The organism is Luteibacter sp. HA06, assembly GCF_054061215.1.
Genome location: NZ_JBSSDZ010000001.1, coordinates 3,285,874 through 3,343,544 on the forward strand (window position 1 = coordinate 3,285,874; position 57,671 = coordinate 3,343,544).

A 57,671-nucleotide genomic window follows, 5' to 3' on the forward strand; every position below is an offset into this window, starting at 1 on the left:
TTCGCCGCTGAAGCGGCTCCCACAAGGGGCGCGCACGCGCTGCTATCCTCCGGTTCCCGGCAGGAGCCGGAAGAACCCAAGGGGATACAGAGCAATGATTGCCCGCCGTACCGTCCTGCTGTCTGCCGCGATCACCGCGGCCCTCGGCCTTGCCGCTTGCCATAAGAAAGACGAAGCGCCCGCCGCCGATCCGAAGGCGGTTGCTGCTGCCCAGAAGGCGATCGCCGCACCTGCCTGGCTGCGTCAGCACCTGCCGGCGCAGACCGTCGCCTATCTGCGCCTGCCCTCGCCGTGGAACGTCGTCGGCGGCGTGCCGAATGGCCGTCCGCTCGACGCCGCCCTTTCCGTCAAGGCGAACCTCGATGCCGTAGCGAAGCTGCGAGAGACGATCGCCAGGGACAAGGTCCTCGCCGATGCGAAGATCGGTCCCGCGCTGACCCTCCTCCTGGGCGACCTGCGCTCTCCCCTCGAGATTGCGCTCATCGATCCGCTCGGGATCCCGTCGCCGACATCGCGAGTCGTCGCGACCGGCAACTTCTCGTTCGATTCCGTCGATGCCTTCAATGCGCGCCTTGCCTCGCTGAATGCGCCGCTGCTGGCGGCGCCGCTGGATGCCCAGGGCAACGGCAAGCTCGCTTCCGGCGGAAGCGTCCGCTACGTCGTGGCCGAGCATCGCCTCTGGGTTACCCAATCCATGCAGCAGCCCAGCGACGCGCGTACGATCGATGAGCTCGTCGCGACGTTCGGCAAATCGTCCGCGGCCACCGCACCAGCCACGCTGGGCGCGCTTGAGGGCCACATCGATACCTCCGGCGAAGGCCTGTTCGGCTGGGCGACCATTCGTGGCATCGGCGCCGTCGCGGCCAACCAGGCCGGCGAATCGCCGCTGGGCAAGTTGCCCACGGACTTCGCCTCCAAGGCCGACGCGGTTGCGTTCGGTAGCGGCACGGTGGACGGCCGCGGCCAGTTCCGCCTCGTGGTGCACTCGCCGCAAGCCCGGGCCCTGCAATATGTCGCGCCGCGTACGTTCGCGCCCACGGTGAAGAGCGTCGGCGAGCCGCGCTGGGCGATGACGTTCGCCCTGCCCAATGCCGAGGGCTACAAAGCGTTCGAAGACAACCTCAACCTCGACTTCGGAGCGGGTCGCGCGAAGGCGATTCGGGGCGGCCTGGCGAAGATGCGGGCGACTTACGGCTTCGACGTCGCCGACTACACGAAGTGGATGGGCCCCGAGTCCATCGTCTTTGCGGACGACGCTGGCCAGTTTTTCGCCATCCGCGCCCGCGATGTAAAGGCCTGGCACGCGCGCATCGACGACATGACCAAAGCGGGCCACTGGCGCAGCGGCGAGATGCAGGTCGACGACGCCAAGGTGCACTGGCTGTTCATGCCGGGCGCGCCTTACGAACCGGACGCCGATCATCCCGAGCAGCAGGCACTGGTCCCCTTCATGAACCTGATGAGGCGCTTCGGCAGCCGCCTGTACTGGATGGAGGAAGGCGACTGGATCATCCTGGCCAAGGTGCCTCAGGCCCTGGCCGACCGCGCCGCCGCCAAGCCGGACACCGCCCTCGATACCTGGTTCGCCAATCGCGCCTACCCGGGGTCCCGCGTTTTGATGGGCTACACGGCGAACACCCGCGACGCCCAGCGCGACGCGTACTACTCGTACATCGAGATCCTGCAAGTCATGGGCGGCATGGCCGGGGCCGATCTGGACATCGCCAGCCTGCCCGCAGCCCACACCCTTGGCCTGCCCGAAAAAGGCGTGGTCGGTGCGGCCCTGGAGGCCGATGCCGACACGCTGGCCATCTCGTTTACCTACGAGCAGAGTCCGGCAGAGCTCGTCGGCCAGATGGGTTCGGTCGGCGCTATCGCCACGGCGGGCATCCTCGCGGCCATCGCTGTGCCCCAATACCAGCAGTACGTGTTGCGTAGCCAGGTCGCCAGCGCCCTGACCGCCACTGACCCGGTCAAGCTGGCCGTGGCGGAACGCCGCCTGGCGTCGGGCAAGTTCCCGGCGAACAACGCGGCAGCGGGTCTCGGCAAGCCCGAGACCCTCGGAAACGAGTACGCCGGCTCGGTCGAAGTCGGCCAGGGCGGCGAGATCGTGGTGACGCTGGAGGCGACGCCGCCACGGAAAACGGACCCGAAGCTCGATTCCGGGCAGCTCATCCTGATTCCCAAAGTGGACGGCAAGACGATTACCTGGACCTGCTCGGGCGAGGGCATCGAGGCAAACAACCTGCCGCCCAGCTGCCGGGATGAGCCTGCGGAGCTTTGAAGTCGTGGCGGCGCCCTGATACTGGACGCCGCCGCGCAGCCGCGTGACTTACAGCGGGAACAATCGAACGTCGTCGACGAACCACGTATCGATACTCGGCTGAAATTTCAGTTTCGCAATACGAAGCGTCACATCCGGGGCAACTTCGTCCGCCGAGAGCGTGAAGAGGAAAGTCATGGTGACGACCCCAAGATCTCCGAACGCGAATCCGAGGGTCTGCCCCCCGCCCTTTCCCAGTAAAGAAACTTCGCCGGGCTCGGGGGGAGTCAGACCCCCGAGCGATCGAATCATCTTGAAAGTGAGAAAATACGCTCCCGCGGCCGCCTTCGGCAAATGAAGCAACTGTTCAGCAATGGAGTCGCGCTCAACGGCCGCTGCCAGCACCAGGTGGTGCCCCGATTCAGGCTTAACGGGATTAATGAGACGGACGGCAGCATGCTCCAGCGTCCAGTACTTTTCTTCCTCCTCAAAGCCCCCGTTTCGCAGTAACGATTCGGGTGGTGGTTCGCATTTGGCCAGGATCATGTCGTCGAGGTACAGAGCCCCCGACTCAACCTCTTCGCCAAAGCCATACGGCTGGACGTCAAAGTGAGTATCGGCAGACGGAGCATCAAGAAAGAGGAAGCAGTAGGCTGCGGCACTTCCGACAGAACGAGAGAGAATGACGTCAGAACTGGCACTGCCGAGGCTGATTCTGACGACGACCTGATCCACTCCGTCACTTTGAAAAGCATATCGAAACGCAACCAGATATTGCGCAGACGCCTGCATCTCGCTCAAGTACTGCCTGAGAAACGTTTCAGAGCCGTAAAAAAGAGCCATTAATGCGCACGGATTTTTCTGATCGTCAGGAAACGTGCTTCGAACTACACCACCGCTCTGATCCCAGCCGGTGCCGATAGGTGACGAGAAATCGTGATTACTCAGTACGTTGATTCCCGGCTTGCGGTACTTTGAAAGAATATCCCCGATCTGGGTGCTGTTATTAAGATGCTGGCGATTCATTTAATTACCATCCATGGTTATGTTGCGCGTGGAATCTAGCCTAGGCGGGTTCGTTCTTTTCGTGCAATAGATCGTTGGGTGTAAGGGATCGGTAGCGAAATACGGATGATCCACTCCTATTTCCTTGAATGGCCTACACCCACGGGCGAAGTCTGTCCGACATTGCATACGCCCCGTACTGGATGCTCCCGCCGCGCACCTCCCACCCCAAACCGACCACGGAGCGTTGAACCGCCCCAGGCGGCCGAATGGTCCCGAGACGCCTTCAGGACACCCGTTAACCCGCCGTCATGCGAAAGTCGGACTTTTCCTTTACAATCGGCGGCTTCCCAAACCAAAGAGGCGATCCGGCGTTACGCCGGCGCATACCGCATGTCGATCGAATTCCTGCGCAATATCGCCATCGTCGCTCACGTCGACCATGGCAAGACCACCCTCGTCGACCAGCTTCTGAAGCAGTCCGGCACGCTCAACGAGCGCACCGTACTGGCCGAGCGCGTCATGGATTCGAACGACCAGGAAAAGGAGCGTGGCATCACGATCCTGGCCAAGAACACGGCCATCACCTGGGAAGACAAGAAGACGGGTGCGAAGAACCGCATCAACATCGTCGACACCCCGGGACATGCTGACTTCGGTGGCGAAGTCGAGCGCGTGCTGTCCATGGTCGACACCGTGCTGATCCTGGTCGACGCGATGGACGGCCCGATGCCGCAGACGCGCTTCGTGACCCAGAAGGCCTTCGCGATGGGCTTCAAGCCGATCGTCGTGGTCAACAAGGTCGACCGCCCCGCCGCACGCACGGAATGGGTCGTCGAGCAGGTGTGGGACCTCTTTGCCAAGCTCGGCGCGACCGACGAGCAGATGGACTTCCCGATCGTCTATGCCTCGGCACTCAACGGCTACGCCTCGCTCGACGAGAATGCCCGCGAAGGCGACATGACCCCGCTGTACGAAGCGATCATGCAGCACGCGCCGAAGCCGGACGTCGATCCGGACGGTCCCTTCCAGATGCGCATCAGCCAGCTGGACTACAACAACTTCGTCGGCGTCATCGGCATCGGTCGCGTGCAGCGCGGCACCCTGAAGAAGGGCATGCAGGTCGCCGTTATCGATCGTGAAGGCAAGAAGCGCCAGGGCAAGGTCGCCCAGGTACTCGGCTTCCTCGGTCTCGAGCGTATCGAGCAGGACAGCGCCGAAGCCGGCGACATCGTCGCCATCTCCGGCATCGCCGACCTGACCATTTCGGACACGCTGACCTCGCCGGATACGCCGGAAGCGCTGCCGGCGCTGAGCGTCGACGAGCCGATGATCAGCATGACCTTCCAGGTCAACAACTCGCCGTTCGTCGGCAGCAAGGATCTGTCGGGCGGCAAGTTCCTGACCAGCCGCCAGCTGCGTGAGCGTCTCGATCGCGAAAAGGTGCACAACGTCGCCCTTCGCGTCGAAGACGGCTCCGATGCCGACAAGTTCCTGGTCTCGGGCCGCGGCGAACTGCATCTCTCGGTCCTGATCGAGAACATGCGTCGCGAAGGCTACGAGCTGGCCGTGTCGCGTCCGGAAGTCATCCTCAAGGAAATCGACGGCCAGAAGATGGAGCCGATCGAGGAACTGGTGATCGACATCGAAGAGGTCCACCAGGGCGGCGTCATGGAGCGTCTCGGCATCCGCAAGGGCGACCTGAAGAACATGGTCTCCGACGGTAACGGTCGCGTGCGCCTCGAGTACGAGATCCCGGCCCGCGGCCTGATTGGCTTCCAGAACCAGTTCAAGACCCTGACCCAGGGTTCCGGCCTGCTGTTCCACGTGTTCAAGCATTATGGTCCGTACACCCCGGCCCCGATCGCCAAGCGTCAGAACGGCGTCATGATCGCGAACGCTGGTGGCAACACCCCGGCTTACTCGCTCGGACCCCTGCAGGAGCGCGGCAAGCTGTTCGCCGCCGAAGGCGATGCCGTGTATGAAGGCCAGCTCATCGGCATTCATGCGAAGGACAACGACCTCACCGTCAACGCCATCAAGCCGAAGCCGCTGACCAACATGCGCGCCTCCGGTAAGGACGATGCGATCCAGCTCACCCCGGCGCTCAAGTTCACGCTGGAGCAGGCCCTGGACTTCATCGACGACGACGAGCTGGTCGAAGTTACGCCGAAGGAAATCCGCATGCGCAAGAAGCACCTGACCGAAAGCGACCGCAAGAAGGCTGGTCGCGGTTAATTCGTCCAGGTAGCGTTCGACGCTAGCTAAAAAGGTCCGGCTCACGCCGGACCTTTTTTTATGCGCTGGGAAGTGGCTCCCCTGCTCCGTGTGGGAGCCGCTTCAGCGGCGATAGATGTTCACAGCGACCTGGCCCGCTGCCGCGGGATCGCCGCTGAATCGGCTCCCACAGCCGATGAATCGGCTTCCACCGGCTGTCGCATGGCTTCGCTGCCGAGCTCCCCGCGAAGACGCGGCAGGAAATTCCCGTAATCGCGTTGCACGAACGCGATAAGTCCCTCGCGCACCTTGCAGCGCAGATCCCACGACTTGCTCGAGTTCGACGAGCTCACCAGCGCACGCAACTGCATGGCCTTGTCGTTGGTGTCGACCACCTGCAGCACGCAGACGCGACCGTCCCACTCGGGGGCCTGCTTGCACAGCCGCTCCAGCTCGTTGCGCAGTGGATCCAGAGGAAGTCCGTAGTCGAACCACAGCATGGCCGAGCCAAGCACCTGAGAGTTCGTACGTGTCCAGTTCTGGAAGGGATGCTCGATGAAATACTGCAACGGAACGACGAGGCGTCGTTCGTCCCAGATGCGCACGACCACGTAGGTGCTGGTGATTTCCTCGATCTTGCCCCACTCCCCTTCGATCACGACGACATCGTCGAGCCGGATCGGTTGGGTCAGGGCAATCTGCAGACCGGCAATGAGGTTGCCCAGCACCGGCTTGGCCGCCAGGCCGACTGCGAGGCCGGCCAGGCCCGCCGACGCCAACAGGCTGGCCCCGAACTGACGCACGGTGGGGAATGTCATCAGAGCCACGCCGATGCCCAGGACGACGGCAACCACGCTGCCCGTGCGGCTGAGCACGCGCGCCTGGGTCTGTACGCGGCGTGCGCGGAGATTGTCTTCGAGGTCGATCGGATTGAAGCGGGAGACAGTGGCATCGAGCGCGCCGATGCAGCGGACGATGAACCATGTGCAGGCGACGATCAGGGCAAGGCTGAGCACATGCTCCATGCTGTCGATGAGCGGCGCTGGCTCGTCGGGAGATGCCCGGAAGGCGATCAAGAGCATCGCGAGCGGCACAATCGCTTCCATAGGCCGGTTCGCCCGGGCGATCATGCTCGCTCCGGCGGGGTGGCCCACGGCGAAGCGGCGCAGCAAGAATTTCACCACACGGCGTAGAAGACCCGCGACGGCCAGCGCGATAACGATAATCAACGCAAAACGCGTCCACGGATGCGCGAAGTCAGGCATCCAATCGGAAGGTTTCATGATTTCCAGCCTAACGGCTGGTATGTCCACATTATGTTGTGGCGCAGCAAGAGAGAGGTAAAGTGCGCGTATGCCAACCCCGATCATCGTTTCCTGGAGCGGCGGCAAGGACTGCCTGATGACCCTCGGCAGGCTTCGGGCTGACCCCTCGTGGAACGTCGTCGGCCTGGTGACCACGGTGACCGCGAACCACGACCGTATCGCCATGCACGGCGTGCGACGCTCCGTGCTGGCCGCGCAGGCAGAAGCTTTGCGCCTGCCTGTCATCGAGGCCGTGCTGACGTGGCCGAGCCACAACGACGCTTATGAAGAGGCGTTCGCAACAGCACTCAGTACGGCACGCAACCGCTGGCCCGATCTCTCTCATATCGCGTTCGGCGACCTTTTCCTCGCAGACGTACGCGCGTACCGCGAGGCGCAGCTGCTGCGCGTCGGTGGATGGACCGGCGTCTATCCACTGTGGGGTGAAGACACGGCCTCGCTCGGTCGACACTTCGTCGCCGAAGGACACCGCGCGGCACTGTGTTGCATCGACACCACCCAGCTCGACGCGGGTTTCTGCGGTCGTGATTTCGACAATGCACTGCTCGATGCCTTGCCTGCCGGCGTCGATCCCTGCGGCGAGAATGGCGAGTTCCACACGCTCAGCTATGGCGGCCCGCTGTTCGACTACGACATGCGCATCGTGCGCGGCGAATCGCTGCTGCGCGACGAACGCTTCCAGTACATCGATTTCCTCCTCGATGACTGAGTCCTTCGTCCTTCCGGACGTTCTAGAGCCCGGCCTTTCGCTGGTCTTCTGTGGCACGGCCGCGGGAACGCGCTCGGCGCAGGATCGCGCCTACTACGCCCATCCTGGCAACATGTTCTGGCGCACGCTGTTCGCCGTCGGCCTGACGCCACGCCTGCTCGCACCGGCGGAGTTTCCGTTGATGCCCGCCTTCGGGCTCGGCCTCACAGACCTCTCGAAGTTCCACTTCGGCAACGACAACGAACTACCTGTAGATGCGTTTGACGTTGCCGCGCTGCGCAGCAAGATCGAAACCTTCGCACCACGCGTGCTTGCCTTCACGAGCAAGCACGGTGGTGCCGCAGCACTCGGAAAGTCGATCGCCTACGGCCTGCAACCCGGCACGTTCGGCAGCACGCAGCTCTTCGTCCTGCCCTCGCCTTCCGGCCAGGCGCGGCGTTCGTGGAACGCCGGCATCTGGCAGGAACTGGCTGACTTCGTACGCGCTCAGCCACCTGGGATCGACCGATAGGCACGAACGTCGTTCGGAGAAACCGAAGGCGCCTTGTTCGACCACGCCTGGCGGATATAGGTGACAACGGCAGCGGCGTCATCATCCGACAGCGTCTGCGAGAACGGTGGCATCGAATACGGGCGAGGATTGCCTGCCGTTGCCGGTGCGAAACCACCGGACAACACGATGCGAATGGCATTGATGCCGGTGGGCTCGACGACAGACGAATTTCCATCCAGCGGCGGATAAGCGTCGCCTTTACCGCGACCATCGGCGGCATGGCAGCTTGCGCATTGTACTGCGTAAACCTTCTGCCCCGTCTTCGCCAGGTCGGCTGCATCGGCGGCGGATTCGTGCTGGCGCGGGGGTGCATGCTCGGGCAGGGATTTCAGGTACGTCGCCATCGCGGCAAGGTCGCTGTCATCCAGGTGCTGCGTGCTGCGGATGACCACGTCCGCCATGGGGCCGAACGCCGTGCCCTTTCGTGAGCGGCCGGTCTTCAGCAGCGCCACGACATTGGCTTCGTTCCAACCGCTCAGGCCACCGTTCGCGCCCATGGAAAGATCCGGCGCGTACCAGTTCTGCACCGGCACCAGGCCACCGGCAAGAAAGGGTTCGGTGACCATGGCGCCAAAGGTGTTGCGAGGCGCATGGCACTCGTTGCAGTGGCCCAGCCCCTGCACGAGGTAGGCACCGCGGTTCCATGCTGGCGATTGCTTCGGGTCAGGCTGGTACTCGCCTTCGTCGAAGTAGAGCATCCGCCAGGACGCCATCAGCGAACGCATGCTGTAAGGCCAGCGCAGGGTGGGCTCGGTGTTGGCGAGCTTCACCGGAGCGAGGGTCTTGAGGTACGCGAAGATCGCATCGGTGTCCGCACGCGTGACCTTCGTGTAGGACGTAAACGGAAATGCCGGATACAACGACGTGCCGTCGTGCCCCTTACCCGAATGCATGGCGCGATAGAAATCGTCGGCGGTCCAGCCGCCGAGACCCGTCTCGCGGTCGGGCGTCAGGTTGGGTGCTGTGATCGCACCGAAAGGTGTCGCCACGACATGACCACCCGCGAACGACTGGCCGTTGCTTGCGGTATGGCAAGAGTCGCAGTCGCCGGCAGTCGTGAGGTAATGGCCGCGGGAGACGAGATCGTCCGCGCTGGCGTTCCACGCGCCGCCCATGAGTACGAGCGCGACGATGAGACGGCGAAGACGCTTCATGTGCCACCTCCCAACACACCGCAGCGAAGCGGTGGAGTGAGGCTGCCCTCGGCTTCCGCATGGGCGTCCACCGGAACGGGCCGCTGGGCGAGCCATGCCGACACGGCGCTGATGTCGGCGTCGCTCAGGCGGCTCACGATGGTCTTCATGCAGTCTGGCGCCACGGTGTTGCGCGTGTTGGTGCGCCATGAGCCCAACTGCGCACTGATGTAGTCGTAAGGCAGACCCACCAGGCCGGGGATGTCCGGCTGAACTCCGGTGAGGTCAGGCCCGTGGCACGCCATGCAGGCGGGGACGCCGTGCGCAGGATCGCCCTTGGTGGCCAACTGCTCGCCGCGCGCTGTTGCCGCCGCGGAGGTCGCTGGCACGTCGTGTAGTGCGTACGGCACGTCCTGCGCGGCGAAGTACTCGGCGATCTCCCGCATGTAGGCATCCGTAAGCGGGCCCACGGTGTATTCCATGATCGGGTAGTGCCGCAGGCCACGCTGAAAGTCTTGCATCTGTCGATGCAGGTAGCCCGCCGGCTTTCCGGCGAGGCGCGGATTGAACCCGTTGCTGCCGCCTTCGCCATGTTCGCCGTGGCAACTGGTGCATGCGGCAATTCGCTGGACGAGGGTGTCAGGCACCGGAGGCGTATCGGCGGCCATGGCCTGCATGGCGCAAAACGCGGCGGCGGTGACGGCCAGCCGACGGAAGAGACGACGCATGGAGCACTCCCTGGCTTACGTTGGCGAAGCCCGTCGGCATGACGTACACGGGCGTGGCGTCCGTGCAGTATAGCCACGCACGGGTATGCGGTAGATTGCACGGAGCCGTTACACCATCGCCAGGGGGAAAAGACATATGCAGCATGTATGGATCAGGCCGGCCGCACTGACGCTGGCGCTCGCCGCCACACTGTCCACCGGCGTCGCGCAGGCACGCGACGCCAACGAAGACGATGCGTTCGCATCCATTGCGACGATTCGGCAGGCGTACGCCTCGGGCGCCCTGACACCGGAAGGCCTCACTACCCTCTTCCTCTCCCGTATCGCGACGATCGACAAGGCGGGCCCCACCGTCAACGCGGTGCTCGAAATCAATCCCGATGCCCTGGCCATCGCGCGTAAGGTGGGCAAGGCCGGCTCGCTGGCCGGCATCCCCATCCTGCTCAAGGACAACATCGATACCGGCGACCGCATGCAGACCACCGCGGGCTCGCTCGCGCTGGTGGGCAAGCCGGCACCACATGACTCGGCCGTTGCCGCAAAGCTGCGCAAGGCCGGCGCCGTGATCCTCGGCAAGACCAACCTCAGCGAGTGGGCCAACATGCGCAGCAACCACGCCACCAGTGGCTGGACCGGGCGCGGTGGTCTCACGGTCAATCCTTACGTGCTCGATCGCAACGCGTGCGGCTCGAGCGCCGGCTCCGGCTCGGCGGTCGCCGCCGGCCTGGCCACAGTGGCGATCGGTAGCGAGACCGACGGGTCGATCATATGCCCTGCATCGATGACCGGCCTCGTCGGCATCAAGCCGACGGTCGGACTGGTCAGCCGCACCGGCATCATCCCCATCTCGCACAGTCAGGACACCGCCGGCCCGATGGCTCGCAGCGTGGCCGACGCCGCAACCGTACTCAGCGCCATCGCCGGCAGCGACCCGAGCGACCCAGCGACCAAAGACGCGGATAAGCACGCTACCGATTACACGAAGTTCCTCGATCCGAATGCGCTGCGCGGCAAGCGCATCGGCGTGGTGCGCGAACTGGGCGGTATCGAACCCAATGCGGATCGCGCGCTGGAAAAAACCATCGCCATCCTCAAGGCCCAGGGCGCGACCGTCGTCGACCCGGTTGAGATTCCGCATCTGAAGGAACTGAGCGAGCACGAGATCGACGTGCTGCTGTACGAATTCAAGCACGACATCAACGCCTACCTCGCCGGGCGCCCCGGCCAGCCGATGAAGACGCTAGCCGACCTGATCGCGTTCAACGACCGGGAAGCCGCGAAGGAAATGCCCTGGTTCGGCCAGGAGCTGTTCCTGCAGGCGCAGGCGAAGGCCGATCTGACCGATCCGAAGTACATCGAGATCCGCGACCGCAACCAGCGTCTTGCCGGTCCCGAAGGCATCGATGCAGCACTGGCGAAGGATCACCTGGATGCGTTGCTTGCGCCCAGCTGGGGACCGGCGTTCGTCAACGACCTGGTGCTTGGCGATCACGTGGTCAGCGGCGATCCGACCGTTGGCGGCGTATCGGCACCGGCGGCGATCTCGGGCTACCCGTCGATCACCCTGCCGGTCGACTTCGCGCACGAACTTCCGGTGGGAGTGGTGTTCTTTAGTGCGAAGTGGAGCGAACCCGTGCTCATCGCAATCGCGTATGGTGTCGAGCAAAAAGCCAACGCGTACCGGCGGCCGAAGTTTCTGCCGACGCTTCCGGTACGGTGAAAGAAGGAATGTGGAAGCCGCCGATGAATCGGCTCCCACAGGAAGCGGGCCTGACCCTGGGAAGTTACGCCTTGTTGGCGAACTCGCGGACGATCGGGGCCAGCTTGGGATCTTCCAGGGCCATCGCCATGGTGGCGCGGACCAGGCCCGCCTTGTTGCCGCAATCGAAGCGTGTACCTTCGAAGCGATAGGCAAGGACCTTGCCCTGGTCTTTCAGCAGGTCTTCGATGGCGTCGGTCAGCTGGATTTCGCCACCCGCGCCTTCGCGCGTATTGCGCAGATAGTTGAAGATCTCGCACGGCAATACGTAGCGACCCACGACGGCGAGCGTCGACGGTGCGTCGGCCGGCTTCGGCTTCTCGACCATGTGGGTGATGACCGAAGTACGATCGTCCAGGGTCTCCTTTGCGTCGACGATGCCGTACTTGTCGGTGTCCTTCTCAGGCACTTCCTCGACGGCAATGACGCCAGCGGTGTACTTGTCGGCCACTTCGGCCATCTGGCGCAGTGCGCCCTTGCCCTTGTTCCAGATCAGGTCGTCCGGGAGCATGACACCAAAGCGCTCATCGCCGATCACCGGCGCCGCACGAAGTACGGCGTCGCCGAGCCCGAGGGCCTCCGGCTGGGTGACGAACACGCAACGCACGTGACGCGGAAGGATGCCGCGCAGGATCGACAGCAGCTCTTCCTTGTTCTTTTCAGCCAGCTTCTCTTCCAGCTCGTACGCCTTGTCGAAGTAATCGGCGATGGCGTGCTTATAGCGGTTGGTGACGAACACCAGCGTGTCGGCACCCGCGTCGACGGCCTCGTCCACGGCGTACTGGATGAGCGGACGGTCGAGCACGGGCAGCATTTCCTTCGCTACCACCTTGGTCGCCGGGAGGAAGCGCGTACCGAGGCCAGCGACGGGAAATACGACCTTGCGCAGGGGTTGGGTCATGATGCGATGTCTCCATTATCGTTTCGGCGTAGCGGCACGACGTTGTCGGACTGAGCGTCGCTCCAGCGGAACGAAGGCAGCAGCTGCGACACGCAGCGACGCAGGGTCTCTTCATCGAACGTGGCCGTCGCCTCTTCGGCGCGGGCCAACTGGGTCTGCAGCATTTCCCACGACACCTGGCGATGCTGCGCCTGGAAGATCTTCGCGTGGGTGGTGCTCGTGTAATTCTCCAACGGGTGGAACAGTTCCTCGAACAGCTTCTCGCCCGAGCGCAGGCCGGTGTAGACGATCTGGATATCGGAGCCGGGACGCTTGCCAGCCAGACGGATCATCTGTTCGGCAAGGTCGCGGATCTTGACCGGGTCGCCCATATCGAGCGCAAAAATCTCGCCACCCTTGCCCAGGCTCGCCGCCTGCAGGATCAACTGGCAGGCTTCGGGAATGGTCATGAAGTAACGCGAAATCTCCGGATGGGTGATCGTCAATGGACCGCCCTGGCGGATCTGCCGGCGGAACAACGGGACCACCGAACCGGCGGAGTCGAGCACGTTACCGAAACGAACGGTTATGAAACGTGTAGGCGTATGCGCGGCGAGATTCTGGCACCAGATCTCAGCCATGCGCTTGCACGCGCCCATCACCGAGGTGGGATTGACGGCCTTGTCGGTGGAAATCAGCACGAAGGATTCGACGCCGCAGCGCACCGCCGCGTTGGCGACGACGCGCGTGCCCATGACATTGTTGCGGAACGCCTCGCGCAGCTGGCCCTGGAGCATCGGCACGTGCTTATACGCTGACGCGTGGAAGACGATCTGCGGCTGGGTTTCCTCGAAGAGGCGGTTGATCGCCACCGTCTCGCGGGCATCGGCGAGCACGCCGTTGAAAATCAGCTCGGGATACGCCGAGGTCAACTCCTGACCGATGCGGTAAAGGTTGTACTCGGACATCTCGACCACGGTCAGCGAGCTGGCACCCAGGCGAGCCACCTGACGGCAGAGCTCGGAGCCGATCGAACCACCACCACCCGTCACCAGCACGCGGCGACCACTGATGTTTTCGCGGATCGCGGTCCAGTCGAGCTCCACCGCGTCACGGCCGAGCAGGTCTTCGATCGCGACCTCCTTGATCTCGTTGAACTGCGCACGCCCGGCCACGACGTCTTCGAGGCGCGGCACGGTGCGGAACGGCAGGCCGGTGCTCTCGCAGAAGGCCACGATGCGGCGCATCTGCGCGGTCGTGGCACCGGGCACGGCAATCAGCAGCATCTGTACCGCGACCGCCTTGGACAGTTCGGCGAGCTGGTCCACCGTGCCGAGCACCGGGATGCCGCCGATCTGTGCGCCACGCAGGGCCATGTTGTCGTCGACGAAACCAATGACGCTGTAGCGGCTGTCACGACGAAGGTCACGCGAGAGCGCCTCGCCAGCGCGATCGGCGCCTACGATGAGCACGCGCTTGGTCGGCGCCGACTGGAACAGGTCGATCCGGCTGTCTTTCCAGAACCGGTAGCTCAGGCGCGGAAGGCCGAGCAACACGACCAGCACGACCGGGTAGACCAGAAGCACCGAGCGGGGCACACCATCGAGGCGCGCATACATGACCATCGCAAGACCGATGATCAGCGCGCCGATGACCGTCGCGCGGATGATGTTCCAGAGGTCTGGCAGGCTCGCGAAACGCCACACGCCTTTGTAGAGGCCGGTCCAGTTGAAGACCGCGCCCTGCACCAGCAGGACGATGGGGAATTCCATCGGCAGATAGGTGACCGGCGCGAGGTCGGGCATGAGCGCATAGCGCAGCGTCTTGGCGATCCACCACGCGAAAGCCGCCATGGCGAGGTCGTGCGCGACGACCGCCGTACGTGGATGGATGATGCCGATGAACTTACGCAGAAACATGTCGCTCCCTTCGACGCAAGCAATACTGCTTGCCAGTACGCCAGACCGCTGCCCCCAGCAGGTATGTTGCCCCGAAACACACGGGCGCCACCGCCGGCCAGCGGAACGCAATCCATGCGACAGGAACGCAGACGAGCACGTTCCACGAGAAGTAGGCCAGGGCCACCCTCCGGTGCGACGTACCTCGCCGCACGAGCCACTGATACAGGTGCTCGCGATGCGGAGTGTACCAGCGCGCACCGCGCAGCATTCGCACGAGGAGCGTCAAGGTCGCGTCGATGACGAAGGACGACGAGAAAATCAGTGCAGGCCACAGCAAGTTCGTGCGAAAGGCCCACAACATGGCGGTCAGGGCAAAAACGATCAGGCCGACCGTGGCGCTACCTACATCGCCCATGAAAATCTTCGCCGGCGACCGGTTGAAGCACCAGAAGCCGGTTGCCGCTGCGGCCAATGCCAGCCCCGCGCCCGCGAGCGCCGGACTACCAGCGGACCAGGCCAGCGCGGCGTAGGCCGCGCCGAAGAACATGGCCTGCTGGGCGGCCAGGCCGTCGATGCCGTCCATGAAGTTGTAGAGGTTGATGCACCAGACACCGGCCACTAGCAGCGGGGCGGCCCAGAGAAGCGTCGAGGTATACGCCGCGACGGCCAGACATATGAGCAGGGTGGCTGCCAGCTGGATGAGGAGCCGGGGCCGGATGGGCAACGAGCCGTGGTCGTCCAGCCAGCCGATCGCGGCGACGGCGATGACCGCAAGGCTGAATGTCCCGGTGATCGCAGGGCCCGGTGAGACCGGAAAGAACAGCATGGCGAACGGGGCGCCGATAAGCACCCCGAGCACGATGCCGATGCCACCACCGCGTGGCGTAGGCAGGGTGTGCGAACGGCGGCGCCCCGGGGCATCGAGCATGCCCTTGCGATTCGCGTAGGCAATAGCCACACGCACGCTGACGTAAGAAACGACGAAGGACAGAACGGCGGTGCCGACGATCAGTGCCAGGAAACTTGCCGTCACATGGCTCATTCGTTGGCGACGCCGTGGATAGGCCGCACCGTGCCCCAGTTCTTGCAGCTCGGGCATTGCCAATGGTGAGCCTTGGCGCCGAAACCGCATCGACTGCAGCGATACATGGCCTGCCCCTCGAGCAGCTTGCGGGTGAGATCGCGCAGGATCAGGTAATTTTCCCGCGCCTCGCCGGACACCTTATCCATCGTGGCGTCGATAAGCGCCATCAGACCACGCACCGACGGCCGCTTGCGCAGCTGGCCCGTCAGGAAGTCGATGGCCGTACGCTCACCATCCCTGCCCTCGTAAAGCCGGGTCAGGGCAAGCACGGGCGAGATACCGTGATAACGCTCCATGATCTCGCGCAGGAACGACTCCGCGCGATCCATCTGCTGCGACCGCGCATAGCAGTTGAGCAGCGGCGGCAGTATCTCCGGCACGAAAGCGATGTCGGCGGCGATCGCGGCTTCATAAGAATCGATGGCAGCCACCATGTCGTCGTCTTCGGCCGAGAGGCGGCCCGCGATCATGTGTGCGCGAACACAATCCTGCTGGCACGCAAACGCTTCGCTGACGTAATCGCGCGCCTCGGTGCGAGCCCCGTGCTGTCGCGATTGCTCGGCCAGCTCGCAATAGAACTGCGCGATCATCGGCGACTCGTCTTCGCTGTTCATGGCCTCGAGGCGGCGTGCATGATCGATGGCCTTATGCCATTCGCGCTCATGCTGGTAGATCGAAATCAGATGGCGTAACGCCGAAGGCGCCAGCGCGTCCATGGCCACGAGGTCGGAGAACAGGGTCTCCGCGCGGTCGAGCAAGCCCGCGCGCATGTAGTCCTCGCCGAGCTCGAGCAAGGCGACCGTCTTCATTTCATCCGACAGGCCCTGGCGCGACACCAGATGCTGGTGCAGCCGAATGGCCCGGTCCACTTCACCGCGCTTACGAAACAGGTTGCCCAGCGCCAGGTGGGTTTCCACCGTATCGCGGTTGTATTCGGCCAGGCGAAGGAAAACCTCCAGTGCCTTGTCCTGCTCCTCGTTGAGGAGATAGTTGAGGCCACGGAAATAGTCGGACGAAAGCGCGTTGACCCGTTCGCCGGAACGCCGTGTGTGCGTGCGGCGGGCTAACCACCAGCCACAGGCAAAGGCCAGGGGGGGTACGAGCGCCAGCAACCAGATCGGATTCATGCGGTCGTCGCGTTGGCTACCTTGCGATCGCTGCGCTCGCCACGGCGCCGGCGCCGTTGGGCGAAGGACGTGCCGAGCCAGGCAGTGATGCCGCCCAGAACCCAGCCCACCAGGACCGCCGCGAGCATCGCGCCACCCTTGGGCAGCGACAGTCGGGCAAAGCCAAGATCGAACGGAACAAGGTCGGCGTTCAGCGCCCCGAACACGATGCCGGCGGCGACGAACAACAGGAGAAAGAGGATGGTAATTAGGCGCATAGGCGTGACTGTACCCGAATCCTGAATACGATGGTGCGCCGCGGTTGGCGATCCATACAGGTTCGCCGAACGCATCCGATTTCGCTCTATGTGGGAGCCGATTCATCGGCGATAGGTGCTTGTGGCAAGGCCGAAGGTTGCGTCGGTCTGGCCCGTTGCCGCGGATCGCCGATGAATCGGCTCCCACAACAGAAAAAGCCCGGCATGGCCGGGCTCATCAGCAAAAAAAACGCCGCGTCAAAGCGCGGCGTCTTCCTCGGCCAGGTTTACGCGTTCGCGTAGTTCCTTGCCAGGTTTGAAATGGGGTACGTGCTTGCCCGGCAGGGCAACCGCCTCGCCGGTCTTGGGGTTGCGCCCCATGCGCGGCGGACGGAAGTGCAGCGCAAAGCTTCCGAACCCACGAATCTCGATGCGCTCGCCCGTGGAAAGGGCCTGGCTCATCTGTTCGAGCACGCTCTTGACGGCTAGTTCCACATCGCTGAAGGCAAGGTGGGTCTGGCGCCGCGCCAGCGCCTCGATCAATTCCGACTTTGTCATGGGTCCCCTGTTTTTCTGCACATATAGCGAGGGGCGGCGAACCGCCCCTCGCCCGACGGTTAGTCGGCCTTGTTCATCTGCTCTTTGAGGAGAGCGCCGAGCTTGGTCGTGCCACCAGCAGCCGAGGCGTAGTCGGACATGGCATCAGCCACGTCTTCCTCGTCCTTGGCACGGATGGACAACTGCAGCTGACGACCCTTGCGGTCCATACCGGTGAACTTCGCCTCGACGGCGTCGCCAACCTTCAGGTACTGCGTAGCGTCGTCGACGCGTTCCTTGGCGATGTCGTTCGCACGGATGTAGCCCTCGACGCCTTCACCGAGGTCGATGGTCGCACCCTTGGCGTCGACTTCACGGACGGTGCCGTTGAGGATCGTGCCGCGCGGATTCGTGGCCATGAACTGACCGAACGGATCCTGCTCCATCTGCTTGATGCCGAGGGAAATGCGCTCACGCTCCGGGTCAACTGCAAGAACCACGGCTTCGACTTCGTCGCCCTTCTTGAAGTTGCGGACGAGGTCTTCACCCGAGGCCTGCCACGAGATGTCGGACAGGTGGACGAGACCGTCGATGCCGCCGTCCAGACCGATGAAGATACCGAAATCGGTGATCGACTTGATCTGACCGGAAACCTTGTCGCCCTTCTTGTGCATGGCGGCGAACGCTTCCCACGGGTTCGAGCGGGTCTGCTTGATACCGAGGGAGATACGACGACGCTCTTCATCCACGTCGAGGACCATGACTTCCGTCTCGTCCCCGACCTGAACAACCTTGGCCGGGTTGACGTTCTTGTTGGTCCAATCCATTTCCGACACGTGCACGAGGCCTTCGACGCCCGGCTCGATCTCGACGAAGCAACCGTAGTCGGTCACGTTGGAGACCTTGCCGAACAGACGGCTGCCGACCGGGTAGCGGCGGGCGATAGCGACCCACGGGTCATCGCCGAGCTGCTTGATGCCGAGCGAAACGCGGTTGCGCTCGCGGTCGTACTTCAGCACGCGGACGTCCAGCTCGTCGCCGACGTTGACGACTTCGGACGGGTGACGCACGCGCTTCCACGCCATGTCGGTGATGTGCAGCAGGCCATCGATGCCGCCGAGGTCGACGAATGCGCCGTAATCGGTGAGGTTCTTGACCACACCCTTCACGACTGCACCTTCCGTCAGGCGCTCGAGCAGCTTCTCGCGCTCTTCCGAGAACTCGGTCTCGACAACCGCGCGGCGGCTGACGACGACGTTGTTGCGCTTGCGATCGAGCTTGATGATCTTGAACTCGAGGTCCTTGCCCTCGAGGTAGACCGGATCACGGACCGGACGCACGTCGACCAGGGAGCCCGGCAGGAATGCGCGGACGTCCTTGATGTCGACCGTGAAGCCGCCCTTGACCTTGCCGGAGATCTTGCCGGTGATGGTCTCTTCCTTGTCGAACGCCTGCTCGAGGTCGTCCCACACCATCGACCGCTTGGCCTTCTCACGGGAGAGCTTGGTCTCGCCGAAGCCGTCTTCGAGCGCGTCGAGCGCGACCTTGACCTCGTCGCCCACTTCTACTTCCAGCGCGCCAGACTCGTCCCGGAACTGCTCGATGGGGACGATGCCTTCGCTCTTCAGGCCGGCGTTGATCACCACCACGTCGTTGCGGATTTCCACAACGATACCGGTGACGATGGAGCCGGGCTTCAGCTTGGAAATAGCCTGCTGGCTCTGTTCAAACAGTTCGGCAAAACTTTCAGTCATGTTGATTCCAGGGTTATGAAAGGTCGTACCCGGCGCCTGCGTACATTCTTTAACGCGTGCGGACAGGGGACCCACCGGTTGTGGGCACATTGAGCGATCCCGGATGGGACCGCCCCGTGCCGTTGCCAAGAACCCGCGCACACTGCGCGAGCGTTGTGCCGGATGCCCCTTACGGACGCACCACGGCGAATACTTTTGCCACCACCACCTCGATAGGCATGCCGGTGGTATCGATGACCACAGCGCCTTCGGCGGGCTTCAACGGGGCGACGGGGCGCGACGCGTCCCGCTCGTCGCGCGCCTCGATTTCTCGCTGAAGGCCTGCAAGTGTAACGCTCAGCCCCTTATCCTTCAACTGCTTATAGCGTCTTTTCGCGCGTTCGGAGGCGCTGGCGGTCAGGAATACCTTGTGGGCGGCGTCGGGGAAAATCACCGTACCCATGTCACGACCATCCGCAACCAGGCCAGGGCCCTTACGGAAGCCGAGTTGCATGTCTACCAAGGCCTGGCGTACCGAGGGAATCACCGCGATGGCCGAGGCGGCGGCGCCGGCGGTCTCCGTACGGAGCTCGTCGGTGGCGTCGTGCCCATTGACCAGGATGTGCGTCTCACTGTGATCGGGACTGGCCTTGAAGCGGATCTTCACGGTTTGCGCGCAGCGGGTAACGGCATCGACATCGGACAGGTCGATGCCCTCCTCGGCCGCCGCGTAGCCCACGGCCCGGTACAGGGCGCCGGAATCGAGCAGGTGCCAGCCAAGCTTCTCGGCGACCAGGCGGCTGATGGTGCCCTTGCCGGAACCCGAAGGGCCGTCGATGGTCAGGACAGGGGCGGCAGCCGAATGGGGCATGGGATAGCTCTCTCACGAAACCACCATGATATCCCGTCGCGACGGGCGAATTGGTCCCATGGACAGCTTTCACATACGCGTGCTACAAGCCCCCATCGTTTCACACCCGCGGGTTACCAGCTCCATGTCCGACGACCTCCAGAGCCAGTTCGAGCAGGCTTCCCTGGATATAACCCGCCTCGGCCACCGACCGGACAACGACACCCTTTTGCGTATCTATGCCCTCTACAAGCAGGGCTCCGAGGGCGACTTCCACGGCGAGAAGCCCGGCTTCTTCGACTTTGTCGGTACGGCGAAGTACGAGGCCTGGGCAAAGCTGGCCGGCACGCCCAGGGAGACCGCGATGCACCAGTACATCGAACTGGTCCGCTCCCTCGGCGGCTGAGGCGATAGGCCTCCGGTAATACTCAGGCGCCGTGCGATAGCCACGCCGCCACGGGCAGCTCGCCGAACAGCGCGGAGGCTTCAACTTCCCCGCCCTGCCGCTCGCCTTCCGCCAACAGCCCGGTCCAGCGCCCCGCCGGTAGGGCTACCCGTGTTCCCGCCCAGTGCTCGACAGGAATCGAGGGAGCCGACATGCCGGCCAGCCAGGGCGCCGTATGCCTGGCCACCACCACGACAAGACGCTGCCCGCGGTATTCGCGCAGGAAAGCGATCACGTGCTCCGCCGCCGGACCGTCGACCGCCAGCGGGCGATAGTTACCCCGGGCAAACAGCTCCGGGTGTTCACGCCGGGCCCAGAGCAGGCGAGCGATGACGGCCTGCTTGACCGTCCCGTCGCGCCACTGCGCAAGGGCGTCCCGGGGCGCAGGCGCCCTGTCGAGGGACGCCGCCCGTGCCGGGAAATCCACCGGGCGCCGGTTGTCCGGGTCGACGAGGCTGAAATCCCAGTAGTCGGTACCCTGGTAGAGGTCGGGGACGCCCGGTGTCGTCAGACGCAGTACGGTCTGGGCCAGTCCATTGGCCGCGCCGGGTGTCGCGATGTATCCGGCGAACGCGGCCAGCTCGACAGCCGCCTCCCCGGACAGCACCGCGCGAAGGAAGTCCTCGCAGGCGTCCTCATACGGTTCGTTCGGCGAGGTCCAGCGCGTCCAGCGCTTGGCTTCGCGTAACGCCTTGCGCTGCCAGGCGGCGATGCGCGTGGCGAACAGCTCGAGGCCGTCGACATCGTCGGGAGCCAGATGCAGCGGCCAGGCGCCGACCAGCATCTGGTAAAGCATCAGCTCGTCGCCTGCCGAGGGCGCCATGCGTCCGTCGGCCCGTTGACGAAGATCGGCGTGGCGGACCCGCCAGCGTTCGACCGTGATCACCCAGCGCTCGGCGACTTCGGAGAGCACGGCAAGACGCGCACGCAAATCTTCGCCGCGCTTGTGATCGTGCGTCGCCGTAGCAAGCAGGTTGTGCGGCAACGTGGCCGCCCTGTCCACGCAGCGCGCGTGAAAGGCTTCGGGCGTCATCGACAACTGCGCCGCATCGACGCCGACCTCGTTGCGCGAGAGCAGGCGTCCATAGCGGTAGCCGGCTGTATCTTCCACCGCCTTGGCCGCCACCGGCGAGGTCGCCTGCTGGAAAATGGCGATCGCGCGCTCTCGGGCGCGTCGTACCGGGCCCGGCGGAAGGCTGCGTGGCGCGATGCCCCCTAACCAGAGCGCGACCAGATGCAGCAGATCCGCGTCCTCCATGCGGATGGTGCGCAACGCACCCTCGACCGCACGCGCAAAGATCGCTTCGTCATACGCGTCGCGCCCTGCTCCACCGGCATAGGTGCGATAGACCGGGAAGTGCACGAGCAACTCGACCAGCACCCGACGGATCGCCGCCAGGGAAACATCGCGCGTGGCGACATCCGCACGTGCCGAGGCGAACAGCGCACGCGCCGTCCGGTCAAGCTCGGCCTCGAAACTGTCGACGAGGATCTGTCGCCGCGCGCGGACGGCCTGCGTGGCAAAGTCGGCGGACTCGCCGGTGAGCTTGCGCCAGAGTTCGGTCAGGGGCGCCTCGCCTGCACCGTCGTGTAGAACGGCAGAGACCTGGTCCATGAACTCGTAACCCGTGGTGCCGTCCGTGCGCCAGTCCAGCCGGAGCGATTCGTCTTCCGCCAGGATTTTTTCAACGACGAGATAGGCGCCGTCGCGCGGCGCGCCGGCCGGACGTTGCAGGCGCAGTTTGTCCAGCCGGTGACGCAACTGCCGGCAGTAACGGCGCGGGTCCGCAAGGCCGTCGACATGATCGCATCGGAGTCCGTCGATCAGGCCTTCCGCGTACAGGCGGAAGATCGTTTTGTGCGTGTCCTCGAACACCGCCGTCCGCTCGATGCGCAGGCCGGCAAGCTCGTTGATGTCGAAGAAGCGCCGGTAGTTGACCATGTCACTGGCCAGCTTCCAGAACGCGAGGCGGTAGTGCTGCCGTTCGATCAATGCATGGAGGGCCGCCCTGCCCTCGGCGGTTTCCGGATCATGACTCGCGACGGCATCGCCGCCCAAGCCGGCAACGGACGCCGGCGACAGCGGCAGGTAGTCGTCGTAGAGTCGCAGGACCCATTGGTCCTTGCGCCGGGCCAGGCGAAGATGACCTTCGCGCAACGTCTCGTCGTACCCCGCGCCGAGGATCGGCAACAGGACACGGCTGCGCAACAAGGGATCCGGCGCCTGCCAGTCGATATCGAAATAATTCGCGTAGCGGCTTTCGCGGCCGTGACGCAGCACGTCCATCCACCAGGCGTTCTGCGTACCGACGCCCATGTGGTTCGGCACGATGTCGAGGACAAGACTCATGCCGTGTTTGCGTAGCTCGGCGACGAGACGGCGCAGCGCCTCCTCACCGCCCAGCTCGGGATTGACCTCGTGGCAGTCGACCACGTCGTAGCCGTGTGTAGAACCTGCACGCGCGCGAAGGATCGGCGAAGCATAGAGATGACTCACCCCGAGGCGCGCGTAATAGCCGACGACCGGCACCGCGTCGTCGAGCGTGAAGCCCGCATGGAACTGCAGGCGCGCAAGGGCGCGCGGCGGGCTCACGTACGATTCCGTGTCTTGTCGATCGCGTCGCAGACCGCATGGGCGATCGGCCCGTCGAACAGGCGCGACGACGTGTCGGGCATGCGACGGCGCCAGTTCGGATGGATCGCGTCGGTGGGACCGGGCAGGTTCGGCTGCTCGTGCAGTCCGAGGATGTCTTCCACCGGATAAATCGCCAGCGGAGCCGGTGCCTGTGCGACATGCCTGGCGGCAGCAACGACGACGGGCGAGATGTCGTCCGGCGCCGGCGGGGCGTCCTCGTTGAACGCCGAACCGGAAGCGCACAAGGCGCGCCACAGGAGGATACGGTCACGTTCGCGTTCCGCGCTTTCGTCCACGGCGGGATCGTCGAGGCCGGTTTTCTTTCGCCACTCCACGTCACGAGCACCCCACCATCCGGCGACCGTCGGTACATCGTGCGTGCTGGTCGTCGCCATGGCCTTGTCCGACCACTCGCGTGGCGAGACGAAACCGCCATCCGCCGCACGCTCGAACCACAGCACGCGAATGCCGAGTACACCCTTGTCACCGATGGCCTGGCGGAAGTCAGCCGGCACGGTACCAAGATCCTCACCAATCACGATGGCACGGTGCAGATGCGACTCGAGCGCGATGAGGCGCAGCATGTCGGTCATCGGGTAGCGGACATAGGCACCCTCGGTCGCACCGGCGCCGTGCGGCACCATCCACAGGCGCTTCAGCCCGAGCACGTGGTCGATGCGCACGCCGCCGGAATGCGCGAGCGCCGCGCGTAACATGCCGATGAATCCCTTGAACCCGGTGTCACGAAGGCCGCGCGGCGAGAACGTCGTGAGGCCCCAGTCCTGGCCGAGGCGGTTGAGCGCGTCCGGCGGCGCGCCGACGGAAAGGCCGCGGAGCATCTCGGCCTGATGGGCCCAGGCATGACTACCACCTGCGTCAGCACCGACGGCGAGGTCCGCCACGAGGCCGATGGCCATGCCAGCATCACGGGCTGCTTTCTGCGCACCTTCGAGCCCCTGCGTCGCCAGCCATTGCAACCATGCATGGAAGCCGACCTCGCGCGAATGTTCACGGGCGAACGAAGCCACCTCGCGACTGGAAGGGTCATGGAACGCGGCCGGCCAGCCCTGCCAGCCACCGGGACGCCCATGTGCGCTGAAGTCGGCATGCAGCGCTTCGAACCGCGCATGCCGCTCGAGGGGCTCCCCTTGAGCGCGGCGGAAGGCACCGAACCGCTCCGAGTGGGCGAGATCCACGGAGGCCGATTCGAACAGGGATCGCAGGATCGTCATGCGCGCCCGAGCGGCGCGCGGCCAGTCGATCAGCTCGAGCCATTCCAGCTCGGCGAGCTCCTGGCGCAGGTTGTGCGTATCGATCACGGCGCGCACGGTCTGCTCGCCACTCGTCCGCACCGGGTCGATATAGAGGCCGTTGAGGAACAGGCGGCTCGACGGGGCATACGGGCTGTAGCGTTCCGGAGCGGCGGCGAACAGTGCGTGCAACGGACTGATCGCGAGCGCATCCGCGCCCTTCTCCGCCGCCGCTTTCGCGCAGGCTTCGAGAGCCGTGAAGTCTCCGATGCCACCGTCGTTCGGGCGACGCAGCCCGGACATCTGCACTGCCATACCCCACGGGCGGCGTGCGCCGGCGACATTACCAGCGCGGGCGATATCGCCGATGCCAAAGGTACGCGGCGGTGCGACGGCAACCGTGACTTCGTCGTCGCCGAGGAACAGCGTGTAATAGCCGGGGATGGCGGGCGAGGCAAACTGGCCCTCGCCGGAAGGCAGGTCGCCTTCGCTGATCAGCGTGCCGTCGTCGGCGAGCAACTTCCACGCACGGCCGCGTGGCGCTGTGGGCAACGCAAATGCGTCGCCGGCATCCGCCGTCACCAGTCGCGGCGGCTGGCGACCGCTGCGTTCCTGCTCGATCCGCTGCAGGCTTGCTTCGACGTCGTCGGTGCTATCGGCGGGAAGATCCAGGGCACGAAGTACAGCGCGCAAGGTGTCGGCGGGAGTGGACTGCGGACGATCCAGCGCGTCGCGCCAATACACGTCCACGCCGGCTTGTTCTGCGAGCAGGGCGAGACGATCGTCGAGGGGGGCGTTCACGGCTCAGGACTCCAGGCAGGCAAGCGTGCGACGTGCAGGAAGCAGGCCGCGCGATACAGAGGCAATGTCGGCGGCATCACCGTGCAGCCACGCCGCCGAGGGCGATACTGGATGCGCCACGGTGACGTCGGTGTCACCGACGTTGACGAACAGGGTGAGCGCCTGGCCGCCGAGCGACCAAGACACCCGGAAGGCACGCTCACCGAGCGGCTCGGCACCAAGGCTGCGCGCATCGTCGATGTAGGATGCGACGTACTTGTGGCGTAGCGCGATCAAGTCACGAATGAACAGGCGGCGATGCTCGCCGTCGTTGATGTCACGCTCCGGAATCGACGCAGTGAATGTGTCGTAGTCGCCCGGGTCGGGAATTTCCTCGCCACCAAAGCTGGTGAACTCGGCGAATTCCTTGCGGCGCCCGTCGCGCACGGCGTCGCGTAACTCGTCATCGGCGAAATCGGTGAAGTACAGGAAGGGCGTGCGGCTGGCCCACTCCTCACCCATGAAAAGCATGGGCACGAACGGCGCAAGCAGGAGCAGGGTCAGCACCGCTTCCATCGTTTCCTTGTCGATCAGGGTGGTCAGGCGATCGCCAAAAGCCCGATTGCCGACCTGGTCGTGGTTCTGCAGGAAATTGACGAAGCGCGATGGCGCCAGGTGCCCACTCGGCTCGCCGCGACGGCGTGAGCCCATCATTTCGCCCTGGTAGGCAAAGCCCTCGCGAAGCGTGCGCAAGAGCTTGTCCATCGGCGACTGGTAGTGCGCGTAATAGCCTTCACCCTCGCCGGTGAGCAAGACATGCAGTGCATTGTGGAAGTCGTCGTTCCACTGGGCATCGAAACGCCCACGGCCAAGCAGGTTCGCCTGGTTTGCCTCGTTCTCCAGGATCAGGTGCACGTGGCGATCCGGCCCGACGGCTGCGTGGACGCGACTCGCCAGCGAGGCGAGCCAGCCAGGGTTGCCGATCGCGTGGACCGCGTCGAAACGCAGTCCGTCGAAACGGAACTCCTGGAGCCAGTAGAGCGCGTTATGCACGAAATAGTCGCCGACCTGCGGCGACGAAACACCAATCGCAGCACCCCACGGGGTGTGCACCCCTTCGTCGAAGAACCGCGACGCATACGCGCCGAGGTAGTTGCCATCGGGGCCAAAGTGGTTGTAGACGACGTCGAGAAAAACCATCAACCCGAGATCGTGAGCGGTGTCGATCATCGCCTTGAGGTCTTCCGGGGAACCGTATGCGTCGGCTGGCGCATAGGGGAGCACGCCGTCGTACCCCCAGTTGCGCTCACCCGGAAACTGGGCGATCGGCATGAGCTCGATGGCGGTAACGCCCAGTGATGCGAGATGGGGAAGAATCATCTCGACGCCGTGGAAGCCGCCAAGAACGCCCACGTGAAGTTCATAGACCACGGCCTCGCGCCAGGGGCGTCCATTCCACGCCGTGTTGCGCCATTCAAAGGCAAGCGGATCGGTGACCACGCTATAGCCATGGACATCGCCGCCGCGCTGCCGACGCGATGCCGGATCCGGCACCGCCAGCGAATCGTTGATGCGAAAGCGGTAGCCGACGCCGACTTCGGCGGGACAGATGCATTCGAACCAGCCATCGTCGAGCGATCGCATCGTTGCGGTATGCCCTGTATCGCACTCAAGGGACACCGCTTCCAGATCGGGCGCCCATAGCCGGAAGCGCGTGTTTCCATCCCCCAGCGCCTTGGCACCGTAGGGCATCGCATGCACGTAGCGGGCGGTCATACCGGCTCCGTCCGGACGATTGCGCCGAGCAGGATGACGCTATGTCCCGCGACCGCGATGGTCGTGTCCGTCCAGGCCACCTCGGTCGCCGCGGGAGAGGCGCTATTGCAGCGCATGCGCCAGTTAGCCATGGGCTCGGGTAAGTGAAACACGTGAGTTTCCGGAGTGGCATTCATGAGTACGAGCGTGACGTCGGCGCGCTTTTCGCCGTAAGCCTGGGCGCGGCGCAACGCGAGCAAACGACCTTCTGTATAACCCCAGGTGGCCTGGGTCATTTCCGCCCCGCTCTCGTCGAACCAGGCGACCTCGCGCATGCCCGGCGCGACTTCGGTGTCGCCCCGGAGAAAATGCGCGGCACGCAGGGTGGGATGCTGCTCGCGCAATCGGGAGAGCCGGGCCACGAAATCGGTCAGCTCCCTGCCCGCCTCCGATGTGGCCAGCTTCCAGTCGTACCAGGACAGTTCGTTGTCCTGGCAATAGGCATTGTTGTTGCCCTGCTGCGTACGTCCGAACTCGTCCCCACCAAGAAGCATGGGCGTGCCATGCGAGAAAAACATCGTCGCCAACATCGCGCGCTTGACGCGATCGCGCTGCACCGTGATGGCGGGATCGTCGGTGGGGCCTTCGACACCGTGGTTATAGCTCTCGTTGTCGTTGCCGCCGTCGCGATTCTCTTCGCCGTTGGCATCGTTGTGCTTGTCGTTGTAGCTGACCAGGTCTTCCAGTGTGAAGCCATCGTGGGCGGTGATGAAATTCACCGAGGCCCAGGGTTTTCGCCGCTGGTGATCGAACAGTTCGCCAGAGGCCTGTAGCCGGCCGGCAAGGACGCCACGCATATTCGAATCGCCTTTCCAGAACTTGCGTATATCGTCGCGGAACTGTCCGTTCCATTCGGCGAAGCCGGGAGGATGATTACCCAGCTGGTAGCCTCCGGGTCCGATGTCCCACGGTTCCGAGATCAGTTTCACGTTAGCCAGCACGGGATCCTGTCGCATGGCATCGAACAGGCCGCAACAGGGATCGAAGCCGTGTTCTTCGCGCCCCAGGCTGACGCCGAGGTCGAAACGGAAGCCGTCGATATGGAAGGTCTGCACCCAGTAGCGCAAGGAATCCATCACCAGCTGGATCACCCGGGGGTGGGCCGTATTGACTGTGTTGCCGGTGCCCGTATCGTTGATGCAGTAACGGGGGTTATCCGGCATCAGCCGGTAGTAGCTCTTGTTGTCCAGGCCGCGGAACGACATCGTCGTACCCAGCTCGCTGCCCTCGCAGGTGTGGTTGTAAACCACGTCGAGGATCACCTCGATGCCGGCAGCGTGGAGTGCCTGCACCGCGGCGCGTATCTCGTTGAGGGCACCTTCGGCCATGTAGCCCGGTTCCGGGGCGAAAAAGGCCAGCGTGTTGTAGCCCCAGTAGTTGCGCAGCTTCATCTCGGTGAGGCGGCGATCCTGCACGAAGGCATGCACAGGCAGGAGTTCCACCGCCGTGATCCCCAGCTTCACCAGGTAGTCGATGACGTAAGGATCGGCCAGCGCAATGAAGGTGCCGCGCTCATTCTGACGGATTCGTTTGAGCGTGCGCGTGAATCCACGCAGGTGCGTCTCGTAGATGATCGTCTCGTTCCACGGCGTATGCGGCCGGTTGCCACCGGTCCAGTGCATCGGCTCGTCGACGACGACGGCTTTCGGCATGGCGGCAGCGCTGTCGCGCCGATCGAAGGAAAGATCAGCGCGCGGCGACGACACGCGATAGCCATGCAGGGCATCCGACCAGCGCACCTGCCCGTGGAGCAGGCGCGCGTACGGATCGAGCAACAGCTTGTTCGGATTGAACCGGTGCCCTTCTTCCGGCTGGTACGGCCCATAGGCACGAAACCCGTACAGCGTTCCCCCACGCACCCGCGGCAGGTAACCGTGCCAGGTTTCATCGGTGCACTCCGGCAGGTCGTATCGCGCTATCTCGCGCTTGCCCGAGGGGTCGAACAGGCACAGTTCGATGCGCTCCGCGTGGGCGGAGAAAACCGCGAAATTGGTACCCATGCCGTCGCAGGTCGCACCCAGGGGATACGGCGAGCCGGACTGCATGCGTTCGGGTAGTGCAGGCATCGATATCCTCGTCAGTCGGCCACGAACATGACCGTGGACAGCGGCGGCAGGCTGAGCACGAGCGACTGTTCGAAGGCGTGGGCAGGTACGGCCTGCGTGTGGCGCTCGCCCTCATTACCGACACCCGAACCGCCGTACTCGGCGGCGTCGGAGTTCAGCGCCTCACGCCAGCGGCCACCTTCGGGCACGCCCACGCGGAAGCCATGCCTTGGCGTCGGGGTCATGTTGCTCACCACCAGGACGGTGCGCCCGCCCTCGGTCATGCGCAACCAGGCGAAGACACTCTGCTCCGCGCCGTCGCCGATGACCCAGCGGAAACCGTGGGGGTCCGAATCCGAGACGTGCAGGGCCGGCGTGGCGGCATACAGGTGGTTGAGGTCACGGACCAGCTTCTGCACACCCAGGTGCAGGGGATGGTCGAGTAGTTCCCAGGCGATCTGCGCATCGTGGTTCCACTCGCGCGGCTGAGCAATTTCGCCACCGGTGAACAGCAGCTTCTTGCCGGGGTGGCCCCACATGAAACCGTAGTAAGCGCGCAGGTTGGCGAATTTCTGCCACTCGTCACCCGGCATGCGACCCAGCAGCGAGCGTTTGCCATGCACCACTTCGTCATGCGACAGCGGCAGCACGAATTTCTCCGAGTACGCGTAGACCATGCTGAAGGTCATCTCGCCATGGTGCCAGCGACGGTGGATCGGATCGTGGGTCATGTAATCGAGTGAGTCGTGCATCCAGCCCATGTTCCACTTGAAGGTGAAACCGAGCCCGCCCTGGTCCACCGGCTGGGTCACACCCGGCCAGGCCGTGGATTCCTCGGCGATTGTCATGCAGTCCGGATGGCGCTCGGCGACGAGCTGATTCACCCGGCGCAGGAAATCAATCGACTCCAGGTTCTCGCGGCCGCCGTATTTATTCGGCACCCACTCGCCGTGCTTGCGGCTGTAATCGCGGTAAAGCATGGAGGCGACCGCATCGACACGAAGACCATCGACATGGAAGCGTTCCAGCCACGCGAGCGCGCTGGCGACCAGGAATCCCGACACCTCGTTGCGGCCGAGATTGAAGATCAGGGTGTTCCAGTCCTGATGAAATCCTTCGCGCGGATCCGCGTGCTCGTACAAAGGCGTGCCGTCGAAATGCGCCAGTCCGTGAATGTCCGTCGGGAAGTGCGCAGGAACCCAGTCGACGATGACGCCGACGCCCGCTTCGTGACAACGGTCGACGAAGCGCGCAAAGGCTTCCGGCGTGCCGAATCGCGACGTGGGAGCGAACTGGCCCAACGGCTGGTAACCCCACGAACCGCCAAACGGATGCTCCGAAATCGGCAGCAGCTCGATATGGGTGAAGCCCATACCCGAGACATACGGAATGAGGCGCTCGCCAATCTCGTCCCAGTGCAGCTCGTCGTTGTCCTTGCCACGCAGCCAGGAGCCGGCGTGCAGTTCGTAGATCGACAACGGTGATCCCGCGTGGTGCAGCGCGCCGCGCTTGCGCAACCACTCGCCGTCCGTCCAATGAAAGGCGGTCGGATCGGCCACGATGGATGCCGTGGACGGCGGCAGCTCCGCAGCGAGCGCGACAGGGTCCGCACGCTGCGTCAGCGAGCCGTCCGCACCCCAGATCTCGTATTTGTAGCGCGCGCCGGCGAGCAGGCCGGGCACGAAAAGCTCCCAGACGCCCGAGGGAACGCGCTTGCGCATCGGATGCCGGCGACCGTCCCAACTGTCGAAGTCACCGACGACGCTGACCCGTTTTGCATTGGGAGCCCACACGGCGAAACGCACGCCATGTACGCCGTCGAGCGTGATCGGGTGTGCGCCGAGGACACGAAAGAGCTCGACATGCGTACCGTCGGCCATCCGGCCCAGATCCTCATCGGACAGCAACGTGCCGAACGCATAAGGATCGTGCGTATCGTGGCTCGCGCCCGGCCACCGCACGCGTAGACGATATACAGCCTCGTCGGGGGCGACGCCAGCGAACAGCCCGTCGTCGTGAACCCGCCGTAATTCGGCAACCGGTCGGCCCGACGGGTCGATCAGTTCCACGCCCAGGGCACCGGGCTGCAAGGTGCGCACGACACGCCGACCGTCGACTGTGTGTGGGCCCAGCAAAGCGAACGGATCGCCGTGGCGACCCTCCACCAGCGCGGCGACTCCAGCGGCGTCGTTCAGTCCGTAGCTACGTGCGTCAGTCACGTACCCTCCTTCAGTTCGGCGGCGGTATCGCCGCGGGCGGCATGGAGCAGGCCGCGTAACGGGACGTCAAGCCACGCGGGTCGGTTCGCGGCCTCGTAGCTGACCTCGTAAGCGGCCTTTTCGATGATGAAGAGTTCGAGCAGCGGCACGAATGCCTTGGCGTCCACCCAACGAACCGGCGCGGCATCGAGCACGCTGCGGTAGGCTTCGAGGAAGACCTTCGAGGAACGTTCGCGGAAGCGGGCGAGATACTCGCCGAAACCTTCGTCTTCCACCGGTGCCAGGCCATCTTCACCGCGGCGCGCCATCGCTGCGGCGTAATGCAGCGAGCGCAGGAAACCGGCGACATCGCGAAGCGCCGTGTGCTTACCGCGACGCTCCTCGAGCGGTCGCGCCGGCTCGCCTTCGAAATCGATGATGTATGCATCGTCCTGGACCACGAGGATCTGGCCCAGGTGGAAGTCGCCATGGGTACGGGTCAGTATCGCGCCCTTCCCTGCTTTCGAGAGTTCGGCGATATGTTTGTCCAGTGTGGACGCCAGGCCATGCACCGCCTCGATCTCGCCATGCACCGCTTCGGAGACCTCAGATGCCTTGTCCAGCGACGCGAGGGCCCGACGAACCTGCTCGCGGACGCTATCGCTCCACGTGTTGGCCACGGTATCGGTCGCCGGCTCCGGATCGAACGCCGGGAAATCGGACGGCTTCGCCAGTAGCGCGTGCAACTCACCCAGACGGGTACCGACGGCGGCTGCGAAAGCGTCGTAGCCGCCTTCGATCTCGGCGCGACGCTCGTCATCGTTCGAGTGGCTATATTCGTCGTAGCTGCGACGCAGGAAGTCCAGCGTCCAGCGCCAGGCATCGCCCTGGTTGCGCAGGAAGCCCTGGAGTACGGCGATGGTCGTGCGATCGCCGTGCTCGTCGACGCGAACCACTTCGCCCAGCAGCGGCGAGGTATTCGCGTAACCGTTCTCGGTGAGGAAGCGACCCATCTCCACTTCCGGGTTGATGCCGGCGGAGGTGCGGCGGAACAGCTTCAGGACGCCCTGGTCGTGCAGGATCATGGAGCTGTTCGACTGCTCGGCGGTCATCCAGCGGTTTTCGACATCACTGGAGAACGCGTCCGGGTTGAAGGCGTCCGTCCGCTCGAAGCGCACGAAGCCGTTGTTCACCGGCAGCTCGACCTCATTGCGCAGGCCGATGAGCAAGCCCGAGGCAAAGGCCTCCAGCGAGAAGCCATCCGTCAGCAGGCCGATGCGGCGACCACGGCGAACACGGGCGAGCGTGAGCTGCTGCGCGCGGGCCGTCGGGCTTTCGTCTTCCCAGACAATGCCGACCGGGAGGCTGTAGCGCTCCGTACCGCCATCGGCGAGCGTGGCCTCGACTTCCGTAAAGACCAGGTCGTCGCCACGATCCGGCCAGGGCACCGCGTAGAGAATCCTGACGGACTCGATGCCACGATCCTTTGCCGCGGACCACCGGCGAACGCTGAGATAGGTCGGCAGGACCTGTTTTTCGATGACGCCACGATGGTGAGCCATCACCGGCCCTTCCACGAGTGCGCCGCGAACGACCAGGGTCTCGTAATCGGGCAGCGGCTCGGCGGGAATCTCGTGCCATTCCGGCATCTGCGCATTCGGGCAGATCTGGAAGGCGTAAAAACCATACGGTGGAACGGTCAACAGGTAAGGCAACTGCCCTACCGGCGGGAACGACGACCCACCCATGATCTCGATCGGCACCTGGCCATCGAACGAGGCGAGGTCCAGCTCGACCGCCTGCAGCGATCGCGACATATTGGCCACGCAGAGCACGTGCTCGCCGTCGAATTCGCGCAGGTAGGCAAGTACCTTGCGGTTGCCGGGATAAAGGAACTTGAGCGTGCCGCGACCGAACGCCTTGTAGCGCTTGCGCACGGCGAGCATGCGTCGTGTCCAGTTGAGCAGCGAATGAGGATCGCGCGACTGCGCCTCGACGTTGATCGCCTGGTAGCCGTAGAGCGGATCCATGATCGGCGGCAGCACGAGGCTGGCGGGATCGGCGCGGGAGAAACCGCCGTTGCGATCCACCGACCACTGCATCGGCGTACGCACACCGTCGCGGTCACCCAGGTGGATGTTATCGCCCATGCCGATTTCGTCACCGTAGTAGAGCACTGGCGTACCTGGCATCGACAACAGCAAGGCATTCATCAACTCGATGCGACGACGATCGCGCTCGAGCAGCGGCGCAAGTCGACGACGGATGCCGAGATTGATGCGCGCACGCTTGTCGGCGGCGTAGGTCTGCCACAGGTAATCGCGCTCGTTATCCGTGACCATCTCGAGCGTCAGCTCGTCGTGGTTACGCAGGAAGATCGCCCACTGGCAGTTTTCCGGGATGGCCGGCGTCTGCCGCATGATGTCGGTGATCGGGAAACGGTCTTCCCGCGCGATCGCCATGTACATGCGCGGCATCAGCGGGAAATGGAAGGCCATGTGGCATTCGTCGCCGTTACCGAAGTAGTCCTGGGTGTCTTCCGGCCACTGGTTGGCTTCAGCCAGCAGCATGCGATCGGGATAGTGCTGGTCGATCTCGGCACGCATGACTTTGAGGATGTCGTGCGTTTCGGGAAGGTTCTCGTTGTTCGTCCCTTCCCGCTCGATCAGGTACGGCACGGCGTCCAGGCGTAGCCCGTCCACACCCATGTCGAGCCAGAAACGCATGACGTCGAGCACGGCCTTCAGGACAGCCGGGTTATCGAAGTTCAAATCGGGCTGGTGAGAGAAAAAGCGATGCCAGAAGTACTGGCCGGCCACCGGGTCCCAGGTCCAGTTCGACTTCTCGGTGTCGAGGAAGATGATGCGGGTGCCATCGTAGGCCTGGTCGGTATCCGACCAGACGTAGAAGTTACGCGCCGCCGAACCGGCCTTCGCCGCACGTGCGCGCTGGAACCACGGATGCTGGTCCGAGGTATGGTTGATGACCAGCTCGGTGATCACGCGCAGCCCGCGCGCGTGCGCTTCGTTAATGAAGCGCTTCACGTCGGCGAGCTTGCCGTAGTCCTCGTGCACCGCCTTGTACTCGGCGATGTCGTAACCGTCGTCGCGTCGCGGGCTCGGGTAGAACGGCAGCAACCATAGGGTATTCACGCCCAGTTCGGCGATGTAATCGAGCTTCTCGATCAGGCCCTGGAAGTCGCCCACGCCATCGTCATTGGAGTCGAAATACGACTTCAAATGCACCTGGTAGATGATGGCGTCCTTGTACCAGAGCGGATCGCTCGAGAAATCGGGAGCCGCCTGCTTTTTTGCTTTGGCACGTGTAGCCATGGATCAGACTCCGGGTAGCCGCACGTGCCATACCGCATAGGGCTGGCCGAGGCCGAGCCACACTTGCTGGTTAGCGCCGCGCCAGGCGATGGGTTGGTTATGAAGAAGGTCGTGGATGTCGAGCTGGGCGTCGGAGGCATAGCCCCAGTCACCCAGCGGCAGGGAAAGGTCGGCGGACTGGGCGTTGTGTGGATCCATGCTGATGGCCACCAGGACCACGTCATCGCCCGAACGTTTCTCAAAGAACAGCACCTGCGGGTTGTTCGCCGGCAGGAAACGCACGCCCAGGTGACTCTGCAGGGCCGGATGAGCGCGGCGGATCGCGTTCAACTGGGTGATCTCGGCGACGATGTTGCCCGGGGCGTTGAAATCGCGGACGCGTATCTCGTACTTCTCGGAGTCGAGATACTCCTCCTTGCCAGGCATGGGCGCCGCTTCGCAGATCTCGAAGCCGGAGTACATGCCCCACAGCCCGGAGAGCGTCGTCGCCAGCGCGGCGCGGATAAGGAAGCCCGGACGGCCGGAGGTTTGCAGGAAATAGGGATCGATATCGGGCGTATTGACGAAGAAGTTCGGACGGAAGAAATCCTTCGGGCGGCGTGGTCGTTAGCTCGGTGAGGTAGTCGATGAACTCCTGCTTCGAGTTGCGCCACGTGAAGTACGTATACGACTGGCTGAAGCCGACCTTGGCCAGGCGATACATCGGCTTGGGCCGGGTGAATGCTTCGGACAGGAACAACGCATCGGGATACTTCGCACGAACCCGCGCAATCATCCACTCCCAGAACGGGAACGGCTTCGTGTGCGGGTTATCGACACGGAACGTACGGATTCCTTCATTCGCCCAGAACAACACCACGTCGCAGAGCGCCTGCCAGAGCGATGGCACCGCGCCGTCGGCATAGAAGTCGACGTTGACGATGTCCTGGTACTTCTTCGGCGGGTTCTCCGCGTAGCGGATGCTGCCATCGGGGCGCCAGTCGAACCACTCCGGATGCTCTTTCAGCCAGGGGTGATCCTGCGAACACTGGATCGCGAAGTCGAGGGCCAGCTCGAGACCGTGCTCATGAGCGGCGTCACGCAGGGCGCGAAAGTCTTCGATCGTGCCCAGCTGAGGATGAATAGCGGTGTGGCCGCCGTCCGGTGAGCCGATCGCATAGGGGCTGCCCGGATCGTCCGGACCCGGCGTCAACGTGTTGTTCGGTCCTTTGCGGAACGCCGTGCCGATCGGATGGATCGGCGGGAAGTACAGGACGTCGAAGCCCATGTCACGCACCGCCGGGAGGCGCGCGATGGTGTTGCGGAACGTCCCGTGCTTCGACTTGTCGTCCGTCATCGAACGCGGGAAGAGTTCGTACCAGCTCGCAAACCCGGCCTCCCGACGGTCCACTTCCAGCTGAAACGACTCGGTCAACGTCGAACGAAGACGCGGATCCGTCGCCGTCATCAGTTCCAGCGTGCTGTCCGCAAGCAGGATCTCCAGGCGGTCGTCGCCTTCTGCCCTGGCCACGGCGATCGCCAGCGCGCGAAGACCTTTCGCCTTCGCACCGGAGGCGTCCTTCGCGCGTGCTTCGACGAGCAGCCTGCCCTCTTCCAGCTCCAGGGAGACCGATACCTTCGCCTCGTGCTTTACCTCCAGCTCGTGGCGATACGTCGCGAACGGGTCGCGCCAGGCCTCGATCTGGAACTCATAGCGGCCGATGCGGGTGGGCGTGAAGCGCGCCGTGTGGATGTCGTTGTTGACGGGTTCGAGCGCGACTTCGCGCCATGCCTTCTCGTCGAGTGCCCGGTAGCGCAGACGCGCCGCGAGCACTTCATGGCCGTCCATGAAGATGTCGGCCGTGACATCGATGGCCTGGCCGACGATACGTTTGGCAGGAAAACGACCGCCGTCCACGATGGGTTGGACGGCTTCGATGATGACGCGGGGAGCTTTCGTAGCGGACTGCATGAATTCCTTATGGGCAGAGGCGCCGATCTTGCGCTTCACCGGGACACCAGCGCTGGCAGTGAGCGTCAGCACGGCACCGGGATGCAGGATCACGCCATCGCCTTCGTCGAAGACCTTGCGGCCATCGGGTGTGGTCCAGGGACCAAAATGGGAGGCGTCGCCGATCAGTGCATCGTCGGCGGACAAGGGCGCCTCGCGATCGAGCGATGCGTTTACCAGCGTAAGGGTGGCGCGTGTTGCCGTGCGCGGGTCCGCGCCATCGACGGTGAGGAAAGCGGCGATGCCCTTTCGCGTGACAATGGTGGGACCACCGGCGACGTGCTCGCCGAGTGCGGCGTTCGCCGCCTTCACCGTCCCCGTGACATCGATCGTGGCGCCTGCGGCGAGGTCGGCGGGAGTGATCGCCGTGCCACGTCGTGCGTCGAGTGCATCATGCGCGGCGTATTCGAAACCGACAGGCATCATCCAGCCCGCGGGGGACGTGGCCGCGAACGCGATGGCACGGCGGTACGCATGGTCGAGCTGGTTCTCTTCGCCCAGTTCGTCTCCCAACCGCGTGGCGAAAGGTTCTTCCGTGCAGGCCAGGGCCGGGGCTATCCCTTGCAGGCGGGTCGCCTCCTCTGCGTACCACGGAGCCCGAAAATCCCACCAGTTCGCCGAAGACACCACGGCGTCGAAGCCCGCACCGCGCATGGCGACCAGGTCCTCCGGAGTACTCCCGGGCGTCCAGGCCAGGAAACCCACATCGGGCGTGGCCTCGTGGACGGCATCGATCAGGGTCATCCAGAGCTCGGCAGGGAGCCGCTGCGGGTGCATCACGCGAAAGCCTGCGACGCCTGCCGCGGCCCATCGGCGCAACCGGTCGATCCACCACGTCGTGGCAGCATCGGCTACCGCCGGATCGTTCAGGCGCCAGCGGGCGCTGTCACTCTCACTGGGCGTCCAGCGCGGATCCGGCGTGCCGTGCTCGGCCGCGATCGCCCGGAACCAGTCGGGATGCTCGGCGCGGACCGGAGAATCGGAGGCGAGTTCATCCAGCGGCAGATCGAGCCACAACTCCATGTGCTGCGCTCGGCAGGCCTTGGCGATCTGTCCCAGCCGCGTCGTGGCATCGCCATCAGCAGCCAATGCAGGGTTCAGGCGATCGAAATCCCGCGTGACGAAAACGTCACCGCACGCCGACGCTTCGAACGGCGGCGCGATCAGGAGCTGCCGGAAGCCCAATGAGGCCGCATGCTCGATCCAGGGATTCCAGGCGGTCATCGGCCCTGCGAGCAGCGGATGCAGGTAATAGATACAAAGGGGCGCACGCATGCTTGCCGACATGTACTCGTGTTCCTCTGGAGTTGGAACAAGCATGCCGGGTCGGATGTATGCGTCGTGCCAATAGACCCGGACACGCGAAGGCATTCACAGTGACGCAGACGGGTGTTTCCGCAGTGTGAATACGTGGGTTATTGCGACGGTAGCTGAAAGGCCGCTCGCCGCTGAAGCGGCTCCCACAACGTCTTTTCAGGGCTTCGTGCTGTCGCGCATCGCGCGCGCGATCGCTTGCTCGTCATCGCCCGGCCGCTCGGCGAGCAACGCGGCGGCGCCGAGGCGATCTTCGACGGGGCGGTTCTGGCCGAGCTTCCATTTGCCTTCGATACGGTCGATCGGGAGGCGGATGCCGATGATGGCGCGGAGGTTGGCCGCAACGTAGTCATCGGGGGCGTCGTCGACCTGCCAGGGCACCGGCTGCGCGGCGGCGTGTTCCGACTGGTTGGTCAGGCTGACCAGATGCGCACGCAACCGCACCGGGTCGTCATAGGTTTCCGCTCGACCATACGCGTGGATCGCGATGTAGTTCCAGGTCGGCACTTCGCGGTGATGCGTGGCCTTGCCGGGGTAGCCATTCGGCGAGATGTACGCCTGCGCTCCAGCGAAGATCGACAACACCTCACCGCCGTGGCGGCTCACGTGGTTGTTCGGCCGGGCCAGGTGCGCGTATAGCGTGCCGAGAGGACCCTCGTCCGGGACAAGCACGAACGGCAGGTGGCTTGCCTCGATGCCGCCCTCGCCCGCCGTGACCAGGGTACCGAAGGCGATCGAGCGGATCGCCTCGTGCAGCACGGGCAGTCGGGATTCGACGAAGTGCCTCGGCGTATACATTACTGGCCGAACTTGATCTCTTCGCCTTCGTGGCCGCGATCCCAGCCACGCAGTTCGTCGCGGATATGGGCGATACGCTGGCGGCCGAGTGCGTTGCGTTCCTCGTCCAGAACCAGGCCATCGAGCAGTTCGGCCAGACGCTGCGCGGTCGGCAGCATGGCGTCCCAGGCGTCCAGCGCGGGCGCGGGACCCGGAAGGGCCATGAAGAACGACAGGCCGGAAGTCTGCAGCGTGGCAATACGGCCCATGTCGAAGTTACCCGGCTTGGTCAGGTTGGCCACGCTGAAGATGGGGCCCTGCTCCGGATGACCGTCGACGAGGCGGTGATAGATGCCCATGTCACCGAATTCGAGGCCGGCCTTCTCCGCGGCGACCACCAGGTCGGAGCCGTGGAACTTGCTGCCTTCGCGCGCGACCACGTAGAGGCTGACGATACGCTCCACGGGTGCATGCGACGGGCGGCGGCCGAGGTCCGAACGCGGCGGGGCCTTGGGCGGCGCGGCGGGTGCCGGGGCCGGTGGCCGAACTGGCGCGGGCGCAGGTGCCGGCGCGGGCGCCGGTGCGGCGGCAACCGGGTCATCAAGATCGAATGGCAGGTCGAAGCGCGGTTCGACGCGCTGCGACGGCGCGTGCTGCTGCGAACTCGGCGGCAACACCGGCTCGTCACGTGCGTCCGGCGGGCGAATGGCCGACCGATCGCCGGAGAGCGAGGTACCCAGGCGCTCCAGCTCGGCGCGCAGGTCCACGTCCAGTTCGCCCTGCTTCGGCGACGGCCGGAACAACGGGTCGTTGGCGTCGTCGTCGTCGCGGGCGCTGAATTCGCGATCGTCACGGGAGTCGTACGCTCGGTCGTCGCGCGCACTGAACGATTCGCCGCCGATATCGCCGGCTTCTTCGCTCCCGTCGTTGAACACCGGCTCGCGCCGCTCGCGAGAGCGCTCCTGCGCTTCGGGCGCCGGCTTACGGCGGCCCTGCTGCTCCTTGCGCGGCTGGCCGAACAACCAGATCAGCACGAGGACGACAATGCCGACGAAGAGCATCGGGATGCCTACTGCGGGGTTCCAGGCGAGGCCGATGGCGGGATTCATGCTTCGATTCCTTGTTTAGTGCTTAAGCCGCGCCGACGAGCTTGGACGCTTCGGCGAGGTCGACCTGGACCAGACGGGAAACGCCCGGCTCGCGCATGGTAACGCCGCACAGCTGGTATGCGGCCTCCATGGTGGCCTTGTTGTGGCTGACAAAAATGAACTGGACCTTCTCGCTCATCTCACGAACCATGGCCGAGAAGCGACCCACGTTGGCTTCATCCAGTGGTGCGTCCACCTCGTCGAGCAGGCAGAACGGCGCCGGATTCAGGCCGAAGATCGCAAACACCAGCGACACCGCGGTAAGCGCTTTTTCGCCACCGGAGAGCAGCGTGATGTTGCTCACGCGCTTACCCGGGGGCCGCGCCATGATCGCCACGCCCGTGTCCAGGAGATCGTCGCCGGTGAGTTCCAGATAGGCGTGACCACCACCGAACAGGCGGGGAAAGAGTTCCTGCACGCCCGCATTCACGCGGTCGAAGGTTTCCTTGAAGCGCTGGCGCGTCTCGCGATCGATCTTCTTGATCGCCCCTTCCAGCGTCTCCATGGCGCTGACCAGATCGGCCAGCTGCGCATCGAGGTATTCCTTGCGCTGCGACTGCTCGGCGTGTTCCTGGATCGCCGCCAGGTTGACCGGCTCGAGGCGGGCGATCTTCTGCGCGAGATCGACAAGCTGGCGCTGCCAGTGGTCGGGCTCGGCATCTTCGGCCAGTTCGGTGAGAAGGGCCTCCAGTTCGAGGCCGGAAGCCTTGATCGCCTGGGCCAGCTGGTCGGCGCGCAATTGCAGGGCCTGCGCAGCGAGGCGCTTTTCGGAGACGCTTTCGCGCACCTGGTTGAGCACGTGCTCGGTGCGCTGGCGCTCCTGCTCCAGACGACGGAATTCCGCGTCGCAATCTTCGAGGGCGCGGCGCGCTTCGACGAGTTGCTTATCGACCAGCAAGCGCTGGTCGAGATAGGTCTGGCGCTCTTCTTCGAGTTCGGCGATCGGATCGGACCCGGCAGCGAGCTGCTGGTCGATCTCGTCGCGACGCGCGGTGACCTGGCGCAGCTGGGTATCGAGGCGGGCAAGCGCCTGCTCGAGCGAGGTCAGCGCAGCACGCTTGGACTCCATGCCCAGGGCGAGCTGATGTGACTGGTCGGCGGCTTCACGCGCATTGATGCGGGCTTCTTCGCGCGCTTCCAGCAACTCGCGACGCTCGTTCTCGAGGCCACGACGCTCGTCTTCGCGATCGCCCATGAGGCCAACCGCTTCGTCGAGCCGCGAACGTGCGTCGCGCGTCTGGCTGGCGAGTTCATCGACTTGTTCGAGGATGACGCTGATTTCGCCGCCAACCTTTTCAGCGCGGGCACGAGCGGTTTCCATCTTGCCGCGATGGCTCTGCAACTGGCCGGCCAACTCCGAGAGACGGCGGTGTGCGGCATAAAGATCGCGCTGGGCGTCGTCGCGCTGGCGTTCGGTCTCGAACTTGCGCGTACGCAGGGTTTCGAGCTGTTCGGTCCATTCTTCGCTGGAGCCTTCGAGCGTTTCAATCTGTTCGGCGAGCTGGCGGATCTCGCGCTCGCGGGCAAGCACGCCGACCTGGTTGCCCTGGGCGCGCAATACGCGAGCCCAACCCGGTCCCATCCAGGCGCCGTCGCGGGTGATTACGGACTGGTGCGACGAAAGCGAACCGACGCGCGCGGCAGCATCCTCTACGGAGTCCGCGATGAAGACGTTGCCCAGCAACGCCATGGCGGCGACCGGGCCGCGAACGTAGGCTGCCAGCGTACCGGCTGCACCTGGGCCGCCCTGCTCTTTCGCGAACAGCGCGACATCGGCCTGGCCGAGTGCCTCGAATTCGGCGGCCAGCGCAGCGATGGAGTCAACGAGCACCCCGTCGAGGACACCGGCGAGCACGGTTTCCACCGCGGATTCGTAACCGGCATCGACCTGCAGCGACTCGCCGAGGCGACGCGAGCGATCGAGGCCGAGACGAGAAAGCCAACCACTCGCGGCGGTCTCTTCCTGGCCGAGGGCCGAGCTCTGCAAGGCTTCGAGAGAGGCCTGGCGGCCACGCGCGGTCTGTAGCTGCTGGCGTGCTTCGTTGAGCGAGGACTGCACCTGGCGCTCTTCGTCGAGCACGCGCTCGTACGAGACCTTGTGTTGGTCGAGCACGCCACCGAGCGTTTCGACGCGCTCACGCTGGGTGTCGTGTTCGATGTCGAGCTGTTCGGAGGCGGCGTCGAGTGCCGCGACATCCGTCGCACGCTGTTCGGTTTCCAGGGCTTCTTTACGGCGGGAAAGGTCGACACTCTGGCGATCGAGGTAGGCCAGCTTGGTCCGCTCGACTTCGGCGGCACGGCTCGATTCCGACGCGCCGCGCGTATGCGCGTCCCAACGTTGTTGCCAGTCGGCCAGCTTGGTTTCGGTGGCGCGCTGCGCCTCCCCGGTTTCATCCTGGATCTGCTGCAGGGCTTCGAGCTTCGGCTCGCCCTCGGCCAGCGCCATGCGCAGGGTTTCTACCTGCTCGCGGTCTGCCGTGATGTGGCCCTGCAATTCCTCGAACTCGCGCTCGGTGTCGGCGCGCGAACGGGTAAGGCGCTCGCTCAGGTCGCGGTTGTGGCGTACCTGCTGCTCCACGCGGGCGATCTCGGCACCGACCTTATAGACCTCGCCCTGCACCTGGTTGAGGTGCTCGGTGGCGCCATGGTGACGCTCGCGAACGCTCTCCAGCTGCGCCTCGATCTGGCGCTGGCCGGCGAGGTGCTTGTCGATTTCCAGCTCCGCCTCGCGCAGGCCGGAGCCTTCGCCTTCGTGCTGGCGGTGCAGCGTGCGGTATTCCAGTGCGCGCAGTTCGGCTTCGCGGCGGGTGTGCTCTTCCTTGAACGCCTTCCAGCGCTCGGCCGCACGGGCCTGACGGTTGAGATGGTCGAGCTGTTTCTCCACTTCGTCGCGCACATCGCGCACGCGGTCGAGGTTTTCCCGGGTGGCCTTGATGCGGCTCTCGGTTTCCTTGCGGCGCTCCTTGTACTTGGAGATGCCTGCCGCTTCCTCGAGGTGGGTGCGCAGTTCTTCCGGCGCGGCCTCGATGATCTGGCTGATCATGCCCTGCTCGATGATCGAGTAGCTGCGCGGGCCCAGGCCCGTGCCGAGGAACAGATCGGTGATGTCGCGGCGGCGGCAGCGCGCGCCGTTGAGGTGGTAGGACGACTGGCCGTCACGGCTGACGATGCGCTTGACCGAGATTTCCGCGAAGCTCGCGTACTCGCCCTGGATGGTGCCGTCGCTGTTGTCGAAGATGAGCTCGACCGTGGCCTGGCCCACCGGCTTGCGCGCGCTGGAGCCGGAGAAGATGACGTCGGTGAGCGAATCGCCGCGCAGGCGGCTGGCCGCGGACTCGCCCATGACCCAGCGAATGGCATCGATGATGTTCGACTTGCCGCAGCCGTTAGGGCCGACGACGCCGGTCATATTGGTGGGCAGGTGCAGCGTGGTGGGGTCGACGAACGACTTGAATCCCGCCAGCTTGATCGTGGTCAGACGCATTATGGTTTCCGTTGGGACGCGGCCGAGGGCTCCGTTCGGGAGCCACCCCCTGGCTGATCGATCACTTTGCCAAAGGGGGGCGGGGTGCGCAATACGCGAAGCAGCATGAGGTTAAAGCGCTAACCCGTTGTTTTTCGGCCTAACGATCACTCACCGGGAGCTTTTGCCTCGATCGCAAGGGCGTGGATGCCGTCCGGCATCATGTCGCCCAGTGCAGCGTAGACCATGCGATGGCGCTCGATCGGGTTTTTTCCGGCAAAGGCCGGGCTGACGATCCGGGCAAAGAAATGGCCCTTGCCCTCGCCCGAATGTCCGGCGTGCTTGTGACCCTCGTCGATCACATCCAGCTGGACCGGGGCCAGGGCCTCGGTCAATCGCTGGCGGATGCGCTCGACTTTCTCGACGGTCACGGCAGGACGACCTTGAACGGACGGACCGTAACCTCGCGGTACACGCCGGCGCCGATGTAGGGGTCGGCGTCGGCCCACGACTGAGCGGCCTCGAGGCTTTCGAACTCGGCCACGATCAGGCTGCCTGTAAAGCCCGCCTCGCCCGGATCCTCGGCGTCGATGGCCGGGAACGGGCCGGCCAGCTTCAGGCGGCCTTCTTCCTTGAGCGCAGAAAGGCGGGCCACGTGGGCCGGGCGCACGGAAAGGCGCTTTTCCAGCGAGTTCGGGTGATCGATACCGGTGATGGCGTAGAACATGGGTAGCTCCGGTCAGTAGACCGCGCATTGTATCGGCGGACGGGTGCCGACGTCAGTCCGGTTTCGCCGGAGCGGTCGAAGGCGCCTGCTTGCTGTCCTTCTGGCTGTCTTCGTCGTCCTCTTCATCGTCCGGGTGAAACCGGTAGAGAGCGAACGTCGTGCACTTCGGCGCATGGAGGGCGTGGAATGCTGTCCGCGCCGAAAGCGCGTTCAGCAGTTCGCACCGATTGCCACGCAACCCGGCCAGAAGGGTTGCCGCGGCGTCCGTGGCGCCGGGCATGCCGCCCGGGGATGCCTTGACCGAGCCCCGCCCCACCACCGTAGCCGTCGCGGTATCGATCACCGAGAACGCCTGGTTTGCAGCTACGTAAGAAATGTGGTCCTGATAAACCCGGCTCGATTGCGCCGGACTGAGGATCACGCGGTAGCGGCTATGGACCGACGCCTCGGCGGTCTTGTCCGGCTCGACGGGTTTCGGCGCCTTGAGATCGACCTTGTAGGTGACGAAGTTCACCTCGCCGCTCATGCCCTGGGCCTTGTCGGCGAGCGCCAGCAGCATCGCGCGGCAGGCGCTCTCGCCCATAGCCCTGTCCATGGCACCCATGAAGCCGAGAAAACCTTCGTCGTTCAGGGGGCAGTCGGGCACGTAAATCGTGGCAGGGAGCAGCGATTCATCCAACGGCACGGGCGGTTTGATGACGGCCTGGCCGCAGCCGGCGAGGAATAGAAAAGCAGCCGTGAGAAACGGCACCGCGAAGCGGAAGCGCATGACGAGTCCTTTCGATACAGGGACGGGACGACCAGGGCACCCCACCCCGGAGCGCCCTGGCTAACTGACAGTGCCGATCAGGCCTCAGGGCGCATGGTCGGGAACAGCAACACGTCGCGGATCGACGCCGAGCCGGTCAGCAGCATGACGAGGCGATCGATACCGACGCCCAGGCCCCCGGTCGGCGGCAGGCCGACTTCGAGCGCGCGGATGTAGTCGGCGTCGTAGTGCATGGCTTCGTCGTCGCCGGCGTCCTTCGCGTCCACCTGGGCCTGGAAGCGCGCGGCCTGGTCTTCGGAGTCATTGAGCTCCGAGAAACCATTGGCGAGCTCCTTGCCGTTAATGAACAGCTCGAAGCGATCGGTGATGCCCTTGTCGGTGTCGCTCTCGCGCGCCAGCGGCGAGACCTCGACCGGATGGTCGGTGATGAAGGTGGGCTGGATGAGCGTGTGCTCCACCGTCGTCTCGAAGATTTCGAGCAGGAGCTTGCCCCAGCCGTAACCCGGTTTCACGTGGATACCCAGACGCTTCGCGTGGGCAGCCATGGTCTCGCGGTCGCGCAGGTCGCCCGGCTTGATCTCGGGATTGAGCTCCAGCACGGCGTCTTCCATGCGCCAGCGGCGGAACGCCGGGCCGATGTCGACCGTCGCGCCGTCCCACTCGATGACCGTGCTGCCGACGACGTCGGCGGCGGCCGTGCGGATCATGCCTTCGGTGATGTCCATGATCTCGTGGTAGGTCGCGTATGCCTGGTACAGCTCGAGCATGGTGAACTCGGGGTTGTGTCGCGTGGACACGCCCTCGTTACGGAAGTTGCGGTTGATCTCGTAGACGCGATCGAAGCCACCGACGACCAGGCGCTTGAGGTAAAGCTCCGGCGCAACTCGCAGGAACAGCGGGATATCGAGCGCGTTGTGGTGCGTGGTGAAGGGACGCGCCGTGGCGCCGCCCGGGATCACGTGCATCATCGGTGTTTCGACTTCCATGAAGCGACGCGGCTCGGCCTCGAGCCAGCGACGCACGTGGCTGATGATCTTCGAACGCAGCGCGAAGGTACGGCGCGACTCTTCGGTGACGATGAGGTCGACGTAACGCTGACGGTAACGCTGCTCGACGTCGGCCAGGCCGTGGTGCTTATCCGGCAGGCCCCGCAGCGACTTGGTCAGCAGGCGGATCGACTGAACCTTGACCGATAGCTCACCGGTCTTGGTACGCATCAGCAGGCCTTCGGCACCGACGATGTCGCCGAGGTCCCAGCGCTTGAATGCGTCGTAGCCTTCCTCACCCAGGGTGCCCTGGTGGACGAAGAGCTGGATGCGGCCCGTGCCGTCCTGCATCTGCACGAAGCTGACCTTGCCCTGCCCGCGCATCAGGATGATGCGGCCGGCGACGGTCACGCGGCGTGGCGTGCCTTCGATGGCCTCGGCCGTCCAGGTGTCCTTGTCGGCGAATTCGGCCTGCAGGTCGCCGGCGAAGCTGTCTACCTTGAAGTCGTTCGGATAGGCGATGCCCTGCGCACGCAGCGATTTCAGTTTCTCGCGACGCTCGGCGATGAGGCGGTTCTCTTCGGCGGCGGTAACGGGAGTGTCGGCGCTGGTGTCGTCGGTCATGGTGTGCTTCTGGCTTCTTTGATAGAGAACGGGGGCGCGCATGCGCCCCCGGGAACATCAGGCATCGAGGCGCTTGGAGCCCGCTTCGAGGCCGGACTTCAGGCTGGCTTCGACGAATCCGTCGAGATCGCCATCGAGCACCTTCTGCGTGTCGGTGCGCTCAAGACCGGTGCGAAGATCCTTGATGCGTGACTGGTCGAGCACGTAGTTGCGGATCTGGCTGCCCCAGCCGATATCGGACTTGGTCGCTTCCAGCGCATCCCGTTCGACGTTGCGCTTCTGCACTTCCAGCTCGTAGAGCTTGGCTTTGAGCATCTTCATCGCGCGGTCGCGGTTGGCGTGCTGGCTGCGTTCGGTCTGGCAGGCCACGACCGTATTGGTCGGGATATGCGTGATACGCACGGCCGACTCGGTCTTGTTGACGTGCTGGCCGCCGGCGCCCGACGAACGATAGACGTCCGTGCGCAGGTCGGCCGGATTGATGTCGATCTCGATGTTGTCGTCGACTTCCGGCGAAACGAACACCGAGGTAAAGCTGGTGTGCCGGCGGTTATCGGAGTCGAACGGGCTCTTGCGGACCAGGCGGTGCACGCCGATCTCGGTCTTGAGCCAGCCGTAGGCATAGTCGCCTTCCACGCGGAACGTGGCGGACTTGATGCCGGCGACATCGCCCGCGCTGACTTCCATCATCTCGGTTTTCCAACCGCGCGACTCCGCCCAGCGCAGGTACATGCGCAGGAGGATTTCGGCCCAGTCCTGGGCTTCGGTGCCGCCGGCACCGGCCTGGACATCGACGAAGGCAGCAGCGGAATCGAGCTCGCCCGAGAACATGCGCTGGAACTCCAGCTTGCTCACGCGGGCGTCGATCTTGTCCAGGTCACCGACGATCGACTGAACGGTGTCGTCGTCGCCGTCGGCGGCGGCCATCTCGAGCAATTCTTTCGAATCGGCCAGCGAGCCGGACATCTCGTCGATGCCGGTGACGATGCCGTCGAGCGTGGAGCGCTCGCGACCCAGCTCCTGGGCGCGCTTGGGATCGTCCCAGACCTTGGGATTTTCCAGTTCGCGGGTTACTTCTTCGAGGCGTTCTTTCTTGACAGCATAGTCAAAGATACCCCCTAAGCGACTCGACGCGGTCCGTGAGGTCCGCAATCTGCGCGAGGATCGGATTGGTCTCGATCATGGTTGGTTTGCCTGCTGGTGCGGCGCGGGATCGTGCCGGCTAAAGCGGCTAATCCTAGCAAAATCCACTACACCCCGCACCGCAGCAATGGTCTTGCCGGTTCCTGAATGGATCTGGCCACCTGGGTGATCGGGATCAGGCCGGCAGGGCCTCCTGATGCACGCCGCGGACGGCGCGGCCGGAGGGGTCGGCAGCCGCTGCGAAGGCGGGATCCCACTCCAGGGCGGCTGGCGACGAGCAGGCGATCGACTTGCCGCCTGGCACGGTGGCGGCGCAGGCCTCGCCCGGGAAGTGCTTCTCGAAAAGGCTGCGGTAGAGGAAGGCTTCCTTGGTAGCTGGGGTGTTGTGGGGGAAGCGGGCACCGGCCGCCGCGAATTCGCGGTCGGAAACCATGGCCTCCGCATGGGCTTTCAGTCCGTCGATCCAGCCGTAGCCGACGCCGTCGCTGAACTGCTCCTTCTGGCGCCAGAGGATCTCATCGGGCAGGGTACCTTCGAAGGCTTCGCGCAGGATGCCTTTCTCGATGCCCTTGCGCGCGACCATCTTCGCCTCGGCGTCGAAAGCCATGGCGATATCCATGAACTCGGTATCCAGGAAGGGTACGCGTGCCTCCACACCCCAGGCAGACATGGACTTGTTGGCGCGCAGGCAGTCGTAATAGTGCAAGGCATCCAGCTTGCGGATCGTTTCTTCATGGAAGGCCCGGGCCGACGGCGCCTTGTGGAAGTAGAGATAGCCGCCGAAGATTTCGTCGGACCCTTCCCCGGACAGCACCATCTTCACACCCATCGCCTTGATGCGCCGTGCGAGCAGGAACATGGGCGTGGATGCGCGGATCGTGGTGACGTCATAGGTTTCGATGTGACGAATCACCTCGGGTAAGGCGTCGAGCCCCTCCTCGAAGGTGTAGCGAAAGCCGTGGTGCACGGTGCCGAGCGCTTCAGCCGCGACCTCTGCGGCCTTGAGATCCGGCGACCCTTCCAGGCCGATGGCGAACGAGTGCAGGCGCGGCCACCAGGCCTCGCCACGATCGTCTTCCTCGATACGGCGCCGGGCGAAGCTGGCGGCGACGGCGGCGACAAGAGAAGAATCGAGCCCACCGGACAGGAGCACTCCATAAGGTACGTCGGTCATCATCTGCCGGTGCACGGCTGCCTCGAAGGCGGCACGCAGATCTTTCGGCTCGATGGTGCGACCCGCCGTGGCGTCGTAGTCGCGCCATGCCGGCGTCCAGTAGCGCACCGCTTCGCCCGTCTCACTGTCGTACACGTGGCCCGGCGGAAAGGGAGCCACATCGGCGCACACGCCGACCAGGGACTTCATTTCAGAGGCTACGCAAAGCCGCCCTGCCCGGTCATGGCCCCAGTACAGCGGGCAGACGCCGAGCGCGTCCCGCGCGAGGAGATAACGCTGTTTACCGGCGTCCCAGAGAGCGAAAGCGAAGATGCCGTTGAGCTTGCCGAGGAAGCCGGCGCCTTCTTCCCGGTAAAGCGCGTTGATGACTTCGCAGTCGGAGCCCGTCGTGAAGGCATAGCTGCTTGCGGCGCGAAGTTCGCGGTGGTTGTAGATCTCGCCATTGACGGCGAGGGCGAGGTCGCCTTCCGGTGAACGCAGCGGCTGGGCGCCACTGGCGGGATCGACGATGGCGAGGCGCTCGTGAACGAGGATCGCACCCTGGTCGACGTAGACGCCGCTCCAGTCCGGACCACGGTGGCGCTGCCGCTGGGAAAGCTCCATCGCCTGCGTACGCAGGGCGGTCAGGTCGTCACCGGCCGCGAGGCCGAACATACCGAAGATCGAACACATGGCCTTGTCACTCCTGGGCTATCGCTGGAAACGCGCAAAGAAAAAGGCCCGCCTGGTGAGGGCGGGCCTTTCGTGTGTGGGGTGCTTTCGCTGAAACCGCCTACACGCCGACCCTCCCGAGATTCCGGGGATTATTGGTATTGGCGTTATTGGCGGTGAGGCGAATCATGGGTTGAATAGAGCACGGTTGTGGGGGGTGATGCAAGCACCCATTCGCCGCTGAAGCGGCTCCCACACACAGCCACATTTGTGGGAGCCGCTTCAGCGGCGATTCCTGCGCAGCCGGGCACACAATCTCAAGCAGCAGCCAGTTTCTCCACGACCGCACGATACGCATCCGCCGCCGACCGCTCAGCCGCGTGCGAAAAATCACGCACACGCCACTCACCCCCCACCATCACGTCGCGCACCAGCGGCGTATTGCCGGCAAAGAGGAAACTGTCGATCACGTCGGCCTCGTCGCGAGCCGCAAGCAACGGCGAACGATCGTCGAGCACCAGAAAATCAGCCCGTGCATTCGCACCCAGGCGTGCAATATCCGTCGCCGAAGCGAGTGCGCCACCCTGCAACGCACGCTGCCAGAGCGCCGTACCCACGCTTTCTTCGGGGCGCCGCGCGGCTACGTTGCGATGACGGGTAATCAGCCGCTGTCCGTATTCAAGCCAGCGCAGCTCTTCCACCGGCGACACGGAGATGTGCGAATCCGAACCGATACCCAGCGTGCCGCCAGCGTCGATGAAGCCGGCCAACGGGAACAAGCCATCACCGAGATTGGCTTCCGTGGTCGGGCACAAACCTGCGACCGCACCACTCTTCGCCAGGCGGTCGGTTTCGTGCGGCGTGAGATGCGTTGCGTGGATCAGGGTCCAGCGTGAATCCACGTCCGCGTGATCGAGCAGCCATTCCACCGGACGTGCGCCGCGCGCAGCGAGGCAGTCCTGTACTTCGCCAATCTGCTCGGCGATATGAATATGGATCGGCATTTCGCGACACACACCACTGGCAAGCAGCGCACGCATGGCTTCTTCGGGCACGGCACGCAACGAATGCAGTGCGATACCCAGGCGAAGCGTGTCGTTCTGCAGGGGCGCAAGGCGCTCGAGCAGGGCCACATACTGACCCACGTCGTGCCTGAAGCGCTGCTGGCGTTCGTTCAGCGGCCGGCCGTCAAATCCTCCGGTCATGTAAAGCACCGGCAGCAGGGTCAGGCCAATGCCGGCCTCTTTCGCCGCCTCGATCAGCGCCAGGGACATCGCCGCCGGCTCGGCATAAGGCACGCCGCGCGGACCGTGGTGCAGGTAGTGGAATTCACAGACCTGCGTGTAACCCGCCTTCACCATCTCGATGTAGAGCTGGGTGGCAATCGCCTTAAGGTCATCCGGATCGATGGCTTCGGCAAAGGCATACATCGTCTCGCGCCAGGTCCAGAAGCTGTCTTCGCCAGGACCGCGCCTTTCGGCCAGGCCGGCCATCGCCCGCTGGAACGCGTGTGAATGCAGATTCGGCATGCCCGGCAGCACGAAACGACCGACACGCTCGCCAGCGGCACCGGCCGCCGCAGTGAATCTCGCACCGTCGACGGCCAGGCCTGCACCCCCCGTATGCCAGCTGCCTTCCTGCCAGAGGAAATCCGCGGTGAAGGTGGCGTGTGACATGGGGGTGTCCTGTGGGATCCAGCGGGCATGGTAACCGACGGGCATAATGGCGGAATGACCGAGATCATCGCCGCTCAATCGCCGAAGCTGCTTCTTCGTCTGGCCCGTCCGACCGACGTGCCCGAACTCGTAGCCCTCACCGCCCGCGTCTACACGCCCGAGTGGGGCCATTCGGCGGAAATGCTGCAGGGCCAGCAGACCCACTTCCCCGAAGGCCAGTTCGTGGTCGAGTACGAGGGCAAGATCGTCGGGTTCTGCGCCACCTTCCGCATCAACGAGGCCGTGGCGCTCGCGCCGCATACCTGGATGCAGATCACCGGCGGTGGCTTCGCCTCCCGTCACGACGCCAAGGGCGACTGGCTCTACGGCATGGAAATCGTGGTGCACCCGGATTACCGCGGCATGCGCATCGGGCAACGCCTGTACATGGCGCGCAAGCGGCTGTGCACCGACCTGAAACTGCGCGGCATCGTTTTCGGCGGGCGCATGCCGGGCCTGGCGCGCGCGATCAGCCGCTACGGCAGCGCCGAAGGCTACGTGCAGGCCGTGGTCGACGGCAGCCGCCGCGATGCCACGCTGAGCTTCCAGCTACGCAACGGCTTCGAGGTGATCGGCCTGCTCCGCGAATATGTCCCGTCGGATCACGAATCGCTCGGTTACGCGGCGCACCTTATCTGGCGCAATCCGCAGCTGCATGACCACCCCGACACGCCCAAGGTCTCGCAAAGCCACCGCCTGCCGGATTCGGTGCGCGTGGCGTCGGTGCAGTACCAGCAGCGCCGGATCGGCTCATTCGCGGAGTTCGCCACCCAGGTGGAGTACTTCGTCGATATCGCCGCCGATTACGACGCGGACTTCGTCGCCTTCCCCGAGTTGATCACGCTGCAGCTGCTGTCGATCGAGAACGCCGAACTGTCGCCGGTGGATTCGATTCGCCGGCTTTCGGAGTACACCGACGAGGTCAAGGCGCTCTTCCACCGCCTCGCCGTGCACTACAACATCAATATCGTCGGCGGCTCGCACCCCACGCGCCAGCCGAACGGCGACATCCACAACGTCTGCTATGTGTGCCTGCGCGATGGTTCAATCCACGAGCGGGAAAAACTCCATCCCACGCCGAGCGAACGCAACGTCTGGAACATCACCGGTGGCGATTCCGCGGCGACCATCCAGACCGACTGCGGCCCGATCGGCGTGATGATCTGCTACGACTCGGAATTTCCCGAGGTAGCCCGCCACCTCACCGACCAGGGCGCGCTGATCCTGTTCGTGCCGTTCTGCACCGATGTGCGCGAAGGCTACTTGCGCGTCCGCTACTGTTCGCAGGCCCGCGCCATCGAGAACCAGTGTTACGTGGTGCTCTCAGGCAACGTCGGCAATCTTCCCGGCGTGAACAACTTCGACATCCAGTACGCGCAGAGCTGCATTTTGACACCCAGCGACCTTCCCTTCGCCCGCGACGGTATCGCCGCGGACTCCACTCCTAATATCGAGACCGTCTTGTTCGCAGACCTGCGTTTGGAAAATCTTGCCCGCGCGCGCAATTCCGGCGCGGTGACAAACCTCAAGGACCGCCGTTTCGACCTCTACCAGGTGCGCTGGTCGCGCATGCCGGAGGGTAAGTGAATCTCGACCGGCTTCGCTCCTTCGGCCAGCACGACTGGCTGTCACCCCAGCAATGGCGCCGCCGCATCCTGTTCTGGTCGGGCGCCATCGTGGTCGGTCTGGCGGCCGTACTCTTTGCGAAGGCGGCGGATTTCGCTTTCGAGATGTTTCACCGCGTTGCCTCGCATGGCTGGTGGGTGCCGCTACTCATCACGCCGGCGATGTTCGCCCTGCTCTGCTGGCTGACCCAGGGCGCCCTAAAGGCCACTCGTGGCTCAGGCATTCCCCAGGCCATTGCGGCACTGAAAGTCGAGGACGAAGACTTCCGTGCACGCCTGCTGTCGCTCAGGGTGGCTGCTGGGAAAATGGCGCTGACACTTGCCGCCCTGCTCGGCGGTGCGTCTGTCGGTCGCGAGGGTCCAACCGTGCACATCGGCGCGGGCCTGCTGTACTCGATGGGACGACGCTTCGGTTTCGACGATCCCACCGCCGCTGGCCGGTTCATCCTCGCCGGTTCGGCCGCTGGCCTTGCGGCGGCGTTCAATACGCCGCTCGCCGGCGTGGTTTTCGCCATTGAAGAGATGTCCGGCACGTTCGAGCATCGCATCAGCGGTACGTTGCTTACCGCTATCGTCGTCGCCGGCGTCGTGTCGCTCGGCATCGTCGGCAACTATGCCTACTTCGGTGACATCACCGCCGCCCTGCCCCTTGGGCGCGCCTGGATCGCGGTGCTGCTCACCGGCGTCGTCGGCGGCCTCGCCGGCGGTCTGTTCGCACGCCTGATCATTCCGTCCGCGATGGGTTTTCGCGGCGCGATGGGGCGGCTGCGCGCACGACAGCCCGTGGTTTTCGCGGCAGCCTGCGGACTCGCCCTCGTCCTGCTCAGCCTGCTCAGCGCGAATGGCCTCTATGGCACGGGCTATGCGCAGGCACGCGACATCCTGCAGGGCCACAGCGGAACCGGCCCGTTCTTCGGCGTGCTGAAATTCTTCGGCAACATCGCGTCCTCGTGGGCCGGCATTCCCGGCGGCATCTTCTCGCCGGCGCTCGCGGTGGGCGCAGGCCTCGGCGGCAATATCGCTTCACTCCTGCCCGGCGCGGACAACTCGGCAGTGGTGCTGCTGGGCATGGCCGCCTACCTCGCCGGTGTCACGCAGGCCCCGCTGACGGCAGTGGTCATTTCGCTGGAGCTCACAGCCAATCACCAGATGGCACTGCCGATCATGGCTGCCTGCCTGCTTGCACGCGCCGTATCGGGCCTGGTCTGCCGGGTACCCGTGTACAAGGCGCTGGCCGACGTACTGATCGAAAAATACGAGGAGGAGCGCGTCCACCGCGAACCCCTCGCTACCGAAGGAGCAACCACGCATGACGACCGATGACCGCTGGGACGGCCTTCTGCTGGACGTCGGTCTGGCCACGCTGGTCGACAACGGCGCGCCGTACGGTGCCATCACCGATGGCGCCATCGGCTGGCGTGACGGGGTCATTACCTTCGCCGGTGCGCGCGACCAACTCCCTGGCGAGCCGCATGTCCTGGCACACCGGGTCGAGTCGTTGCCCGGCACCTGGGTGACGCCCGGCCTGATCGACTGCCATACCCATCTGGTCTTCGGTGGAGACCGGGCCCAGGAATTCGAACAACGCCTCGAAGGCGCGACCTATGAGGAAATCGCGCGTGCGGGTGGGGGCATCGTTTCCAGCGTTCGCGCCACGCGCGGCGCCAGCGAGGATGCGTTGTTCGACCAGTCCCTGCCTCGTGCGCGGGCCTTGCTGGCGGATGGCGTGACGACCCTGGAAATCAAGTCTGGCTACGGGCTGGAGCCCGAGGCCGAGCGGCGCATGCTTCGCGTGGCGCGACGGATCGGTGTCGAACTGGGCATCGATGTACGCACCAGCTTCCTGGGCATGCACGCCCTTCCCCCCGAATATGCCGGCCGACGCGATGACTACGTCGCGCTGGTCTGCGACACCATGCTTCCATCACTGGCCAGCGAAGATCTCGTGGATGCGGTGGACGCATTCTGCGAAGGCATTGGCTTCACGCACGCCGAGACCGAGCGGCTGTTCCGCAAGGCCACCGAGCTCGGGTTGCCGGTAAAGCTGCACGCGGAGCAACTGTCCGACCTGGGCGGCGCGGCGCTGGTCGCCCGCTACGGCGGCCTTTCGGCCGACCACCTCGAATGGACCAGCGAGGAAGGCGTGCAGGCCATGGCCGAAGGAGGCACCGTGGCTGTGCTGCTGCCCGGTGCTTACTACGCCCTGCGCGACACGCGACCACCGCCCGTCGACGCCTTCCGCCGGCACGGCGTCGCCATGGCGGTGGCGACCGACCTCAATCCCGGCACGTCCCCGTTGCTGTCGCTGCGCCTTGCCATGGGCATGGCGTGCACGCTTTTCCGCCTAACGCCGGAAGAAGCGCTGCGCGGCGCAACCGTTCATGCGGCACGCGCGCTCGGGCTGAAGGATCGCGGCATGCTGGCTACCGGCCTGCGCGCCGACCTCGCCATCTGGAACATCCGCCACCTGCCGGAGCTTTGTTACTGGATCGGAGGTGATCTCCTGCGCGAGGTACGTCTGGGCGGTGAGCGTCCCGACGTAAGGTAAATCCGACCGATTTTTCAGAATAGTTCCATCGATAGACGGGAACCTCTCGCCTAAGATCGATAACGTCGATCTCGCGTCGCACGCGCGGCGCGTCGTAAGGAACACCGTTGAACGCTACACCGCCAGCACGCTGCGGGTTTTGCCTCACGCCACGTCGCGTCGTAAGCCTGATGTTCGCTCTATCGCTGCTTCACGGGTGCTCCGGCCCGCGGGAGAACGCCGCCGACAGCGCCCGGCGCGCCCGGCAGATGCGCGACGTATCACGCATGCTCGACGCCATGGAAACGCCCCCGCTGCCGGGCGGCAGGCCGTCTGGCCCGAGCGCGCTCACCGTCGCCGCGCCATTGCTCCAGGATGCCACTGCGGGCGCGACCACGCCCGACTCATGGCACGGCTGGTTTCGCGGCCTGTTGGCCGCGTGTGCGATCGCCTGCAGCAGCGCCATCGCCATCCTGCTGCGCAGGCGTCGAAGGCCTGGCGTCCCTTCGCCCGTGCCGCCACCGTCGCTCGTCGCCATGTTTGCCATCGACGCCCCCACCGCGCCCGTCGAGGCCACGGCACCAAAAACACCCGAATGGGTCTACGAGGATTCGTCCTACGCAACGCCGTCGCTGTATATCGTCCCCGAGCCCGTCGACCTGCTCGTGACCCCAGGCGACGCCTCTGCACTGCCAGGCACCTTGCTGCTGCAGCTACAGGCCATCGATGCAGCCCCCGCACTGCATCTGGTCGGCAACGAGAGGTTTCCGGAAATCCGACGCGTGGGCGAAGGCAGCACAAGTGTCGACGCCTGGTGCGCCGTCCTCGAACGCGTCGCCGTCGGCGATGACGACGACGCGCGCCTGGCACGTTGGCTCGCTCCCGCGGTTCTCGTGCTGCGCTCGCGCGACCTGCGCCGACGCGACGCCGAAGGCCTGCTTGACGACGCCGCGCAACGCACCATTGACGGCATGAACCTCGCCACCGACGACGAACGGCCGTATTGGGTCGCTCGCGCCATTCGTGTGGAACTGGCCCGCATCGAACGACTTTCCGGCGCTACCCGACTCTTCGCCCTGCGCGCTTTGCAGTCGCGCCAGGCCATCGACCTGGGCGCCGACGAAATCCCCGTGATCGATGCCTGGATCGACGTGCAGCTGGCGTGGGCGGGTTGGCTGCTCGGCGGCGGCGCGACCGCGCGCCACGCGGAAGCCGAAGCCCTGTGCGAGCGCCTCGCGACACTGGGCGCTGACGCGTCGACCCGCGCCCTTCGTCGGCGGGCCGACATCTTTCTCCAGCGCGCCGAAGGCGAGAGAGCGACCGCCCGCCTTTCCAGCCTGGATCGTGCACAAGCGTTGCTCGAAGACGCCTACGCACAAGGCAACGACGCCGGCACCGCACTGGTCCTGGCACGTTGTGCCCGTCTGCGTGCCATGACCCTTCCACCTGCCGAAGCGGCAGATGTCTGCACCACGGCGCTCACCCATGCCTTCATCGCCGAACAGGATCCCGCCTGGCGGATGGACGCCCTCGAATGGCGCCTCGCGATACAGCTGACGTACGAGGCTTTGCCCGGCCGAGCTATTCAAGGCGAAGTCGCGGCTTCTCTGGGACGCGAGCTCGCATCGATGGAAGCCGATTCCATCGGTGCGCGTACCGCCATGGCCACGACGCGTCTGCGCGAAGGCGATTTCGCAGGGGCATGTGCGCTGTGCGAGGCCGCCTGGCGCAGCGGCGGCGAGGACACCAATCTGTTCAATCTCTGGCGCGACGCCTGTCGCGGCTGGACGCAGACCGCCGACACCACGGGCCACGACCGGCACGCGCTCGCCCATGCCGTCCGGCAGCTGGCCATCGCGCGCGCCACCCTCCCGACCAGGAATACAGCACACCCATGAGCTCCTCCCCTTCCTCAACGACCTGTCCGCACCCCTGTGGAATACCCGCTACGGGATCACGGCCGCGGTGGCCACCGACAGCGCCGTCGCGCGATCACTCCAGCTCTACGGTGAATGGGCCGAACACGAGACCAACCTGCTAAGTGGCCTTATCGAGGAAGGCCACAGCGTCCTCGAGTTCGGAGGCGACTTCGCCGCGCACACGTTGTGGATCGCTCGTGCAGTGGGTCCGGCGGGCCAGGTCCACGTCGTGGAACCACGGCGCCTGCGTTTCCAGCAGCTCTGCGCCAATGTCGCCCTCAACCAGATCGATAACGTGTTTACCCACCCTGCGTGGCTGGACCGGAGCGCTGGTGAGCATGTGCTCGATGCAAAGGAGATCATCGGGGCGATCACCATCGACAGCCTCCGGCTGGAGTCACTCCACCTGATGAAGTTCAACCTTGCTCACACGCTGATCGGTGCACTTGCCGGTGCAAGCGACACGCTGCGCAGGCTTCGCCCATTGATCTACGCGCGACTTTCCGGCACGGATCAGGCCGAGGGAGAAGTGGCCGCCATGAAATCACTGGGCTACCGCGTGTGGTCCCACGTGCCGTA

The 57,671-nt window shown here is 64.7% G+C and carries 41 protein-coding genes (1 of these 41 running past the window's edge); 11 read left to right on the forward strand and 30 right to left on the reverse strand.

Annotation, left to right across the window (positions count from 1 at the left end):
• Window positions 1–94: 94 nt before the first annotated feature.
• Window positions 95–2,284: a pilin gene (locus ACVWWJ_RS15195; RefSeq protein ID WP_456968527.1), complete on the forward strand. Its 2,190-nt coding sequence runs from the start codon at window positions 95–97 to the stop codon at window positions 2,282–2,284.
• A 48-nt stretch (window positions 2,285–2,332) separates the two neighbouring features.
• On the opposite strand, the gene ACVWWJ_RS15200 is transcribed toward ACVWWJ_RS15195, so the two are convergent.
• Complete coding sequence (locus tag ACVWWJ_RS15200; RefSeq protein ID WP_456968528.1) at window positions 2,333–3,289, reverse strand: hypothetical protein; 957 nt, start codon at window positions 3,287–3,289, stop codon at window positions 2,333–2,335.
• Between the two features lie 372 nt (window positions 3,290–3,661).
• Between ACVWWJ_RS15200 and typA the strand changes: the two genes are divergently transcribed.
• Window positions 3,662–5,506, forward strand: coding sequence for a translational GTPase TypA (gene typA, locus ACVWWJ_RS15205; protein WP_159890582.1), 1,845 nt, complete (start codon window positions 3,662–3,664; stop codon window positions 5,504–5,506).
• Window positions 5,507–5,625: 119 nt separating this feature from the next.
• Here typA and ACVWWJ_RS15210 read toward each other — a convergent pair whose 3' ends face one another.
• Window positions 5,626–6,768 (reverse strand): mechanosensitive ion channel domain-containing protein, encoded by a 1,143-nt coding sequence (locus tag ACVWWJ_RS15210; RefSeq protein ID WP_456968529.1) that lies wholly within the window; start codon window positions 6,766–6,768, stop codon window positions 5,626–5,628.
• 70 nt (window positions 6,769–6,838) lie between these two features.
• Between ACVWWJ_RS15210 and ACVWWJ_RS15215 the strand changes: the two genes are divergently transcribed.
• Window positions 6,839–7,519, forward strand: coding sequence for a Dph6-related ATP pyrophosphatase (locus tag ACVWWJ_RS15215; protein WP_456968530.1), 681 nt, complete (start codon window positions 6,839–6,841; stop codon window positions 7,517–7,519).
• Entirely contained in the window at window positions 7,512–8,030 is a 519-nt protein-coding gene (locus tag ACVWWJ_RS15220; RefSeq protein ID WP_456968531.1) for a mismatch-specific DNA-glycosylase, read from the forward strand. The genes ACVWWJ_RS15215 and ACVWWJ_RS15220 overlap by 8 nt, the downstream gene beginning before the upstream one ends.
• On the opposite strand, the gene ACVWWJ_RS15225 is transcribed toward ACVWWJ_RS15220, so the two are convergent.
• Window positions 8,006–9,226, reverse strand: coding sequence for a c-type cytochrome (locus ACVWWJ_RS15225; protein ID WP_456968532.1), 1,221 nt, complete (start codon window positions 9,224–9,226; stop codon window positions 8,006–8,008). The two genes, ACVWWJ_RS15220 and ACVWWJ_RS15225, sit on opposite strands and share 25 nt — an antisense overlap.
• Window positions 9,223–9,933 carry a c-type cytochrome gene (locus tag ACVWWJ_RS15230; RefSeq protein ID WP_456968533.1) on the reverse strand — a complete coding sequence of 237 codons (711 nt, stop codon included), beginning with the start codon at window positions 9,931–9,933 and terminating at the stop codon, window positions 9,223–9,225. Before ACVWWJ_RS15230 ends, ACVWWJ_RS15225 begins: the two co-directional genes overlap by 4 nt.
• A gap of 136 nt (window positions 9,934–10,069) precedes the next feature.
• Between ACVWWJ_RS15230 and ACVWWJ_RS15235 the strand changes: the two genes are divergently transcribed.
• Window positions 10,070–11,653, forward strand: a complete 1,584-nt coding sequence (locus ACVWWJ_RS15235) for an amidase (RefSeq protein ID WP_456968534.1) — start codon at window positions 10,070–10,072, stop codon at window positions 11,651–11,653.
• Between the two features lie 64 nt (window positions 11,654–11,717).
• On the opposite strand, the gene galU is transcribed toward ACVWWJ_RS15235, so the two are convergent.
• From galU to cmk, 8 genes are all read right to left on the reverse strand, one after another.
• Complete coding sequence (galU, locus tag ACVWWJ_RS15240; RefSeq protein WP_159890568.1) at window positions 11,718–12,593, reverse strand: UTP--glucose-1-phosphate uridylyltransferase GalU; 876 nt, start codon at window positions 12,591–12,593, stop codon at window positions 11,718–11,720.
• On the reverse strand, window positions 12,590–14,491 hold the full coding sequence (locus ACVWWJ_RS15245) for a nucleoside-diphosphate sugar epimerase/dehydratase (protein ID WP_159890566.1): 1,902 nt from the start codon (window positions 14,489–14,491) through the stop codon (window positions 12,590–12,592). Before ACVWWJ_RS15245 ends, galU begins: the two co-directional genes overlap by 4 nt.
• Window positions 14,478–15,515 (reverse strand): MraY family glycosyltransferase, encoded by a 1,038-nt coding sequence (locus ACVWWJ_RS15250; protein WP_456968535.1) that lies wholly within the window; start codon window positions 15,513–15,515, stop codon window positions 14,478–14,480. Before ACVWWJ_RS15250 ends, ACVWWJ_RS15245 begins: the two co-directional genes overlap by 14 nt.
• The gene (gene lapB / locus ACVWWJ_RS15255; RefSeq protein ID WP_159890562.1) at window positions 15,512–16,684 is read right to left on the reverse strand and encodes a lipopolysaccharide assembly protein LapB; all 1,173 of its coding nucleotides are present in this window, start codon (window positions 16,682–16,684) and stop codon (window positions 15,512–15,514) included. Before lapB ends, ACVWWJ_RS15250 begins: the two co-directional genes overlap by 4 nt.
• Window positions 16,681–16,941: a lipopolysaccharide assembly protein LapA domain-containing protein gene (locus tag ACVWWJ_RS15260; protein WP_159890560.1), complete on the reverse strand. Its 261-nt coding sequence runs from the start codon at window positions 16,939–16,941 to the stop codon at window positions 16,681–16,683. Before ACVWWJ_RS15260 ends, lapB begins: the two co-directional genes overlap by 4 nt.
• Before the next feature lie 237 nt (window positions 16,942–17,178).
• Window positions 17,179–17,499, reverse strand: a complete 321-nt coding sequence (locus ACVWWJ_RS15265; RefSeq protein ID WP_456968536.1) for an integration host factor subunit beta — start codon at window positions 17,497–17,499, stop codon at window positions 17,179–17,181.
• A 38-nt stretch (window positions 17,500–17,537) separates the two neighbouring features.
• Entirely contained in the window at window positions 17,538–19,211 is a 1,674-nt protein-coding gene (gene rpsA / locus ACVWWJ_RS15270; RefSeq protein WP_456968537.1) for a 30S ribosomal protein S1, read from the reverse strand.
• Between the two features lie 169 nt (window positions 19,212–19,380).
• Entirely contained in the window at window positions 19,381–20,061 is a 681-nt protein-coding gene (gene cmk / locus ACVWWJ_RS15275) for a (d)CMP kinase (protein ID WP_159890556.1), read from the reverse strand.
• Between the two features lie 124 nt (window positions 20,062–20,185).
• Between cmk and ACVWWJ_RS15280 the strand changes: the two genes are divergently transcribed.
• The gene (locus tag ACVWWJ_RS15280; RefSeq protein WP_159890554.1) at window positions 20,186–20,446 is read left to right on the forward strand and encodes an acyl-CoA-binding domain-containing protein; all 261 of its coding nucleotides are present in this window, start codon (window positions 20,186–20,188) and stop codon (window positions 20,444–20,446) included.
• A gap of 22 nt (window positions 20,447–20,468) precedes the next feature.
• On the opposite strand, the gene treY is transcribed toward ACVWWJ_RS15280, so the two are convergent.
• The 18 genes from treY to ACVWWJ_RS15370 all read right to left on the reverse strand — a co-directional run bounded on the left by treY (window position 20,469) and on the right by ACVWWJ_RS15370 (window position 50,982).
• Window positions 20,469–23,078: a malto-oligosyltrehalose synthase gene (gene treY / locus ACVWWJ_RS15285; protein ID WP_456968538.1), complete on the reverse strand. Its 2,610-nt coding sequence runs from the start codon at window positions 23,076–23,078 to the stop codon at window positions 20,469–20,471.
• Window positions 23,075–25,171 carry a 4-alpha-glucanotransferase gene (gene malQ, locus ACVWWJ_RS15290; protein ID WP_456968539.1) on the reverse strand — a complete coding sequence of 699 codons (2,097 nt, stop codon included), beginning with the start codon at window positions 25,169–25,171 and terminating at the stop codon, window positions 23,075–23,077. Before malQ ends, treY begins: the two co-directional genes overlap by 4 nt.
• A gap of 3 nt (window positions 25,172–25,174) precedes the next feature.
• Entirely contained in the window at window positions 25,175–26,926 is a 1,752-nt protein-coding gene (gene treZ, locus ACVWWJ_RS15295) for a malto-oligosyltrehalose trehalohydrolase (RefSeq protein ID WP_456968540.1), read from the reverse strand.
• Window positions 26,923–29,031, reverse strand: a complete 2,109-nt coding sequence (gene glgX / locus ACVWWJ_RS15300; RefSeq protein WP_456968541.1) for a glycogen debranching protein GlgX — start codon at window positions 29,029–29,031, stop codon at window positions 26,923–26,925. Before glgX ends, treZ begins: the two co-directional genes overlap by 4 nt.
• An 11-nt stretch (window positions 29,032–29,042) precedes the next feature.
• Window positions 29,043–31,229 (reverse strand): 1,4-alpha-glucan branching protein GlgB, encoded by a 2,187-nt coding sequence (gene glgB, locus ACVWWJ_RS15305; protein ID WP_456968542.1) that lies wholly within the window; start codon window positions 31,227–31,229, stop codon window positions 29,043–29,045.
• Entirely contained in the window at window positions 31,226–34,540 is a 3,315-nt protein-coding gene (treS, locus tag ACVWWJ_RS15310; RefSeq protein ID WP_456968543.1) for a maltose alpha-D-glucosyltransferase, read from the reverse strand. The genes glgB and treS overlap by 4 nt, the downstream gene beginning before the upstream one ends.
• Window positions 34,541–34,543: 3 nt before the next feature.
• Window positions 34,544–34,822 (reverse strand): alpha-glucosidase C-terminal domain-containing protein, encoded by a 279-nt coding sequence (locus tag ACVWWJ_RS15315; protein ID WP_456968544.1) that lies wholly within the window; start codon window positions 34,820–34,822, stop codon window positions 34,544–34,546.
• On the reverse strand, window positions 34,779–37,817 hold the full coding sequence (locus ACVWWJ_RS15320; protein WP_456968545.1) for a maltotransferase domain-containing protein: 3,039 nt from the start codon (window positions 37,815–37,817) through the stop codon (window positions 34,779–34,781). Before ACVWWJ_RS15320 ends, ACVWWJ_RS15315 begins: the two co-directional genes overlap by 44 nt.
• A 186-nt stretch (window positions 37,818–38,003) precedes the next feature.
• Window positions 38,004–38,642, reverse strand: coding sequence for an FMN-binding negative transcriptional regulator (locus ACVWWJ_RS15325; protein WP_456968546.1), 639 nt, complete (start codon window positions 38,640–38,642; stop codon window positions 38,004–38,006).
• The gene (gene zipA / locus ACVWWJ_RS15330) at window positions 38,642–39,730 is read right to left on the reverse strand and encodes a cell division protein ZipA (protein WP_456968547.1); all 1,089 of its coding nucleotides are present in this window, start codon (window positions 39,728–39,730) and stop codon (window positions 38,642–38,644) included. Before zipA ends, ACVWWJ_RS15325 begins: the two co-directional genes overlap by 1 nt.
• 22 nt (window positions 39,731–39,752) lie before the next feature.
• Window positions 39,753–43,253 carry a chromosome segregation protein SMC gene (gene smc / locus ACVWWJ_RS15335; RefSeq protein ID WP_456968548.1) on the reverse strand — a complete coding sequence of 1,167 codons (3,501 nt, stop codon included), beginning with the start codon at window positions 43,251–43,253 and terminating at the stop codon, window positions 39,753–39,755.
• Between the two features lie 146 nt (window positions 43,254–43,399).
• Window positions 43,400–43,663 carry a BolA family protein gene (locus ACVWWJ_RS15340; RefSeq protein ID WP_159890536.1) on the reverse strand — a complete coding sequence of 88 codons (264 nt, stop codon included), beginning with the start codon at window positions 43,661–43,663 and terminating at the stop codon, window positions 43,400–43,402.
• Window positions 43,660–43,959 (reverse strand): YciI family protein, encoded by a 300-nt coding sequence (locus tag ACVWWJ_RS15345; protein ID WP_456968549.1) that lies wholly within the window; start codon window positions 43,957–43,959, stop codon window positions 43,660–43,662. Before ACVWWJ_RS15345 ends, ACVWWJ_RS15340 begins: the two co-directional genes overlap by 4 nt.
• 52 nt (window positions 43,960–44,011) lie before the next feature.
• Complete coding sequence (locus ACVWWJ_RS15350) at window positions 44,012–44,728, reverse strand: hypothetical protein (protein ID WP_456968550.1); 717 nt, start codon at window positions 44,726–44,728, stop codon at window positions 44,012–44,014.
• Between the two features lie 77 nt (window positions 44,729–44,805).
• Complete coding sequence (lysS, locus tag ACVWWJ_RS15355) at window positions 44,806–46,338, reverse strand: lysine--tRNA ligase (protein ID WP_456968551.1); 1,533 nt, start codon at window positions 46,336–46,338, stop codon at window positions 44,806–44,808.
• Window positions 46,339–46,395: 57 nt separating this feature from the next.
• Window positions 46,396–47,521 (reverse strand): peptide chain release factor 2 gene (gene prfB, locus ACVWWJ_RS15360; RefSeq protein ID WP_159890532.1). Its coding sequence is split into 2 segments (ribosomal slippage): window positions 46,396–47,445 and window positions 47,447–47,521, totalling 1,125 coding nucleotides; the frame shifts between segments, so codons are not numbered across the junction.
• A 135-nt stretch (window positions 47,522–47,656) separates the two neighbouring features.
• A complete protein-coding gene (gene asnB / locus ACVWWJ_RS15365) occupies window positions 47,657–49,327 on the reverse strand; it encodes an asparagine synthase B (RefSeq protein ID WP_456968552.1) in 1,671 nt (556 codons plus the stop codon).
• A 296-nt stretch (window positions 49,328–49,623) separates the two neighbouring features.
• Window positions 49,624–50,982, reverse strand: a complete 1,359-nt coding sequence (locus ACVWWJ_RS15370; protein WP_456968553.1) for a formimidoylglutamate deiminase — start codon at window positions 50,980–50,982, stop codon at window positions 49,624–49,626.
• Between the two features lie 54 nt (window positions 50,983–51,036).
• On the opposite strand from ACVWWJ_RS15370, the gene ACVWWJ_RS15375 reads away from it, so the two are divergent.
• From ACVWWJ_RS15375 to ACVWWJ_RS15395, 5 genes are all read left to right on the forward strand, one after another.
• Entirely contained in the window at window positions 51,037–52,608 is a 1,572-nt protein-coding gene (locus ACVWWJ_RS15375) for a bifunctional GNAT family N-acetyltransferase/carbon-nitrogen hydrolase family protein (RefSeq protein ID WP_159890528.1), read from the forward strand.
• Window positions 52,605–53,969 carry a chloride channel protein gene (locus ACVWWJ_RS15380; RefSeq protein WP_456968554.1) on the forward strand — a complete coding sequence of 455 codons (1,365 nt, stop codon included), beginning with the start codon at window positions 52,605–52,607 and terminating at the stop codon, window positions 53,967–53,969. The genes ACVWWJ_RS15375 and ACVWWJ_RS15380 overlap by 4 nt, the downstream gene beginning before the upstream one ends.
• Complete coding sequence (gene hutI / locus ACVWWJ_RS15385) at window positions 53,956–55,194, forward strand: imidazolonepropionase (RefSeq protein WP_456968555.1); 1,239 nt, start codon at window positions 53,956–53,958, stop codon at window positions 55,192–55,194. The genes ACVWWJ_RS15380 and hutI overlap by 14 nt, the downstream gene beginning before the upstream one ends.
• 248 nt (window positions 55,195–55,442) lie before the next feature.
• Window positions 55,443–57,071: a hypothetical protein gene (locus ACVWWJ_RS15390; protein ID WP_456968556.1), complete on the forward strand. Its 1,629-nt coding sequence runs from the start codon at window positions 55,443–55,445 to the stop codon at window positions 57,069–57,071.
• A gap of 67 nt (window positions 57,072–57,138) precedes the next feature.
• Window positions 57,139–57,671 carry the 5' portion of a hypothetical protein gene (locus ACVWWJ_RS15395; protein WP_456968557.1) on the forward strand. 124 nt of this gene lie beyond the right edge of the window, so 533 of the gene's 657 nt are visible here — the first part of the coding sequence; its start codon is at window positions 57,139–57,141; its stop codon lies beyond the right edge, outside the window.

Excerpts from the sequence above, each read along its gene's own strand:
- cmk (WP_159890556.1), bottom strand. The coding sequence starts at position 20,061 with ATGCCCCATTCGGCTGCCGCCCCTGTCCTGACCATCGACGGCCCTTCG.
- ACVWWJ_RS15210 (WP_456968529.1), bottom strand. The coding sequence starts at position 6,768 with ATGAAACCTTCCGATTGGATGCCTGACTTCGCGCATCCGTGGACGCGT.
- glgX (WP_456968541.1), bottom strand. The coding sequence starts at position 29,031 with ATGCCTGCACTACCCGAACGCATGCAGTCCGGCTCGCCGTATCCCCTG.
- ACVWWJ_RS15390 (WP_456968556.1), top strand. The coding sequence starts at position 55,443 with ATGCGCGACGTATCACGCATGCTCGACGCCATGGAAACGCCCCCGCTG.
- ACVWWJ_RS15220 (WP_456968531.1), top strand. The coding sequence starts at position 7,512 with ATGACTGAGTCCTTCGTCCTTCCGGACGTTCTAGAGCCCGGCCTTTCG.
- smc (WP_456968548.1), bottom strand. The coding sequence starts at position 43,253 with ATGCGTCTGACCACGATCAAGCTGGCGGGATTCAAGTCGTTCGTCGAC.
- ACVWWJ_RS15375 (WP_159890528.1), top strand. The coding sequence starts at position 51,037 with ATGACCGAGATCATCGCCGCTCAATCGCCGAAGCTGCTTCTTCGTCTG.
- zipA (WP_456968547.1), bottom strand. The coding sequence starts at position 39,730 with ATGAATCCCGCCATCGGCCTCGCCTGGAACCCCGCAGTAGGCATCCCG.
- ACVWWJ_RS15245 (WP_159890566.1), bottom strand. The coding sequence starts at position 14,491 with ATGTTTCTGCGTAAGTTCATCGGCATCATCCATCCACGTACGGCGGTC.
- asnB (WP_456968552.1), bottom strand. The coding sequence starts at position 49,327 with ATGTGTTCGATCTTCGGTATGTTCGGCCTCGCGGCCGGTGACGACCTG.
- galU (WP_159890568.1), bottom strand. The coding sequence starts at position 12,593 with ATGACCCAACCCCTGCGCAAGGTCGTATTTCCCGTCGCTGGCCTCGGT.
- ACVWWJ_RS15195 (WP_456968527.1), top strand. The coding sequence starts at position 95 with ATGATTGCCCGCCGTACCGTCCTGCTGTCTGCCGCGATCACCGCGGCC.
- ACVWWJ_RS15225 (WP_456968532.1), bottom strand. The coding sequence starts at position 9,226 with ATGAAGCGTCTTCGCCGTCTCATCGTCGCGCTCGTACTCATGGGCGGC.
- ACVWWJ_RS15325 (WP_456968546.1), bottom strand. The coding sequence starts at position 38,642 with ATGTATACGCCGAGGCACTTCGTCGAATCCCGACTGCCCGTGCTGCAC.
- rpsA (WP_456968537.1), bottom strand. The coding sequence starts at position 19,211 with ATGACTGAAAGTTTTGCCGAACTGTTTGAACAGAGCCAGCAGGCTATT.
- hutI (WP_456968555.1), top strand. The coding sequence starts at position 53,956 with ATGACGACCGATGACCGCTGGGACGGCCTTCTGCTGGACGTCGGTCTG.
- ACVWWJ_RS15215 (WP_456968530.1), top strand. The coding sequence starts at position 6,839 with ATGCCAACCCCGATCATCGTTTCCTGGAGCGGCGGCAAGGACTGCCTG.
- ACVWWJ_RS15280 (WP_159890554.1), top strand. The coding sequence starts at position 20,186 with ATGTCCGACGACCTCCAGAGCCAGTTCGAGCAGGCTTCCCTGGATATA.
- typA (WP_159890582.1), top strand. The coding sequence starts at position 3,662 with ATGTCGATCGAATTCCTGCGCAATATCGCCATCGTCGCTCACGTCGAC.
- treZ (WP_456968540.1), bottom strand. The coding sequence starts at position 26,926 with ATGACCGCCCGCTACGTGCATGCGATGCCCTACGGTGCCAAGGCGCTG.
- ACVWWJ_RS15260 (WP_159890560.1), bottom strand. The coding sequence starts at position 16,941 with ATGCGCCTAATTACCATCCTCTTTCTCCTGTTGTTCGTCGCCGCCGGC.
- ACVWWJ_RS15350 (WP_456968550.1), bottom strand. The coding sequence starts at position 44,728 with ATGCGCTTCCGCTTCGCGGTGCCGTTTCTCACGGCTGCTTTTCTATTC.
- treS (WP_456968543.1), bottom strand. The coding sequence starts at position 34,540 with ATGGCTACACGTGCCAAAGCAAAAAAGCAGGCGGCTCCCGATTTCTCG.
- ACVWWJ_RS15230 (WP_456968533.1), bottom strand. The coding sequence starts at position 9,933 with ATGCGTCGTCTCTTCCGTCGGCTGGCCGTCACCGCCGCCGCGTTTTGC.
- ACVWWJ_RS15250 (WP_456968535.1), bottom strand. The coding sequence starts at position 15,515 with ATGAGCCATGTGACGGCAAGTTTCCTGGCACTGATCGTCGGCACCGCC.
- ACVWWJ_RS15320 (WP_456968545.1), bottom strand. The coding sequence starts at position 37,817 with ATGTCGGCAAGCATGCGTGCGCCCCTTTGTATCTATTACCTGCATCCG.
- lapB (WP_159890562.1), bottom strand. The coding sequence starts at position 16,684 with ATGAATCCGATCTGGTTGCTGGCGCTCGTACCCCCCCTGGCCTTTGCC.
- ACVWWJ_RS15345 (WP_456968549.1), bottom strand. The coding sequence starts at position 43,959 with ATGTTCTACGCCATCACCGGTATCGATCACCCGAACTCGCTGGAAAAG.
- ACVWWJ_RS15235 (WP_456968534.1), top strand. The coding sequence starts at position 10,070 with ATGCAGCATGTATGGATCAGGCCGGCCGCACTGACGCTGGCGCTCGCC.
- lysS (WP_456968551.1), bottom strand. The coding sequence starts at position 46,338 with ATGACCGACGACACCAGCGCCGACACTCCCGTTACCGCCGCCGAAGAG.
- ACVWWJ_RS15200 (WP_456968528.1), bottom strand. The coding sequence starts at position 3,289 with ATGAATCGCCAGCATCTTAATAACAGCACCCAGATCGGGGATATTCTT.
- ACVWWJ_RS15370 (WP_456968553.1), bottom strand. The coding sequence starts at position 50,982 with ATGTCACACGCCACCTTCACCGCGGATTTCCTCTGGCAGGAAGGCAGC.